Raw genomic sequence first — 42,636 nt, forward strand, 5'->3', positions numbered from 1 at the left:
GGCGCGGTGGCGCAATTCCTGCCCTGCCTGCTCGTCACCGGCGCGCTGGCGTGGTGGACCGAGGACCGCACGATCGACTGGTCCTCGGGCGCCTTCGTCTTCGCCCTGGGGTGGCTGGTGCTGGTGCTCTCGCTCGGCGCGGTCGGGCTGCTGAACCTGCTGATCCGCTCGGGCAGCGCGGTGAACGTCGCCAGCCTGTTCTACATGGTGCCGCCCTGCACCGCGGTGGTGGCGTGGGTGCTGTTCGGCGAGGCGCTCAGCCCGGTGGCGATGGCAGGCATGGCGATCGCGATGGCGGGTGTCTATCTGGCGCGCAAGTAGCCGGCGGCGCACGCCACCACCCGTCGCACCTCACACCTTGAGGATGTGCGCCCGGTAGTACAGCAGCTCGTCGATCGACTCGTGGATGTCGGCCAGCGCCGTGTGCTTCTGGTGCTTCTTGAATCCCTCGACCAGGCACGGTTGCCAGCGGCGCGCCAGCTCCTTCAGCGTGGAGACATCGACGTTGCGGTAGTGGAAGAAGGCTTCCAGCTTCTTCATGTAGTTCGCCATGAAGCGCCGGTCCTGGCAGATGCTGTTGCCACACATCGGCGAGGCCTTCGCGCTGACGTACTGCTTCAGGAAGGCGATCACCTGCTGGCCCGCTTCGTCTTCGGTGATGGCCGAGGCTTTCACACGGTCGATCAGGCCGCTCTTGCCGTGGGTGCCCTTGTTCCAGGCGTCCATGCCGTTCAGCACGGCGTCCGACTGGTGGATGGCGATCACCGGCCCTTCGACACGCAGGGTCAGCTGCGCATCGGTGACGACGACGGCGATCTCGATGATGCGGTCGGTCGCCGGGTCGAGCCCGGTCATTTCCATGTCGATCCAGACGAGGTTCTGGTCGTTGCGGGTCAGGGTCGGGACGGGAACTTCAGCGGCAATCGGCTCGGTCATCAGGGGCTCCAGGAGAAGCGGCGATTTTCCCACGCGCCATCGGCGAGAATCCGCGCATGCATTCGCTCGCCGTGACGTTCGCCTTCGCCGCCGCCCTTGTGGCGATGCTCGGCACCCGCCTGTGGCTGATCAGCCGCCAGATCCGCCACGTGGCGCAGCACCGCAGCGCCGTGCCCGCCGCCTTCGCCGACGTGGTCTCGCTCGAAGCGCACCAGAAGGCCGCCGACTACACCATCGCCCGCCAGCGTTTCGATCTGCTGACGACCGCCTGGGGCGGCGCGATGCTGCTGGGCTGGACGCTGCTGGGCGGGCTGGACGCGGTGAACGTGGTCGTGCGCGACTGGGCGCTGCCGCGCTGGGGCGCGCTGGGCTACCAGGTCGCGTTGCTGGTGGCGGTGAGCGCCATCGGCAGCGTGATCGACCTGCCCTTCGACCTGTGGCGCACTTTCCGCATCGAGCAGCAGTTCGGCTTCAACCGCATGACCTGGGTGCTGTGGCTCAAGGACGCGCTGGTCGGCACGGTCGTGGGCGCGGCAGTCGGCATCCCGCTGATGGCGCTGGTGCTGTGGCTGATGGCGGCAGCGGGTGCGCTGTGGTGGCTGTGGGCGTTCGCGGTGCTGGCCGGGTTCACGTTGCTGATGCAGGTGCTCTACCCGACGGTCATCGCGCCGCTGTTCAACAAGTTCCAGCCGCTGGACGACACGTCGCTGAAGGAGCGCGTGCAGGCACTGATGCAGCGCTGCGGCTTCAAGGCGCAGGGCCTGTACGTGATGGACGGCTCGAAGCGCTCCGCGCACGCCAACGCCTACTTCACCGGCTTCGGCGCCAGCAAGCGCGTGGTGTTCTTCGACACGCTGCTGTCGCGTCTGTCACCCGAGGAGATCGAGGCGGTGCTGGCCCACGAACTCGGCCACTTCCACCACCGCCATGTGCCCAAGCGGCTGGTCACGGTGATGGGCGTGTGGCTGGCGAGCCTGGCGCTGCTGGGCTGGCTGATGAACCAGCCGAGCTTCTACACCGGCCTGGGCGTGCAGCCGAACATGATGGCGCCGAACCACGGCCTGGCGTTGCTGCTGCTGACACTGGCCGGGCCGGTGTTCGGCTTCTTCATCACACCGATCACGGCGGCTGTCTCGCGCCGCCACGAGTTCGAGGCCGATGCCTACGCCAGCCAGCAGGCGCAGGCGACCGACCTGACCTCCGCCCTGCTCAAGCTCTTCGAGGACAACGCGACCACGCTGACCCCCGATCCGCTGTACGTGCGCTTCCACTATTCCCACCCACCCGCGTCCGAACGCCTCGCCGCCCTCCATGCCCACACCTGAACTCGACATCGGCCTCGTCATCGCCGGCCACGGCCGCCACTACATCGTCGAGACACCGGAGGGCCGCGAGATCAAGTGCAGCACCCGCGGCAAGAAGAGCCAGTGCGTCGTCGGTGACCGCGTGCGCTGGCAGCCCACCGACACGCTGGGCAACGAGGGCGTGATCGAGGCGCTGGAGCCGCGCACCAACCTGCTCTACCGCCAGGACGAATGGAAGACCAAGTCGTTCGCCGCGAACCTGGACCGGCTGCTGATCCTGGTCGCGGCCGAGCCGGTGTTCAGCGAGAGCCAGCTCGCCCGCGCGCTGGTCGCCGCCGAGCAGGCGCGCATCCAGGTCCACATCCTGCTGAACAAGATCGACCTGGTCGAGTCGGCGCAGCTCGCCCGCGAGCGGCTGGCGCCCTACGTGAAGATGGGCTACGACGTGATCGAGGTCGCCATCAAGGCGCAGCCGGACGAGACACGCGCCCGCCTGACCGACCTGCTCGCCACCGGCTCGACGCTGGTGCTCGGCCCGTCCGGCACCGGCAAGAGCACGCTGGTGAACCTGCTCGGGCTGGACGCCGCGGCGCCGGTGCGCGAGATCTCGGTCGCGCTGAACTCCGGCCGCCACACGACGACGCACACGCGCTGGTACTGGCTCGACGACGCGCACCAGGGCGCGCTGATCGACTCGCCGGGCTTCCAGGAGTTCGGCTTGCGCCACGTTCCCGTGGAAGATCTCGCAGCGTGGATGCCGGACCTGTCACCGTACCTGGGTCAGTGCCGCTTCGCCAACTGCAGCCACGACCACGAGCCGGGCTGTGCGGTGCTGGCGGCGCTGGAGCGTGGAGACATCGCGCCGTCGCGGCACCGGATCTACCTCGAAGTACGCGACGAGCTGGGCCGCACGCACTACTGATCCAGCACCGCCGAGGCAGCCCGCCAGACGCAGTCCCGCAGCGTGCGCACGCTGGCCGAGTCGAGCCGCCAGCTCTGCCAGTAGAGCGCCACCGACACGCTGTGCCCCGGACACAGGTCCACCAGCGCGCCCGACGCCAGCGCGGCGGCGGCCAGCGGGATCGGGTGCAGGCCCCAGCCGAGTCCGGCGATGGCCGCATCGAGAAAGCCTTGCGCCGACGGCACCCACCACTGCGGTGGCGTGCAGTCCTCGCCGATCACCTGGGCGAGGAAGCGGTGCTGCATCTGGTCCTTCTGGTTGTAGACCAGCATCGGCGCGCGCCGGAACCCCTCGGCCAGCGGCACGCCGGCAAAGTGCTGCTGTGCATGCGCCGGACTCACCGCGGCGATGTAGCGCATCGACCCGAGTGCATCGACCCGGCAACCGCCCACCGGCTCGGCCGCTGCCGTGACCGCGCCGAACACCGTGCCGTTCTTCAGCCATTCACGCGTGTGGTCCTGGTCATCGACCTGCAGCGCCAGCGTGTCGCCACTGCGGGTGTGGAAATCGACCATCGCCGGGATGAACCAGGTCGCCAGGCTGTCGGCGTTGACGGCCACAGGAATGCTGCGCGGCCGGGTGGCGGGCGCACCGGCCTCGGTCAGGGGCTGCAGGTCGTTCTGCAGGTCGGCTTCAAGCATCTCGATCTGCAGGAAGTGGCGGTACAGGCGCGCGCCTTCGGGCGTCGGCGTGACCGGCGCCGAGCGGACCAGCAGCACGCAGCCCAGCCGCTCCTCCAGCGCCTTGACCCGCTGCGACACCGCCGACGGCGTCACGTGCAGCTCGCGCGCCGCGCGCTCGAAGCTGCCCAGGCGCAGCACGGTGGACAGCGCACGCAGCGCGACAAGGTCGATCATCGGGTGAAGCCCAACTTAATCATGGTTAGGAAGTTTAGCTGTACTACGCCAGCTCACCGCCCTACGCTGACTCCCATGAACACCAGCACCTACTTCCTCGGCATGGCCGCCAGCGCCGGTCTGATCATGGCCATCGGCGCCCAGAACGCCTTCATCCTGCGCCAGGGCGTGCGGCGCGAACACGTGGGGGCGGTGGTCACCCTGTGCGCGGCATCGGATGCGGCACTGATCGCACTGGGAACAGCGGGCATCGGCGCGGCGTCTACGGTCTTTCCGCTGGCGATTCCACTCATGACGGTCGCCGGCATCCTGTTCCTGTCGGTCTACGGTCTGCAGGCAGCGCGGCGGGCGTGGCGCCCCACGGGAGACGGCCTCGACGGGCACGGCGGCCCGGCACTGCCGCTGCGCTCGGCACTGCTGCAAGCGGCAGCCTTCAGCTGGCTCAACCCCCATGCCTGGCTTGACACGACCGTGCTGCTGGGCTCGCTGGCCAATGCACAGGGAGATGGGCGCTGGACCTTTGCCGCCGGCGCGATGACGTCGAGCCTGCTGTGGTTCACCGTGCTGGCCTGGACCGCCGGGCGTCTGGCGCCGCTGTTCCGCCGGCCGCACACCTGGCGTGTGTTCGATGCAGGGGTCGCGATGATGATGCTCGCACTGGCCGGCGGCCTGACCCTGCAGACCCTGAAGGGCTGAAGGCGGCGGATCAGCCCAGCCGGTTCGCCAGCGACAGCAGCGCCAGCAACATCATCCACAGCACCATCGAGCGCCACACCAGCCCGACCACCGAGCGCAGGTGCGAAAGAGTCGGCGACGCCCCCGGCGTGCTGCCCTGTCCGTCGACCACCTCCTCGCCAGGCAGGGCCATGGCAAAGCCTCCGGAGGCCCCTGTGGCGAGCGACGGCGCATCCGCACCGCCCAGCGACACGCCACAGGCCCCGGCAGCAGCGGACAGCAGAATACCGTCGTTCGACTGCTTCCACAGCCCCGCACACTGCCGCCAGCAGTCCACCGCTTCCTCGAAGTTGCCGACCACGGCGAAGCCCGCCGCAGTCAATCGCGCCGGCACGTGGTCGAGGACCGCAAACGCTGCCTGGGAGCGCAGCATCAGTGCCCCGTTGACCGGCGCCGTTTCGGCGCGGATCTTGAAGGCCCAGTAGCGGGCGCAGAAATCCGACATGCGGTAGACCACCGCACCCACCGGCCCCAGCCCCAGTGCGGAGCCCAGCACGAACCAGAAGAACACGCCGAACACATGCCGGTGTGCCGCCAGCAGCGCGTGCTCGATGACGTGGCGCAGCAACTCGGTGCGGGGTAACTCGCTGGCGTCGAGATGGCGCCATTCCTGCAGCACGCTGCGGGCGCGGTCTTCGTCGCCTTGCTCCAGCGCATCGCGGATGTCGGTGAAGTAGTGGCTGAACTGCCGGAAACCAAGCGTCAGGTAGAGGATCAGCAGATTCCAGCTCAGCGCGAGGATCAGGCTCTGGTGGTGGAGCAGCGCGAACACGCCCCACACCACCAGCGCCGGGGTGAACACGGTCACCATCCAGACGACCCAGGCGTGGTGCTCCTTGCCGGCGTCAAAATTGCGCGCGGTCCAGCGCGCCCAGTCGATCAATGCTTCATGAATGGGGTTGCCCTGCGGCAGAGGCCGCAGTTGTTCAACAATCAAGGCCAGCAGGACGGCGAGGAAACTCATGCCTTCAATGATAACGGTGTGAACAACGGCACGGCATCGGCCTTCACCCGCATGAACCCATCAGGCCGCCAGAAAGCGGTAGAGGTTGCGCAGCATCGCCGCCGTAGCGCCCCAGATGAAGTACTCCCGCTCGTCGCCTTCGGCCGACAGGCCATGCCAAGGCATGGACAGGAACTGCCGGCGCTCGGTGGGTGTGTCGAAGACATGGACCTGGTGGTGGGCTGGCGCCATCAGGAACGCCAGTGGCACTTCGAACACTTCGGCGACCTCGCCACCTTCGATCTGCAGTTCGAACGGCGGATGCACCAGCGCCACCACCGGGGTCACGACATAGGACGTGACGGTGGTGTAGGCGGGCAGCGCGCCGATCACTTCGATGTGCCGGTCATCGAGCCCGATTTCCTCGCGCGCCTCGCGCAACGCGGTCACGATTGGATCCACTTCGCCGGGATCGACCCGCCCCCCGGGAAAACTGATCTGGCCCGCATGGGTGCGCAGGTGGTCGGTGCGGCGGGTCAGCAGCACGCGCAGACCGTCCTCGCGTGCCACCAGTGGCACGAGCACCGCTGCTGCAGTCGGCAACCGGTCCGACAGCGGACCACCACCATCGCCGCGGAATTCTGGCTGCCAGTCGGGCGGCGACGCGAATCGCGCCTTGAGTCGGGCCGGTGTCAGGCACTCGCTCGCCAGTGCCGGAAGGTGGAGGTCTGCGCCAGCCACCGGCACGGCACGTGGATCGCGGATCAGGGTGGGAGATCGGGGCATGGATTCAGCATAGGCCGAAAACGACAAAGCCGCCCGGAGGCGGCCTTGTTGCCGAGGCATCCTGCACGCAGGAAGCCAGGGTCGGCGGGTGAGCCAGCGATCAGGCCAGCTTTTCCTTGATGCGTGCCGACTTGCCGCTGCGCTGGCGCAGGTAGTACAGCTTGGCGCGGCGGACATCGCCGCGGCGCTTGACTTCGATGTTGGCGATCAGCGGGCTGTACAGCTGGAACGTGCGCTCCACGCCTTCGCCGCTGGAGATCTTGCGGACGATGAAATTGCTGTTCAGGCCACGGTTGCGGCGGGCGATCACGACGCCTTCGTAGGCCTGCACGCGCTTGCGGGTGCCTTCGACGACGTTGACGCTGACGATCACGGTGTCGCCAGGGGCGAAGGCCGGGATGGTCTTGTTGAGTCGAGCGATTTCTTCTTGCTCGAGTTCTTGGATCAGGTTCATGGGAGCTCCAGGCGATCGTACCGGCAAGGGCGTGCGCTCATGTCGAGCACCCGACTTCCTTCTGGCAGAGGATCAAAACCTGAGATTATAGCCGGATTTTTGACAAGTACAGCTCATCGGCACGACTGAGGCGCCCGGCCTGGCGGGCTGCAGCGATGAGATCGGGGCGGCGGCGCACGGTCAGGTCGAGCTGGCGCTCGCGGCGCCAGCGGGCGATCTGGGCGTGGTGGCCCGACAGCAGCACGGGCGGCACGGCGTCATCGCCGAGTGTCTCGGGACGGCTGTAGTGCGGGCAGTCGAGCAGACCGTCGGAAAAACTGTCCTGCTCGTGCGACGCCGCCGCATTCAGCACACCGGGCTGCAGCCGCGTGACGGCGTCGAGCAGCGTCAGCGCCGGCAACTCGCCCCCGGACAGCACGAAATCGCCCAGGCTCAACTCCTCGTCCACGTGGCGATCGATGAAGCGCTGGTCCAGCCCTTCGTAGCGGCCGCAGACCAGGATCGCACCCGGGCCGGCCGCCAGCGATTGGACACGTGACTGTGTCAGGGTGGCACCGGCGGGACTGAACAGGATGACGGGCGCGGACTCGACACGGTCCGTGCGGATGGCCGCGAGCGCACGCTCCAGCGGCTCGACCAGCATCACCATGCCGGGGCCACCGCCATAGGCGCGGTCATCGATGCGGCGGTAGGTGTTGTCCGCGTGGTCGCGCAGCGGCCACAGGCGCACATCGACCTGCCCGGTCGTGTAGGCACGGCGGGTCACGCCGACCTTCAGGAACGGGTCGAACAGCTCGGGAAACAGGGTGACGATGTCGAAGCGCACAGCAGGTGCAGGTGCAGCAGGCGCGGCGGGATCAGTAGTCCAGGCCCCAGTCGGCGACGATGCGCCGCTCGGTCAGGCTGACATCGTCGATGTAGGCGGCGACGAAGGGAATCAGGCGTTCGACGGTGCGGGGAGTGCCGGCCTCGTCGACGCTCTCGGCGGTCAGGCGCATCACGCTGTGGGCGCCGGTGTCCATCATCTCGGCGACCGTGCCCAGCGCAGCGCCGTCGCGGTTGACGACGTTCAGGCCGATCAGGTCGATCCAGTAGTACTCGCCGTCGTCCGTCTTCGGGAAGATCGAACGCGACACGAAGATGCGGGCGCCGCGCAGCGCTTCGGCGCCGTTGCGGTCGGCCACTTCGCGCACGGAGGCGATCACGCCGTCGCTATGCTCCTTGACCAGCGTGACGTTCAGCACCTTGGGCAGTGCGGGCGCATCCTTGGCGCGCGGCTTGCCGGCAGGGGGCTGCAGGAACCAGTGCCGTGCCTTGAGCACGACCTGCGGATCCGCCGCGTACGGCTGGATCCGCAGCCAGCCCTTGATGCCCCAGGCGTCGGCCACGCGCGCGACCTCGATGGCGTCCTCGGGCCACGCCACGGCGTCATCGGTGGTGGTCACGGTCATGGTGTGGCGCTCGGGGCAGTCAGGGCAAGGGCGATCAGGCAGCGGCGGCGACGGGCGCAGCGACCGTGGACTTGGCTTGCTTGATCAGGCGCTCGACGGTGGGCGACAGTTGTGCACCGACGCTGGTCCAGTAGTCCACGCGGTCGAAGGCGACGCGCAGGGCTTCGGCCTGGCCGGACGCCACCGGGTTGTAGAAGCCGACGCGCTCGATGAAGCGGCCGTCACGGCGGTTCTGGCTGTGGGCCACGACCAGGTTGTAGAACGGGCGCTTCTTGGCGCCGCCACGGGAAAGACGAATCACGACCATGATGTTTCCTTGATCAAAGGTATAGAAGGCAAAACCAGAGACCCACGCGACCAGGAGACACTCAGGCCAGCAGATCAGACAATGCCGTGCGCAAGTCCAGCGACTTGCAAGCGACAACCACGTTCTTTCCGACCCCGTTAGATCACACTGCGTGGCACGCGGCCGGTCAGTCGTCATCGGAAAACCGCGGATTATAAACTTTCCCAGACCCCCATGAACGCTCCCACGATCCGACCCAGTCAGGAGACCGACCTGCAGGCCATCACCGCGGTCTATGCCGCGAACGTCGAACACGGCACCGGCACCTTCGAGATCGATGCGCCCGACCTCGCAGAGATGACCCGCCGCCGCGCCGATGTGCTCGGCAAAGGCCTGCCCTGGATCGTCGTCGAACACGACATCGGCCACGGCCCCGAGGTACTGGGCTACGCCTACGCCAACCACTTCCGCGCCCGCCCCGCCTGGCGCTACGCACTGGAGGATTCGATCTACCTGTCGCCGCGCGCCCACCGGCTGGGGCTGGGCCGACTGCTGCTGGCCGAGCTGATCGCGCGGTGCACCGCACTGGGCGCACGGCAGTTGCTCGCGGTGATCGGCGACTCGGACAACCTCGGTTCGGTCGGTGTGCACCGCGCCTGCGGCTTCGAGACGCTCGGCGTGATGCGCTCGGTGGGCTGGAAATTCGACCGCTGGCTGGATGTGGTGATGATGCAACGCCCGCTGGGTGCAGGCGACAATAGCGCCCCCACAACCATCTCGCCTGGAATCTCGACATGCGCACCGTGAAATCGAAGACGCTGGCCACCTGGCTCGCCGTGGTGGGAGGCGGCTTCGGACTGCACCGCTTCTACCTGCACGGCCTGCGCGACGCGTGGGGCTGGATCCACGTGCCGCTCATGCTGCTGGGCATGGCCGGCGTGCAGCGCATGCTGGCCTTCGGTCTGGACGACACCGCTGCGCCCTGGCTGCTGCCGCTGGGCGGGCTGTCGATCACCGCGGGCATGCTCGCTGCCATCCTGTGTGGCCTGAGCACCGACGAGCGCTGGGACGCCCGCCACAACCCCGGTGCACCGGCCGGCCAGGGCTCGCCGGCTGGTGGCTGGGGCGCGGTCCTTGGCGTGATCGCGGCGCTGCTGATCGGTGCGACGGTGCTGCTGTCGTCGATCACCTTCACGCTGCAGCGCTATTTCGAAACCGCCGCCGAGGCCGCCCACCAGACCAGCCGCTGAGCGGCCTCAGAACAGCCGGGTGCCGGCGTAATAAGCCGCGGCAGCGACCGAGGCCGAGGCGGGAATCGTGAAGATCCACGCCCACACGATGTTGCCCGCCACGCCCCAGCGCACGGCCGAGGCGCGCTGCACCGAGCCAACGCCGACGATCGCACCGGTGATGGTGTGCGTGGTCGAGACCGGCACGCCCAGCGCCGTCGCCAGGAACAGCGTGATCGCACCACCGGTCTCGGCGCAGAAACCGCCCACCGGCTTGAGCTTGGTGATCTTCTGGCCCATGGTCTTGACGATGCGCCAGCCGCCGAACATCGTGCCCAGGCCGATCGCCACGTAGCAGCACCAGATCACCCAGCTCGGCGGCATCTTGTCGCCGGCCTGCGAGTAGCCGGTGGCAATCAGCAGCATCCAGATGATGCCGATGGTCTTCTGCGCATCGTTGCCGCCGTGGCCCAGGCTGTACAGGCCAGCCGACACCAGCTGCAGCCGGCGGAACCATTTGTCGACCCGCAGCGGCGTCGTGCGGCGAAAGACCCACGCCACGATGACCATCATCAGTGACCCGAGCAGGAACCCCAGCAGCGGCGACACGAAGATGAACGCCACGGTCTTCCAGATGCCCGCACCGATCAACGCCGTGACACCGGCCTTGGCGACCACCGAGCCGACGATGCCACCGATCAGTGCATGCGACGAGCTGGACGGGATGCCGTACAGCCACGTCACCACGTTCCAGGCGATCGCCCCGACCAGCGCACCGAAGACCACATGGTGGTCGACGATGCCCGGCTCGACGATGCCCTTGCCGATGGTGGCCGCCACCTTGAGCTGGAAGATGGAGATCGCCACCACGTTGAAGAATGCGGCGAACAGCACCGCCTGCTGCGGCTTGAGCACGCCCGTGGACACGACGGTCGCGATCGAGTTCGCAGCGTCGTGGAAACCATTCATGAAGTCGAACAGCACCGCCAGCACCACCAGCATGGCGATGGCCCAGAAACCGACCTGAATCCCCTGCATGGCCTGGTCCGCGCTCAGGAGTTCTCGAGGACGATGCCCTCGATCAGGTTGGCGACGTCCTCGCACTTGTCGGAAATCGACTCCAGCAATTCGTAGATCGCCTTGAGCTTGATCAGCTCGCGGATGTCCTGCTCCTCGCGGAACAGCTTCGACATCGCCGAGCGCATGACACGGTCCGCATCGGATTCGAGGCGATCGATCTCCGCGCAGGTCTTGACGGTGGCTTCGGCCACGCTGCTCTGGCTGAGCTTGGACAGCAGCGTCACCGCGTGCGCCACCCGCTCGCAGCACTTGACCGACAGCTCGCTCAGGCGCAGCACGTCCTCGGTCATGTGGCGCACGTCGTAGAGCGACATCGTCTCGGAGGTGTCCTGCAGCAGGTCGAGGATGTCGTCCATCGCGTTGATCAGGCCGTGGATCTGCTCGCGGTCGATCGGCGTGATGAAGGTCTTGTGCAGCAGGCGGTTGACCTCGGCGGTGACCTTGTCGGCGGCGTGTTCGGCGTCATCGACTTCGGCAGCGTATTTCTCGCGCAGCGTCACGTCGCCATAGTTCTGGACCATGGCCAGGAACGCCCGGGCGCCGGTGACGATGGCTTCGCCATGCGTGTTGAAAAGCTCGAAGAAATTGCCTTCGCGCGGCAGCAGCTTGCCGAACAACATGGTGTGGGACTCCAGGGGGACGTGGGGAACGGAAGGACAGTCCTGCGCGGTGCGCCGTCTCGGCGGCTGTCACGCAGTTGTCATGACTCAGGACGGGGCGAGTTTAGCCGCAGGCGCCAAGAATTCACGCGGCAATGAAACCCGATCGAACCCGGACGGGTTCAGGCCGGCGCGATGCCCTGCTGCTCCGCGAGGCGGTGCGCGCGTGCCGGCCAATCGGCGGCGTCCAGCCCGACCGGCAGCACGATCTGTCCAGGCAGGGCCGTGCACAGCTGCAGCAGTGGCAACAGCACGAAGGCCCGCTCGGTCATGCGGGGATGCGGCAGGGTGAGCCGTGCAGTGTGGCGCTGCAGGTCGCCATGGAGCAGCAGGTCCAGATCGAGCGTGCGCGGCGCGTTCGGATAGGGGCGTTCGCGGCCGTGGGCGAGTTCGATGGCCTGCAGGGCGTCCAGCAGCGCCTCAGGCGCCAGGCGGGTGCGCACACAGGCGACAGCGTTGAGATAGTCCGGCCCGCTGGCCGCGACCGGGCGGCTGCGCCAGCGGCCGGAGGCAGCAACCCATTCGGTTTTCGGCAACGCGGCGAGCGCGGCACAGGCGGCGTCCAGCGTCGCGGCGGCGTCACCCAGATTGGCGCCCAGACCGATGCAGGCCAGCCGCGCCGGGATGTCGTCAGGACGTGGCGGAGTCATCCGGTTCCGACGTGGGGGCAGCTGCGGACCGCTCACCGGCCGGCTTGCGGCGGCGACGGCGCTTGCGGGCGGCCGGAGCGGGAACACCAGCCGGCGCAGCATCGCCCTCGACGCCCGGTACGCGGGCGACCACGGCGGATCCACCAGCGGCGCGGCGAGCCTGGTCCTGCGCGCGGGCCTCGGTCAGCAGGTCCTCGCGTTCGGCCTCGTTCGCGGTGGAGAACCCCTCCCACCAGCGGGCGAGTTCGTTGTCGGCTTCCCCTGCATCGGCGCGCAGACGCAGGAAATCGAAGCCTGCCCGGAAGCGCACCTGCTCCACCAGCGACAACGCCGACGAGGGCGTGCGGCGCTCGAAACGCGGCTGCATCAGCCAGATCTCGCGCATGTCGGCCGCCAGCTTGCCGCGGCCGGAGATGTCGCCGATGCGGGCATCGAACACGGCGTCGGTGGCTGTCTGCATCGCGGCGGTCGGATTTTCACCCTTGGTGCGCAGTTGCGCGGCCCGGCGTACCACGTCGTGCCACAGCATGCAGGCCAGCATGAAGCTCGGCGCCACCGGCTTGCCCTCGCCGACGCGGCGGTCGGTGTCGGCCAGCGCACGCTGGATGAACTGTTCGCGGCCGTCGTGCTGGTGGGCATCGTCGAGCACCGCATCCAGGATCGGGAAGATGCCCTTGTGCAGGCCCTGCTTGCGCAGCTCTTCCAGACTGGCGAGCGCGTGCCCCGTCTGCAGCAGCTTGATCATCTCGTCGAACAGCCGGCTCGCCGGCACGTTGGCGAGCAGCTCGGCGCAGGCCCGGATCGGCTTGCGCGTGCCGGGCTCGATCTCGAAGCCCAGCTTGGCCGCGAAACGCACGACGCGGATGATGCGCACCGGGTCTTCGCGGTAGCGCGTCACCGGGTCGCCGATCATGCGCAGCAGGCGCTTCTTGGCGTCCGCGAGGCCATGGTGGTAGTCCACGACGATCTGGCGACGCGGGTCGTAGTACAGCGCGTTGACGGTGAAGTCGCGGCGCGCAGCGTCCTCGTCCTGCGGGCCCCAGACGTTGTCGCGCAGCACGCGGCCGCTGGCGTCCACGACGTGGCTCTTGCCGGCGAGTTCGGACTTGGAGGTCTTCTCGTTGCCGGCGACCTGCTCGGCCGCGCTGGCGTCGAGGTAGGCACGGAAGGTGGACACCTCGATCACCTCGTGCTCGCGGCCACGGCCGTGCACGACGTGGACGATGCGGAAGCGCCGGCCGATGATGAAGGCGCGGCGGAACAGCGACTTCACCTGCTCGGGCGTCGCGCTGGTGGCGACGTCGAAGTCCTTGGGACGGTGGCCGAGCAGCAGATCGCGCACGGCGCCGCCGACGACGTAGGCTTCAAACCCGGCGTCCTGCAGCGTGGTGACCACCTTGATGGCGCGGTCGTCGAGCAGTGCCGGGTTGATGCCGTGTTCGGACACCGGCACTTCCACCCGCACACCGATCACCGGCCCGACCGGCACAACAGCCGCCTCGGGTTCAGTGGCGGGCGTCTGCGGGCCGGTGGTGGTCTTGCCGGCAGATTTGCCAAGCAGCTTGTCGATGAATTTCTTGATCATGGGAAGAGCCGCAGGATGCGCCAGCCGCGTTCGCGGGCGGTGGCTTCGAGCGCGGGACTCGGGTTGGTCGCCACCGGTTCGGTGGCCAATTCCAGCAGCGGCAGGTCGTTGGGCGAGTCGCTGTAGACGCTGATGCCGGAGAAGTCGCTCAGGCGGTGGCCCAGGCCGGCGAGCCAGTCGTGGACACGGCCGACCTTGCCTTCGCGGAAGGTGGGCGTGCCGCGGATGGTACCCGCCCAGCGGCCGTCGGGTGCACGGTCGAGCTGCACGGCCAGGAGGTGATCGACGTCGAACTCGGCGGCGATCGGTGTGGTGACGAATTCGTTGGTCGCAGTGACGATGGCGACGAGGTCGCCGCGCTGCTGGTGGAAGCGCACCAGTTCCAGCGCCTGCGGGTGCACGTTCGGGCGCAGCACCTCCTGCATGAAGCGGGCATGTGCTGCAGCGGATTCGGCCAGCGGGCGGTCGCGCCAGGCGGCGGTGGTGAAGGCGATGTAGGCCGGCAGGTCGAGCGTGCCGGCCTGGTAGTCGGCGTAGAAGGCATCGTTGCGGGCGCGGAAGGTGTCGCCGTCGGCCCAGCCGATCGCCACCATGAACTCGCCGAAGGCGTGGTCGGAGTCGATGGGGATCAGGGTGCCGTCGAGGTCGAACAGGCAGAGGTGGCGGTGGCGGTCGTTCTGGGGCATCGGATTCAGATCGTGTGCAGGTCGGGTTCGGCCAGCATCTGGCGCAGCAGCGGCAGCGTCACCGGCCGCTTGGCCGCCAGCGCATAGCGGTCGAGACGGCCCAGCAGGTCCATCAGATGGGTCAGGTCACGCTCGCTGTTGCTGAGCAGATAGGCGAGCACTTCATCGCTCAACGCGATGCCGCGGCGGGCCGCATCGCGCCGCAGCAACGCGCAGACCTGCTCGTCCGTCGGAGGGACCAGCCGGTAGACAAGACCCCACGCCAGCCGCGTGCGCAGGTCGTCGCGCACCGGCAGATCCACCGGCGGCAGCCGCCCGCCAGCGATGATGGGCACACCCGCGGTGGTCGCCTCGATGAACATGCGGAAGGCCTCGTGCTGGCGCTCGGCGTCGTAGCGGTCGCAGTCATCGAGCAGCAGCAGGCGCGCATCCTCGTCGTAGTCCCAGGGCGTGGGCGTCGTGAGGTCGAACTTCATGGTGGGCAGGCCGAACGACTGCGCCTGGCTGACCGCCGCCTGCAGCAGGTGCGTCTTGCCACTGCCGGGAGGCCCCCACAGGTACAGCGGCATCGACGGGCTCGGCGACAGCAAGGCCATGAGCACCTGCTCCCACTGCGCGTTGCCGCCGGGCAGGAAGGTGTCGAACCGGAGCACCGGCTCCGGTCCGAAGGCGAGCGGCACCTGCCGCATCAGCGGAGATGTCCGGTCACGAGGCAATCCACGAGGCATTCGCGAGGTTCATCCCTGGTAAAGCCGACTGGCCACATAGCCTGTGCGCATCCGGCGCAACGCCACCAGCACCAGCGCACCGGCCGGCAGCGCCAGCAGCACACCGACGAAGCCGAACAGGTGCCCGAAGGCCAGCAGCACGAAGATCACCGCCAGCGGATGCAGACCGATGCGCTCGCCGACCAGCCGGGGTGTGAGGAAGAAGCCCTCGATCACCTGGCCCGCGCCATAGACCACGGCCACCACCCCCACACCGTACAGACTGGCGTATTGCAACACACCTGCCAGCAATGCCAGCACAGCGCCGATCCCGAAGCCCACGTAGGGCACGAAGATCGCGAGTCCCGTGAAGATGCCCACGGGCAAGGCGAGATCGAAGCGCGCCAGCGCCAGCGCCACCGTGTAGTAGGCCGCCAGGATGAGCATCACCAGCAACTGGCCACGCAGGTACTGGCCCAGCACCGCGTCGCACTCCCGGGCGAACCCGAGCACGGCGTCGAGATACCGCGGCGGCACCATGCGGCACAGACGGCGCTGCAGGTCATGCCAGTCAAGCAGCAGGTAGAACGTCACCACCGGCACCAGCACCGCATTGCCGATGATGGCCAGCAGGAAACTGCCGCCGATGCGCGCCGAACTCAGCAGCGCCGCCAGCCAGCCGTCGCCCTTGGCATCGAAGTACTTGAGCACGAAGGCCTTGATGCTCTCGATGTCGAGGCTGATCGCGATGCCGAACTGCGCCAGCCGGGGCGCCAGATGGTCGTTGAGCCGCACCGCCAGCACGGGGATCTGGTCCCGCAGCACCGGCAGCTCGCGCGAGATGATCGGCACGATCAGCAGCAGCACGCCGAGCGCCGCCGCGAGCGCCCCCAGTTCCACCAGCACCACGGCCAGCGCCCGCGGCAGGTGCCGGGACAGCCGGTCGACCGCCGGCTGCAGCACATAGGCCAGCACGGCGGCGGTCAGGAAGGGCATGAGGACCGGCGCGAGCAGCCACACCAGCACGATCGATGCCCCTGCGAGCGCCAGCCAGGCGAGCATCAGGCGTTGGGTCAAGGGCAGCTTCATGCCGGACATTGTCTCAGCATGGCGCAGTGGGGCTCAGTGCCACCGCGGCGGGCCTGCATCTCGCAAGGCAGCCAGCTGGGCAGACACCCGTGATCGGTCCGGCGTGGTGCCTGCGTGCTGCAGGTAGAGCGCCAGATCCTCGATCGCCAGCGCAGTCTGGCCGAGCGCCGCGAACGTCTGGCCACGCTCGCGGCGCAGGATCCAGTCGAGTGGCTCCAGCACGACCTGGCGCTGCTGCACCTGCAGCAGGCGCGGCAGATCGCCATCCTCGCGGTGCAGCCGGGCCAGATTGCGCAGCATGCGCGACAGGATCTCGCGCGCCGACGCTGGCTGGAGGTATTCGCTCAGCAACTCGCCCAGGCCCATGCCGGTCTCCAGGTCGAACCGCATCTCGTGGCTGAGATAGGGTTCGAGCCGCTCCTCCAGCTCCGCGCGGGTCAGCGAGCGCCCGTCGACGGGATCGATCACCGCATCGCCCAGCGGCAGGTGCAGCTTGATCAGGAAATGGCCGGGGAAGGAGATGCCGTCCGCCTGCAGCCCGAGCTGCCCGGCGAGTTCGAGGTAGAGCACCGCCAGCGCGATCGGCAGGCCGCGCCGCCGCTGCAGCACCGCATGGAGGTGGCTGTTGTCGGCATCGCGCAGATCGTTGACGTTGCCACCGAACCCGAGATCACGGTAGAAGAACTGGTGCAGGCCCCGCACCCGCTGCAGCGCGCCGGCATCGGCTGGCAGACGCTGCCGCAGGCGCTGCGCGAGCTGGTCCAGCTCGGTCTGCAGCGCAGCGAGGTCCAGCGCCGGGTGGTCGACCAGCGCAATGGCACCGGCCGCTTCGGTCAGCGACAGGCTGTCGTCATCGCGCACCAGGGCAGCGAAATAATCCAGCGGGGATGGCGAGGGGCACTCCATGCCTGAAAGTGTATCGGTCAGCGCTCAACGCCGTGCAAATTGCCGCAAGTTGACCCCGACCAACCGCAGCACGCCAAAATACACCAGCCCGGCCAGCGCCAGCACCCCGGCCAGCAAGGCCACGCGCAGGCCCGAGTGCGCATGCAACCCGATCCAGTCGACCGACCGCGCCGCCCAGGCCAGCCCGGCCCCCATCACCGCGCAGCCCGCGCCCACACGCAACCCGAACGCCAGCCAGCCCGGCGCCGGCCGGTAGCTGCCCCGCTTGCGCAGGCCGATCAGCAGCCAGGTGGCGTTGATCAGCGCCGCCAGCCCGATCGACAGCGCCAGCCCGGCATGCCCCAGCAACGGAACGAAAATGGCGTTCATCGCCTGCGTCAGCGCGAGCACGGTGATGGCGATGCGCACGGGGGTGCGGATGTCCTGCCGGGCATAGAAGCCTGGCGCCAGCACCTTGACTGCCACCAGCCCCATCAGCCCGGCGCCATAGCCCATCAGCGCCAGCACCGTCTGCTGCACATCGGCCGCGGTGAAGCGCCCGTAGTGGTAGAGCACCGCCACCAGCGGCTGCGGAAACACCAGCAGCGCCACCGCGCACGGCAGGGCCAGCAGCACCACCAGGCGCAGCCCCCAGTCGAGCAGCGCCGAGTAGCCGTCCATGTCGCCCTTGGCCTGTGCGGCCGAGAGCTGCGGCAGCAGCACGACGCCCATCGCCACACCCAGCAGCGCGGTCGGAAACTCCATCAGCCGGTCGGCATAGGTCAGCCACGACACCGAGCCAGCCGCCAGGTGCGAGGCGATCTGGGTGTTCACCAGCAGCGACAGCTGCGCCACCGACACGCCGAGCAGCGCCGGCGCCATCTGGCGCAGGATGCGGTGCACGCCCTCGTGCGCCCAGGCCTGCCGGAAGGCCGCGACGGTGAAGCCGAGGTGCGGCATCACACCGACCGTGCGCAGCGCTGGCAGTTGCACGCCAAGCTGCAGCAGGCCGCCGATCATCACGCCCACCGCCAGCGCATACACCGGCGGAATTCCCCAGTGCGTGAACTGCGGCGCCAGCAGCCAGGCCGCGCCGATCACGCTCAGGTTGAGCAGCACCGGCGTGATGGCCGGCACGGCGAAGCGCTTCCACGAGTTCAGGATGCCCGCCGACAGCGCCACCAGCGACATGCAGCCGATGTAGGGGAACATCAGCCGCGTCATCACGACGGCGGAGTCCTGGGCGTCGGCCGGCAGTCCGGAGGCCATCACCCACACCAGCACCGGCGAGCCGACCACCCCGACTGCGCACACGACCGCCAGCGACCACATCAGCACGGTGGCCACGGCATCGATCAGCGTCTGCGTGGCCGCATCTCCATGGGTTGTGCGGGAAGCGGCCAGGATCGGCACGAAGGCCTGCGAGAACGCCCCCTCGGCAAACAGGCGGCGCAGCAGATTCGGGATGCGGAACGCGACCTGGAACGCATCGGTGGCGCTGCTCGCCCCGAAGGCCGCCGCGATGAGCTGCTCGCGCACGAGCCCGGTGATCCGGGAGGCCAGCGTGAGGGCGGACACAACGGAGGCAGAACGAAGCAGACTCATGGGCAGGGATTCTCGGTCGCAAAGTCTGCGATTATCCATGCTATAGTGCTAGGCTTTCCTCCACCCGGAACACGAAACAAACCATGGCCACCGCTTCCAAAGCCAAGAAGAAGACCGTCCGCATTGCCTCTGGTCGCAAGCGCGCACGTCAGGACGTCAAACTGAATGCCGCCAACACCTCGCTGCGTTCGAAGTTCCGCACCGCCGTCAAGGGCGTGCTGAAGGCCGTTGCCACGGGCGACAAGGCCAAGGCAGGTGACACGTTCACCGCCGCCCAGCGCGTGATCGACTCGATCGCCGACAAGGGCATCTTCCACAAGAACAAGGCCGCCCGCATCAAGAGCCGCCTGTCTGCCAAGGTCAAGGCCCTGGCGGTTGCCGCTGCCTAAAGACTGATCCGGGTGGATCCACTGCAAAGGCCCGCTCTGCGGGCCTTTTGCATTGGCTGACTCGGGACGAACCAGCCTGCCCTGTCAGGCACCGTGCTTGTCCGCCTCGCTGGTGAACACGTCGGCATAGAACTCTTCTGCCGGCAAGGCACACTGCGCCACCAGATCCCGCTGCGCAGAACGCACCATGATCGGTGCACCGCAGGCATAGACCTGGTGCCCGGCAAGATCCGGCAGATCGGCCATCACCGCACGATGCACGAAGCCCGTGCGCCCCCGCCATGCCTCGCCAGGCTCCGACAGCACCGGCACGTAGCGCAGCCAGGGCAGTGCGCGCGCCATCTCCATGGCCCAGTCATGCAAGTAGAGATCCGCTTCGCCGCGACAGCCCCAGTACAGCACCGCCTCACGCTCCATGCCGCGCGCCTGCATGTGCTCGATCAGCGCCTTGATCGGCGCAAAACCAGTTCCCGAGGCCAGCAGCACCACCGGCTTCGCACTGTCCTCGCGCAGGAAGAAGCTGCCGAACGGCCCCTCCACACGCAGGATCTCGCGCTCCTTCATCGCCCCGAACACATGGTCGGTGAAGCGCCCGCCGGGCATGTGGCGGATGTGGAGTTCCATCTGCCCCTGCGCCGTCTCGGGCGCGCTCGCCATCGAGTAGCTGCGCCGGGCGCCGTCGCGCAGGATGAATTCGATGTACTGGCCGGCGTGGTACTGGAACACCTGGTTGCCCGGCAGCTGCAACGTCAACACCACCACGTCCGGCGCACGGCGATCGATCGTCGTGACCCGCACCGGCATCTTCAGCACCGGAAACTGCCCGACCGACGTCACCTGCCGCGACTCGATCACGCAATCCGTCTGCGGTGTGGCGCAGCAGGTCAGGACCAGGCCTGACGCCTCCTCGGCCTCGCTGAGTGCCTTGAGCTGGTGCGCACCATGCAGCACACGCCCTTCGAGCAACCGGCTCTTGCACGATCCACAGGCCCCGTCCTTGCAGCCGTAGGGCAACCCGATGCCCTGGCGGATCGCCGCCGGCAGCATCGCCTCGTCGCGCGCCACGCCAAAGCTGCGGCCCGCGGGCTGCACTGTCACCGTGAAAGTCATTGCTCGTATCCTCTGGGGCGTCCCGGCAACATCGCCGCGGGCGAGATTGTGCCGCACCCATCCGAAAGAACCCGAACCATGCCCCACCCTGCCCGCCTGTGCGCCGCGCGCTCTGCCGCCGCGCGGCCCTTGCGCCGCATGCGCCAGCCACGCCTGCTGATCATCGGCTGCGGCGATGTCGGCCAGCGGGTCGCACAGGCCCTGGGCCAGCACTGGCGCGTGCGTGCACTGACCTCGCACGCGGAGCGATCCGCCACGCTGCGCGCGCAAGGCATCACACCACTGATCGGCAATCTGGATACGCCAGCCTCGCTGCGCCGCCTGGGTGCCCTCGCCCCGCGCGTGCTGCATCTGGCACCACCACCCGGCAGCGGCGACCACGACCCCCGCACCCGACACCTCCTGCTGGCGCTCGGCCGCCACGGCGTCTGTCGGCGTCTCGTCTACGGCAGCACCACCGGCGTCTATGGCGACACGGGCGGCGCACGCTTCGACGAAACCCGCACCGTCGCGCCGGTCAACGCCCGCGCACGGCGCCGGGTGGCCGCCGAATCGGCCATCCGCCACTGGGCGGTCGGCCATGGCGTGAATGCATCGATCCTGCGCATCCCCGGCATCTATGCCAGCGACCGGGCGGGCGGCCACCCCCGCGAGCGGCTGGCGCGCGGTACCCCCGTGCTGCGCGCCGAAGACGACGTCTACACCAACCACATCCACGCCGACGATCTGGCGCGCCTGTGCGCCGCGGCACTCCTGCGCGGACGGCCGCAGCGCATCTGGCACGCCTGCGACGACACCGAGCTGAAGATGGGGGACTATTTCGATCTGGCAGCCCGGCTGTGCGGACTGCCCCTGCCGCGGCGGATTTCGCGCGAGGAGGCACGCACGCAACTCAGCCCGATGCTGCTGAGTTTCATGGGCGAATCGCGCCGGCTGGACAACCGGCGGATGAAACGGGAATTGCGGGTCGCCTTGCGTTACCCGGAGGTCACCACCGGCCTGCTGGCCTGAGGTTGCGGCCGATCAGCGGCGACGGCGCTTCGGCGGAAACGGCGGCAGGCCGCGCCAGAAGCGCAGCATCAGCCAGCCGCCGAGCATGCCGCCGAGGTGCGCGAAGTGCGCCACACCGCCTGCGCCTGCCAGACCGAACAGCAGCTCCATCCCGCCGAACACCAGCACGAAGACCTTGGCCTTCATCGGAATGGGCGGGAACAGCGGCATGATCGTGCGGTCCGGGAACATCATCCCGAAGGCCATCAGCAGGCCATAGAGTGCGCCGGAAGCGCCCAGCGTCGGCCCGCCACCGGTGACCCCCAGACTGACCACCAGCAACTGCACCACACCGCCCGCCAGCGCACTGGCGCCGAGGAACTGCAGGTAGCGCTGGCGTCCCCAGACCGTTTCCAGTTCGGCGCCGAACATCCACAGGCCAAGCATGTTGAAGAACAGGTGTCCGATGCTGCCGTGCAGGAACGCGTAGGTGATCAACTGCCACGGCATGAATGGCCCGCTGCCCAGCGGCCACAGCGCGAACAGCGTTTCGACCCAGTACCCAGCGAGCATCTGCAGGCAGTACATCGCCGTGCAGATCAGCATCAAGGCCTTGGTGACGGGGGGGAGCTGGGGCATGGGAAGACTCTCTGGAGAGGGAGAGTGGTGAGCCTGATCACTGGTGCCGGAGGCCGGACTCGAACCGGCACGCCTGTTGAGGGCGGCGGATTTTGAATCCGCTGCGTCTACCGATTTCGCCACTCCGGCAGGTGGGTGTCGCGCTGCGTGGTGCGCGAAGCCGCGATTATGGCATGACGAACCAGGGCGCCCACCTTGCGCAGCACACGGTGCGCCTTGCTGCCAAAATGTGCCGCATCGGTGCTGCGCCACCTCCGGAGACAGATCCCATGCCCGCCTACCAGACCATCGAAGACGTGATTGGCCGCACCCCGCTCGTGCGCCTGCAGCGCCTGCCCGGCGCCGATGCTGCCGAACGCGGCAACGTCCTCCTGGCCAAGCTCGAAGGCAACAACCCGGCAGGCTCGGTCAAGGACCGACCCGCCATCAGCATGATCCGCCGCGCCGAAGAGCGCGGCGAGATCCAGCCGGGCGACACGCTCATCGAAGCCACCTCGGGCAATACCGGCATCGCGCTGGCCATGGCCGCTGCGGTGCGCGGCTACCGCATGGTGCTGATCATGCCGGAGGACCTGTCCATCGAACGTGCGCAGACCATGAAGGCCTTCGGTGCCGAACTCGTGCTCACACCCAAGGCCGGCGGCATGGAGTACGCCCGCGATCTGGCCGAACAGATGCAGCGCGACGGCAAGGGCCGCGTGCTGGACCAGTTCGCCAACCTCGACAACCCGCGCGTCCACTACGAGACCACCGGCCCCGAACTCTGGGCCGACACCAACGGGCAGATCACCCATTTCGTCAGTGCCATGGGCACCACCGGCACCATCACCGGCACCTCGCGCTATCTCAAGGAGATGAACCCGGCGGTGCGCATCATCGGTGCACAGCCGTCCGAAGGCTCGCGCATTCCCGGCATCCGGAAGTGGCCCGAGGCCTATCTGCCGAAAATCTACGAGCCCCGCCGCGTGGACGAACTGGTGCTGGTCAGCCAGGCCGATGCCGAGGACATGGCACGCCGCATGGCCCGCGAGGAAGGCCTGTTCGCCGGCATTTCCGCGGCCGGGGCGTGCTGGGCGGCGCTGCAGCTCTCGCAACAGGTGCGCAACGCGACCATCGTCTTCATCGTGTGCGACCGGGGCGACCGGTACCTGTCGACCGGCGTATTTCCGGCGTGACCCGGCACCACCCGATCTGACCGCACACGAGCACTTGTGGTGCATGCATTGCATCGGTGCGCACCGATGCAGAACACCATGTGCAGGTCAGCGACCTGGCGCGAGAAGACACCGCCCCACAGATGTGATTTTTTCATTTAAGGCGACCGCAACCGGTTGATTTGTCTGGCACTGCACTTGCGTCGTCCGTGCACTCAAATCTGCGGGGCGTCTGTCTGTCCATGAACGAACTGATCAATCTTGTCTGGGTGGGCATCTGCACCGCCCTCGTGTTTTTCATGCAAGCCGGCTTTGCGCTGGTCGAGGGCGGCCTCTCCCGCGCCAAGAACTCGATCAACGTGATCATGAAGATCTACCTGGGTACCTGCTTCATCGGCGTGAGTTTCTGGGTGGTCGGCTACGGTCTGGCCTTCGGCACCTCCATCGAGGGCCTGATCGGCAGCAGCGGCTTCGCACCGCAGAAACTCGGCGCGACCGACGCGGTCGGCCTGCTCTACCAGATGATGTTCGCCACGACTGCGGTGACCATCGTCTCTGGCGCGGTGGCCGAGCGCATGCGCTACAGCGCCTACCTGGCCTTTGCCGCGCTGATGGCGCTGGTGATCTATCCAGTCTATGTCCACTGGGCCTGGAACACGGGAGGCTGGCTCAAGCGGATGGGCTTCGTCGACCTCGCCGGCGACGGCGCCGTGCACTCGGTGGGCGCCTGGTGCGCACTGGCCGGTCTGCTGGCCCTCGGCCCGCGCCTGGGTCGCTTCGGCAAGAACGGAGAAGTGCGGGACATCCCCGGCCACAACCTGCCGATGGTGGCGCTGGGCGGCTTCATCCTGTGGCTGGGCTGGTTCGGTTTCAATGGCGGCTCGATCTCCGGCATCGAAAGCGGCCAGCTGGGCACCGTGCTGCTCAACACCTATCTGGGCGGCTGCGCTGGTGGCATCGGCGCACTGGCCTTCATGCGCCTCACCGGCCGCCCGGTGCTGATGAGCGCCTCGGTCAACGGCAGTCTGGCAGGTCTGGTGGCATTGACGGCCGGTGCCGCCACGCTGAACCCGGTCACGTCGATCGTCACCGGCCTGATCGCCGGCGCACTGGCCACCTGGGGCGCAGAAGCCCTGCGTGCGCGCCGCATCGACGACACTGTGGACGCCATCGCCGTGCACGGCCTGGGCGGCACCTGGGGCCTGATCGCCGCGGGTCTGTTCTTCGAGGGCGACCTCTTCAACGGCAACCGCGTGATGGTGCAGACGCTCGGTGCCGTGGCGGCCTTCGCCTGGGCCTTTCCGATGGCCTATGTCTGCTTCAAGCTGGTGGACAAGCTGATCGGGCTGCGTGCACCCACCCTGAACGAACAGCGTGGCCTCGACTACACCGAGCACCACGAGATCGGCTACCCCGAGTTCCAGGACTCGCCTGGCCAGATGCACAAGGAAGCCTGACCCGATGGCCACCCAAGCCCTGTCCCAGCGGCGCCGCGCCGCCTACGCCGTGCTGTCGCCGCTGCTGGAGGAAGACGCCCTGCTCGACGCGCTGCGGATGCAGCACCAGTCCATGCGCGGCGACTCGGTGTCGGACATCATCGGCTACATCGACCAGGTGGCCACGCGCCACAACATCGACGCCGCCAGCCGCAAGAAGCTCTACGAGGCTTACTACAAGGCGCTGAAGCAGCCCGAGAGCGAGCTGCCGATGGACCCGTGGCCGCTGATGCAGATCGGCACCACGCCCGCGCCTGTGCCAGCCCCCGTGGCGCCACCTGCGGTGTCGGCGGCGGCACTCGAACCTGTGGCGGCGGCCATGCAGGCCGCCGCACCGGCACCGCCCGCAGCCCCACCCGCCTCACCGGACCGGGCGGTCTGTGCCGAGCTGCTGCGCACCGCGCTGGCCGACGTGCAGCGCTTCCACGCGACCGCGCTGTCGGATCTGCGCAGCGGCGCGCTAGAACAGGTCGATCAAGGCCGGCTCTCGCAGCCCGTGCGCAAGCAAGTGCGCGAGGCCTGGGCGCACCCGATGCAGGCCACCTGGGTGATCGAAGGAACCCCCCAGGAGTTGTCGCAGGTGGTGCACCAGTTCTACGTGGCGATGTGCGAGGCGCTGGGTCCGGTGGACGCGGACCAGGTGCTCACCCGGGCAGTCCGCGCCGCCGACCAGATTCCATCCGCCCGCCAGTTTTCGCCCCGGAAACTGATCTGACTGGCGGTGGGCGTCAGCCCATGCGCGCGAGGATCTCGGCGGCTTCCGCCGAGTGACGCCCTGACCCCTCGCGCACCACCGCCAGCAGCAGCGCACGGGCCTCGCCTGTGCGGCCCACTTCGAGGCTGGCACGGGCGATCTCGAGCTTCAGGACCGCCTGTTCCGTGAGCCGGGACACGTCCACTTCCTCGTCTGCGGCGGTCTTGCTGTGCACCAGCTGGGTGGCGACCTGCGAAGTTTCCACCGAGCGGGCCATCTCGGCTGCTGCGTTCGAGATGTCGAACACCCGCGGACCACCCGTGCGGGTGGCGCTCAGGGAATGGGCGAACTCCGGCGACAGCGCGTCGGGCTGGAAGCCCGCACGCCGGCGGCGCCACAGGATCGCGCCGCCCGCCAGACCGCCCAGCAACAGCAACCACGGCAGCATCCGCGGTACCGAGGTGCCCCCACCGGTCGTCGCCGCACTGGCCGCATCCGATGCGCTGTCGGCCGGAGCCGATGCCACCGGTTCGGGGGCAGATGCCGGAGCCGGAGCCGGAGCCGGAGCCGGAGCCGGAGCCGGAGCCGGAGCCGGCTCGGGCGCTGGCTTGGCGACTGGCGGCGCTGGCTCCGGTGCCTGGGGTTTGGGAGCCACCAGCGGCGGCGCCGCGGAGGCCGGCGTGTCCACCTTGGGTGGTGACGCCGACACGGACGCTGGCGGCGTCAGCGCCGGCAACGGTGCCAGCACCTGGCCACCACGCATCGCCTTCAGATGCTCCGCCACCAGCGCAGTCGCGCCAGCACGGTCTTCAGCCAGCACCTCGTCACGACCGGGCAGCGCGAGCGGCACGCCCCGGCGCAACCGGTGGATGTTGCCCTTGACGAAGGCATCCGGATTGCGGCGCAACACAGCCACCATGAACTGCTGCCGGGTCGCACCCGAGGCCGGCGCGAGCTGTCCGGCGATGTCCCAGAGATTGTCCTGCTCCACCGTCGTGCGCAGCACGGACGCAGGCGCGCTCGCGCCCGCAGCCGCTGTCTGGGCCAGGACAGGACCGACCGCCAGGGCCAGCGCAAGGGAGAGGAGGTGACGCATCAGGGGGGGTGGCAACATGTCCGTTTTCACACCATCAAGGTGTCCATCAGGTCGATCATGAATTCAGTGTCTTCCTGATCCTGCCTGTCCCAGCCACTCAGGCCCAGCGCCTGCAAGGTGGCCCGGCCGTCCGAGCCCGGCTCGGCCATGCCCAGCACCAGCGCCTGCAGCGACTCGCGCAGTTCAGTGCAGCGCGGCCCGACCAGCAGCACGTGGTGCACCAAGCTGATCTGGCTGGTCATCACCGGGCGCAGCTGCCGACGGATCGGGGCGCTCAGATCATCGAACGCCTCCTTGAGGAAGAAACCGCAATCGGCCTTGCCCTGCAGCAAGGTTCGGGCGAGCACGACGTAGGTCGAGACCTGCTGCGTCTGCGTGTTGTCACGGGTCAGGTCGGCCGACTCCAGCAGGATCATGCCGATGAGGTTGACGTCCGGATCGCGGGTCACGGCCAGGCGCAGGCCTGGCTGCAGGTCCTCGACCGACTGCACCGGCGAATCCATCGGCACGGCGATCACCACCTCGTCGGCCTTGTCCCGCGGCGCGGCAATGGCCACGAAGCCCTTCTCGCGCACCAGCATGGCGGCGTCGTAGGGGTTGGCATAGATCAGGTCGACCTTGTCGGCGGCAATCGCCTGGCGCTGGGCCGAGAAGTCTTCGTACAGCTCCAGATGGATCCGCACACCGAGCTTGCGCTGCAGCCAGGTATTGAACACATACCAGCCGGCGATGTGCTCGGGCGAGAAGTCGGGGCTGACGGTCAGTTCCAGAGTCACTTCAGCTCCTCGGCACGCATCAGGGCATACAGGGCGGCATATTCGTTGACCTTGGCGCGCGATGGCTTGCGGCGCACCGAGGTGTAGCCCACGACACGACCATCCCGCACATTGGGAATCGCCGTGGCGAAGACCCAGTAATGGGCCCCGTCCTTGCGCAGGTTCTTCACGTAGCCCTGCCACTTGGCACCACGGCCAACGGTGTCCCACAGATCGCGGAACGCAGCCGCTGGCATGTCCGGGTGGCGCAAGATGCAGTGGTTCTCGCCGATCAGTTCGTCGCGCTCGTAGCCGGACAGGTCCACGAAGGCTTGGTTGGCGTGCGTGATGATGCCGGTGGGGTCCGTGCGCGAAACGATCAGCATGCCGTCCGGATAAGGCACTTCCTCGTCGATCACCAGCACACGCCGGGTGCGTCCGTCGTGGTAGCCCAGTGTCAGCTCGCGGTGTGGGGCCGTGGGGACCAGATCCACCTCTCTCATGTCGGTCATCATCGATTTCCCTCGATCTCGACAGACCGATCAGATGACCTTGCTGATCGCGTCGGCGGCGCGCTTGACGTCGAGGAAGATCAGGCCCAGGCGCGAATTCGGCTTGCACAGCGCCGTCAGCACCGAGTCGCGGCCCGCGTAGGTCATCAGCACGTAACCCTTGGCGCCCTTGACCAGCACCTGCTCCAGCTCGCCACGGGCCAGCTCGCGCGACGTGCGGTCACCCAGCGACAGCATGGCGGCACTCATGGCACCCACGCGGTCCTCGTCCATGCCGGCGGGCAGCATGGAGGCCATCATCAGGCCGTCGGTGGACAGCACGGCCGAGGCTTCGATGTCGGCGGTGGATCCGTTGAGTTCGCTCAGGATCGAGTTCAGCAGGTCTTCACGCATGGGGCAGTTCCTTCGAGAGAAAAAGGGAGATCGGGGAGTGAGGGAAAAGGGCAGGAGTCTGGACGCAGCAGCACCAGGCCTCAGAAGGCCGTGTTGCCATAGCGCACACCCAGGGTCCACACCAGCGTGGTGAAGGCTTCCTGGTTGAACCGCGGCATCCCGTTGACGATCAGGATGAAGTAATCGTCGCCGAAGTACAGCGGCCAGAAGCCGACCTCGCAATAGCCCGCGGCGTTCACCATGCCCCAACCGTCGCTGCGCAGGCGCATGTTGCCGTGCAGCAGCCGGGAATGGCGCTCGTGGACACTGGCCAGGTCACCCCCGAGAGCGGCGAGTTCCTCGGCCGTCTCGTGCGCGAACCCGGCGGTGCCCAGATACAGGCCGCGCTTGTCGGCCAGGATGGCCTTGCCCTCGTCGGACAACTGCGACAGCAGCGGTGGCAGCATCGCTTCGATCGAGTCGGGCGGCACCTCCACGTGCATCGGCAGACCCTGCACGAAGCCGGAGGACTGCAGACGGTAGATGAACTCCAGCGCATCCTGCTGGCCCATCGACATCCAGTCCTGCACCAGGTCCGCGGTCAACCGCGGTGTCTCGGATTCGCGGAGCAGTCGCTGCAGGAACAGCCGTGCCGGATCACGGTTGGGCCGGCTGGCGGCGTAGTAGGCACCCGCCGGTGTCGGGTGGAGGTAGAACTCGCCGGTGAGCGTGTAGTGGTCCATGAATGGCGCGGTGGTCCCGGTCAGAGGGTCGGATCGATCTGGAGCAGCAGTGCCTCGATCAGCGTCGAGACATCGGTGCGCTGTCGGGCATCCACTTCGAAGATGGGCGCGGACACGTCCAGCTCGGCCAGCTGGCGCACGTACTCGTCGATGGTGGGCGTCCGGCGGGCATCCATCTGCGTCACACCGATCACGAGCCGGGTGCCATCGATGAATTCCTTGAACGCCTTGATGTAGAAGCGCATGTCCTCGAAGGGCGTCGGACGGGTGTTGTCCAGCAGCAGCACCAGGCCGATGCCGCCCTTGGTGAGGATGTCCCACATGAAGTCGAATCGTTCCTGTCCGGGCGTGCCGTACAGGTGGACCTTTTCCTTCGGGCCCAGACGGATCATTCCGTAGTCCATCGCCACGGTGGTGGCGGACTTGCGCTTCTGGGTCATGTCCGACGCGTGTTCGTCGGTGCGGATCGGCTCGATGTCGCTGATCGAGGCGATGGCCGTGGTCTTGCCTGCACCGACGGGTCCGGTGAAGATGATTTTGTGATCGGTATGGGCCATGTTGCTTATTTGTTCAGCCAGCCGAACAAGCGGGTCAGCAGACCGCGGTTGTTCTTGGTCTTGCGCTGTGCCCTGCGGACCTGCGCGCCATCCTCCGTGATCAGGTCCAGCGCCAGTGCCGCGTTGTAGAACGCGAACACGTGCCGCTGGGCGATCTTGAGCGTCTGGGCCGTCTCCAGCAGCCCGGCGCCCTTGGTGGTCCAGAGCGCCGCGATGCGCAGCGCGTGCGGCGTGCGGTGCAGCCGGGTCAGGTTGGGCCACTGTTTCAGGTAGACCATGGCCACCGGGTCCACACCGACGGGCAGGCGGCCCGCCGACGTCTCCAGCGCGGTCTGCCACAGCACGTGGTCCAGCCGCTGCACGAGGGCCTTCTGCTCCAGCGTGCCCTGCAGATCGGCGAACTCCTGGCGGCTGAATGCCCGGGTCTTGGGTCGCTTGTCGAGGGGCTTGCTCACCAGGCCAGCCAGTTGCTCGGCCGTGAACTCGCAATAGATCAGGTTGGTCGTGCCATCGACCGTGATGCGGCCGACCTGGCTGTCCAGGTGGGTGGGCACCTGCCACTTGCAGCTGACGAGGTAGGCATCCTTGAGCACGCCCACCAGATGCTGGGCCGGGTCGTAGCGCAGGCCGGAATCCGCCAGTTGCGCAGCCTCGGCCACATCGGCACGCGAGCCGCAGTAGCGGCTCTCGTCCACCAGCTCCTCGGGTCGGGGACGGCGATGGCCATGGGCATCATGGACGGGCGCGGACACGGCCGGAGGTGCTTCCGGTGTGCGCGTCGCGACCGGCGCTGGCGCCGGGACGGGGGGCACCGGGGCCGGCGCCGGTGAAGATTTGGGAGCCGGCGTCGACCTGGGTGCGGACGCCGGAGTCGCCTTGACCACCGGCTTCGCAGCCGGAGTCGCCGGAGGAGCCACGGGCGCAGCAACAGGAGCGGACGGCGCAGGTGCAGGCACAGGTGCGACGACCACCGGTATCGCCACCGGCGCGGACACAGGCACCGCATCGACCACGGGCGCCGGTGCAGGCGCAGGTGCCGCCTTTCCAAAGAACCGGCGAATCAGCCCACCCAGTCCGCCACCGGCTGGCGGCAATGCCGGAGCAGCGGCCGGCCGTGCTGGCTGGGCCACAGGCGCCGCGGGCACCGGAGGAGCAACCGGACGGGGAGCCGGCGGCGCAGGACTCTCTGTCCACATCGACGGCTCTGCGACGATCGAGGCCAGCGCAGGCGCCATGACCACGGCAGCGACCGGCGCAGCCACCTCCATCGCTGGAGCCGCGGCTGGTCCGGCAGCTGCCGGACTGCTCCAGCGCCGCGTGCGCAATTCGGCCGCAGCGGCCAGCAGGGCGGCTGGCGTCACGGGCTTCTGGACCCAGATCGCGGAGGCAACGTCCTGGGACTGGGTCGACAGGGCAATGCCCGGACCGCCACGGCGGGCGTGCCACGCATCCCAGTGCTGACGCGATTCGAGTGTGTCGAAGTCGAAGATGGCCACTTCGGCCGCTTCTTCGCCAGAGGGCGCAAAGCTGCTGCGCCCGGTGCTGGAAAAGAAGAAGTCCAGCACCGCCTGGGTGCGTGGGGGCAGAGACAGAAGGACTACCTTCAATCGGGTTTGCAGCTTGGTGGCTTCCACTGACTACAGGCTCAAGGTCATAGATCGATCGGCAGGGATGTCTGCTCGAAACGCCGCAAGACGTCTCAAGACCACCCCGAAGGCAGCGCGCCGTGGCGTGCCACGAGCTTGTCGGCCATCTCGGCCTTGCCTGCGTCGTCCCGACTGTGCTGGTAGATGGCCAGCAACTCGCGGTTGACCTCCTCATTGTCGGGTTCGTCCAGCAGCGCAGCCTCAAGCATGCCACGCGCGCCAGCCAGATCTCCATATTCAAGTAACGACATGGCCTGCTGGAACGGCGTCTCCTGTGCGACCTCCCGACGCTGCAATCCCACCATGTTCAGCGAACCCAGGACAGCAGTATCCAGCACAGACCAGCGCTGCGTCGGCAGTTGGGCGCCACGCGGCAACTCGGTATCGAGATGGGTGCGCAGAAAATGCACGTCATCCGGATCGAGCCAAGGCATGGCCTGCTCCAGCAACTGTCGGCGCAGTGCCCGCCCGCGGTCGCCCAGTGCCAGGTACAGGTCGACCAGCGCCCCGAAAGCGCGGTCGGTCAGCGGCGGACGGCTGGCCAGGAGCACCCGGCGCGCATGGGCCTCGATGTCGAGTGGATCGCGTGCGATCTGCATCGAGAAATGGCGCCAGGCGTCATGCGCCTCCGTGCTCGACGGACAGTCCAGACGCCCTGCACGGACGAACACGAACATGGGGTCCGCCCCCCCGGTCACCGACTGAACACCGCTCATTGAATTGCACCCGCCGTCTTGTGTTTGACGAGATGGCCTTCGACCACCGCGCCTTTCTCTATCTCGATCGCACCATAGTGCACGTCACCGTCCACGTGGGCGCTGATGCGCAGATCCACCAGTCCGCTGGCGTACACCGTGCCCAGCACCCGACCGAACACGATCAGGTGCGACACCCGGACATCCCCTGCGACACTGCCGCCGTCGCCGATCACCAGTGTCCCCGGGATGGCCGGTGACACGATGACATCGCCTTCGACATGTCCGTCGATGCGCAACCCGCCGGCGAACGTCAGATCGCCCGTCACGGTGGTCCCTGCGCCCACCAGGCAGTCGATGCGTGCCTGCATGGGGTCACCCCGCTGTTTCGTACGGCCGAAGCGCATGGTGCGGTGCCCCCATCGTGGCTGCTGCTGAGCGTTGTTTGACCAGTTCAACCAATTCATATCGGCAACTTCATCCAGGACTGCAGAGGTTCGGATCAACAGGCTGCGTGAGGAGGCCGATGCGCCTTGGTTCGATCGATGGTAACCATGTCCACCCGGCGCCCGGCACCGGTACCTGCTGGTGCCCCGTGAACCGGGGAAACCGGTCCACGAAAATTCGCGCTTTCACGCTTAGCACAACCGGCAGGACGCTCACCAAAAATCAAAAAATCGATATTTTCAAAAATGCATCAAATCCCACACGCGAACCCGATTTGAACATGGCCAGCTGGGCAATCTGCTCACCAGTGGCTCACAAATTGAGCCTTGCCGTCACTTTTACTACTCTTGGTCACGATTTGGTACCCACAAGATCCGTCCGCAAGCCCGGATCGCTCCCTTGCCACCAATGCCACCGACCGGCTCGGCAGGACTCGGCCGCTAAAATCCATGTCGCGGCCCCTGGATCTACACCACGCAGCGCTGCGCCTCCTGCTCGCCCAACGGTGAGCACCGTGCTTTCCTGCGTTTCGGGCTGGGCACAGGCGTTCGTGCACAGGCAGATTCCGGTGGATTTCCCCGACCCCCTGTGCTGACTCTGCCACGCTTGCCATGCCCCACGACACCACCGCTCTCCAGACCACCACCCCACCTGACGCCGCGCCTGCGCCCGCCGGCAAGAAGGTCTACATCCGCACCTTCGGCTGCCAGATGAACGAATACGACTCGGACAAGATGTCCGACGTCATGCACGCCGCCGAGGGCTACACGCCCACCAACGACCCCGAAGAGGCCGACCTGATCCTGTTCAACACCTGCTCGGTGCGCGAGAAGGCGCAGGAGAAGGTGTTCAGCGACCTCGGCCGCGTGCGCCATCTGAAGGCCAAGGGCGTGATGATCGGCGTGGGCGGCTGTGTGGCGAGCCAGGAAGGCGCGGCCATCATCGAGCGCGCGCCCTACGTGGACGTGGTCTTCGGCCCGCAGACGCTGCACCGCCTGCCGCAGCTGCTGGCGCAGCGCCAGGCGCTGGGCCGCCAGCAGGTGGACATCAGCTTCCCCGAGATCGAGAAGTTCGACCACCTGCCACCGGCGCGTGTCGAGGGGGCCTCCGCCTTCGTCTCGATCATGGAAGGCTGCAGCAAGTACTGCTCGTACTGCGTCGTGCCCTACACCCGCGGCGAGGAGTTCAGCCGACCGTTCGAGGAGGTGCTGACCGAGGTGGCCGGCCTCGCTGACCAGGGCGTCAAGGAAGTGACGCTGCTCGGCCAGAACGTCAACGCCTACCGCGGCAAGATGGGCGGCACCACCGAGATCGCCGATTTCGCGATGCTCATCGAGTACGTCGCCGAGATCCCTGGCATCCAGCGCATCCGCTACACCACCAGCCACCCCAACGAGTTCACGCAGCGCCTGGTCGATGTCTACGCCCGGGTGCCGCAGCTCGTGAACCACCTGCACCTGCCCGTGCAGCACGGCAGCGACCGCATCCTGTCCGGCATGAAGCGCGGCTACACGGTGCTCGAATACAAGAGCACGATCCGCAAGATCCGCGCCGTGCGGCCGGACATCAGCATCTCCACGGACTTCATCGTCGGCTTCCCCGGCGAGACCGACGACGACCACGCCCGCACGATGAAGCTGATCGACGACATCGGCTTCGATGCGAGCTTCAGCTTCATCTTCAGCCCGCGCCCCGGCACGCCCGCCGCTGCACTGCACGACGACACGCCCGCCGACGTGAAACTCAAGCGCCTGCAGCACCTGCAGGCCACGATCGAGGACAACGTGCGCCGCATCAGCGCCAGCCGCGTCGGCACCGTGCAGCGCATCCTCGTCGAAGGTCCGAGCCGCAAGGACCCGGCCGAGCTGATGGGCCGCACCGAATGCAACCGCATCGTCAACTTCCCAGGCGGCCCGAACCCGGCGCGGCTGGTGGGGCAGATGCTCGACGTGCAGATCGTCAGCGCGATGCCGCACTCGCTGCGTGGCGACATCGTCGTGCACTGAATCCTGCGCGACAGGCAGCCGCACGCAGGGCGGCAGAAAATGGAAGGATGACTCTCCCTGACACCGCCCTGCCTGGCGTCACGCTCCTGGAGCGCGGCTGGCTCTCCGCCAACAACGTCCTCCTGCACGGCGCGCCCGGCGAAGGCGCCACCGTCATCGACACCGGACACAGCGTGCACGCCGCACAGACCGTGGCCCTGGTGGCGAAGGCGCTGGACGGCGAGCCACTCGCTCGCATCGTCAACACCCATCTGCACTCGGACCACTGCGGCGGCAATGCGGCCCTGCAAGCCGCGCACGGCGCCGCCGTCTGGATCCCGCCGAACCAGGCCGATGCCGTCGCCCGCTGGGATCTGGACGTGCTCACCTACCGTGCCACCGGCCAGCGCTGCGACCGCTTCCGGCACGACAGCGTGTTGCGCCCAGGCGAGGTGCTGCATGTCGGCACGCGGCGCTGGGACGCGCTGGCTGCGCCAGGGCACGACCCGGCGTCGATCATGCTGTTCGATGCGGATGCGGGCGTGCTGGTCTCTGCCGACGCGCTCTGGCAGAACGGCTTCGGCGTGGTGTTTCCCGAGCTGGACGGCGTCGACGCCTTCGGCGAAGTGGGGGAAGTCCTCGAGCTGATCACCAGACTCGATCCGCGCATGGTCATCCCCGGACACGGCCCGGCCTTCACCGACGTGGGCACGGCGTTGAAGCGCGCACGGCAACGTCTGTCGAAATTTATTGCCGATCCGCTGCTGCATGCCCGACACGCGGCCAAGGTTCTGTTGAAATACCACGTGATGGAAGAGCGTCAACAAGCTCTCGAAGACCTGCTGAACTGGGCCGAAGGCACCTCGCTGGTGGTTGGCACCCTGGAAAGGGCCGGATTCTGTGCACCGCCGCGCACCGGTTGCCAGACCTTGCTGGCCGAACTGGTCGCCGCTGGCGCCCTGCGGATCCAGGAGCAGGTGGTCTACGATGTCTAGGGAGTTCACATGGATCAATTGCGCGCGATGCGGGTATTCGCCCGTGTCATCGACGAGGGCAGTTTCGCGGGCGCCGCCCGTGCCCTCGATCTGGCCCCTGCGGTCGTCACCCGGCTGATCGCCGAACTCGAAGAGCACCTCGGTGCGCGCCTCATCCAGCGCACCACCCGCAGCCTCGCGCTCAGTGTGGCCGGCGAGCGCTACCTGGAGAAGGTGCGCCACATCCTGACCGACCTCGACGAGGCCGAGGCGCAGGTGCAGTCGGTGTCGGAGTCGCCGCAGGGCCACCTGCGGGTGATGGTGCCTTCGGCCTTCGCCGTGCATCAACTCGCCAAGCACCTGCCTGCCTTCCACGCCGGGTACCCGCAGGTCACACTGTCGCTCACCTCCACCATCGAATTCAGCAACCCGGACGATCGCCACGACATCACCGTGATGGCCCTTCGCGATGCACCGGAAGGCGACTTCATCGCCCGCCGGCTGGCCCGCAGCGAGGTGATCCTGTGCGCCGCACCGGCCTACCTGGAGCGCGCGGGCCGCCCCGAGACGCCGCAGGCGCTGGAGCAGCACCAGCTGCTGCTGCCACCGACGTCCATGGTGCAACGCGACGTCACCTTCGTGCACGAGGGCGGCAGCGCACCGGTGCGCGTGAGCCCGCCGCGCCAGCCGCTGCTGACCACGGCGCACACGGACACGCTCTATGCCACGGCACTGGCGGGTCTGGGCATTGCGGGACTGATGTCGCTGGTGGTGGAGGATGCGCTGCGCGAAGGCACGCTGGAGCGGGTGCTGCCCGGCTGGCACGCGATGAGCTTCGGGCTGTGGCTGACGATGCCGACACGCAAGCACGTGCCTGCACGGACACGGGTGTTCTGGGACTTCCTGCTGCACACGTTCGGCGGCGAGGACCGCGACCCCTGGCAGGCCCACCCGCGCTGCAGCGGAGGTCCCTCACCCGGCTGAAGAACCCCGGTGGCGCGGTCCGAACGCGGTCCACCACAGTGCCAGCGCCACCCCGACCACCTGGGCGGCGTAGGTGGACATGCGTCCGTCGCGTCCGAGCCACACCAGGAAGATGATCTGGATCAAGACAGCCACACCGACCGCCGGTATCGCCAACCGGCGCCAGCGCACCGCCCGCAGCGGGCGCCACCATGCCAGCTTGCACAGCGACGCCGCGATCAGCCCGAGGCCGACCGGCGCCAGCAGGAAGTTGGACAAATGCCAGATCGCGTCGAGTGGACCCATGGAATCCTGTCAAAGGCAGAGGAAGTGGAAGAAGTGGGCGGTGTGGACACCAGCGTGGAATCTTACAATCGCACCATGAGTGTCTTCGCCCTCAGCTTGAACCACCACACCGCACCGGTCGATCTGCGGGGTCGTTTCGCGTTCACGCTGGAGCAGATTCCAGCCGCTCTGCACGGATTGCGCGAAGGGCTGCACCGGGCTGCACCGGAAGCGGCGCTGCTGTCCACCTGCAACCGCACCGAGCTGTACATCGCCGCCGGCCCCGGCGACAGCCGCGCACTGGTGCGCCCGACGCTGGAATGGCTGGCCGCCCACGGCAATGTCAGCGCCGACGAGTTGGTGCGCCACACGCATGTGCTCGAGCGCCAGGAAGCTGCACGCCACGCCTTCCGCGTCGCCTCGGGGCTGGACTCGATGGTGCTCGGCGAAGCACAGATCCTTGGCCAGATGAAACAGGCCGTGCGCGAAGCCGACACGGCCGGCACGCTCGGCACGACACTGCACCAGCTCTTCCAGCGCTCCTTCTCGGTGGCCAAGGAGGTCCGCACCGCCACCGAGATCGGCGCGCACTCGATCAGCATGGCCGCAGCCGCGGTCCGGCTCGCGGGTCAGCTGTTCGAGGACCTCGGCAAGATCCGCATCCTCTTCGTGGGCGCAGGCGAGATGATCGAACTCGCCGCCACCCATTTCGCTGCCAAGGCGCCGAAGCACATCACCATCGCCAACCGCACGCTGGAGCGCGGCGAGAAGCTGGCGAACCAGTTCGGCGCCGAGGTGATGCGCCTGTCGGACCTGCCGGCGCGGCTGCACGAGTTCGACGCCGTCGTGTCCTGCACCGCCAGCTCGCTGCCGCTGATCGGGCTGGGTGCCGTGGAACGTGCGCTGAAGGCCCGCCGGCGCCGCCCGATGTTCATGGTCGATCTGGCCGTGCCGCGTGACATCGAACCGGAAGTCGCGCAGCTCGACGACGTCTACCTCTACACCGTCGACGACCTGTCCGCCGTGGTGCAGACCGCGGGCGAGAAACGCCAGGCGGCGGTCGCGCAGGCCGAAGCGATCATCGAATCCGGCGTGCAGAACTTCGTCCACTGGCTGGACCAGCGCGCCACCGTGCCGCTGATCCAGGCCGTCAACGCCCAGGCCGAGCACTGGCGCCAGATCGAGGTCGCCCGTGCCCGCAAGCTGCTGGCCAAGGGCGCGTCTCCCGACGACGCCCTCGAAGCCCTGGCGCGCAGCCTGACCCAGAAGATGCTGCACGGCGCCCTCGCCGAGCTGCACAACGCCGACCCCCAGCAGCGCGCGCGGATGATCGAGGCGGTGACGCGGCTCTTCCTGCGCGGCGACAACGCCCCCCGATGACCCCGTTCCTGCGCCTGCAACTCGACCGCCAGCTCGTCCGCCTCTCCGAACTCGACGCCGCGCTGGCGGATCCACAGGTCGTCTCCGACATCAACCGTCTGCGCGCGCTCAACCGCGAACATGCCCGTGTCTCGGCACTGACCGCCCGCTGGACACGGCTGCAGCAGCGTGAACGTGATCTGGCCGAGGCCCGGCAGATGCTCGACGACCCGGAGATGGCGGGCATGGCCGCCGACGAGATCGCCGCAGCCGAAGCCGACATCGCCACGGTCGACGCCGAGCTGCAGACCGCCCTGCTCCCCCGCGACGCCGACGACGACCGCAACGCCTTCCTCGAAATCCGCGCCGGCACCGGCGGCGACGAATCCGCGCTGTTCGCGGGCGACCTGCTGCGCATGTACCTGCGCCACGCCGAGCGCCAGGGCTGGAAGACGGAGATCATGTCCGCCAGCGAGTCGGACCTGGGCGGCTACAAGGAAGTGGTCGTGCGCATCGAGGGCGACGCGGTCTACGAGGCGCTGAAGTTCGAGTCCGGTGGCCACCGCGTGCAGCGCGTGCCGGCCACCGAGACGCAAGGGCGCATCCACACCAGCGCCTGCACGGTGGCGGTGCTGCCCGAGCCGGACGAGGCCGAGGAGGTCACGCTCAACCCGGCCGACCTGCGCATCGACACCTACCGCGCCAGCGGCGCCGGCGGGCAGCACATCAACAAGACCGATTCGGCGGTGCGCGTGACGCACCTCCCCACCGGCCTCGTCGCCGAATGCCAGGACGACCGCAGCCAGCACCGCAACAAGGCCAAGGCACTGGCCGTGCTCGGCGCCCGCCTGCGCGACAAGGACCGGCTGGAACGCCAGGCCAAGGACGCCGCCACGCGCAAGGGCCTGATCGGCTCCGGCGACCGCAGCGACCGCATCCGCACCTACAACTTCCCCCAGGGCCGACTGACCGACCACCGCATCAACCTGACGCTCTACAAACTCGGTGCGGTCGTGGAAGGCGATCTGGACGAGGTGGTCGCCGCGCTCAAGGCCGCCCGCGCCGCCGAGTTGCTGGCCGAGATGGAGGCCCAGGGATGAACGTCGCCGCCGCGCTGGCACTGGCCCGCACGCTCGGACTGCCACGTGTGGATGCAGATGTGCTGCTGGGCGCGCTGCTCGACCGCTCGCGCACCTGGCTGCTCACGCACGACGACACACCGCTCGACGCCACACAGCAGGCCCGCTGGCGCGACTGGCTGACCCGCCGTGCCGACGGTGTCCCCGTGGCCTACCTCACCGGGCAGCATGAATTCCATGGCCTGATGCTGCACGTCACCCCCGACGTGCTCGACCCGCGGCCGGACACCGAGACGCTGGTGGACTGGGCGCTGGAGATGCTGGCGGCCCGCGCGCCCGGCGCTTCGGTGGCCGACCTGGGCACGGGCAGCGGTGCCGTCGCACTCGCCCTGGCCCACCGCCGACCCGACGCACAGGTCAGCGCGGTCGATCTCAGCCCAGCCGCGCTCGCTGTCGCGCAGGCCAATGGCGAGCGGCTCGGACTGCCGGTGCGCTGGCGGCTGGGTGCGTGGTTCGCGCCGCTGGCGGGCGAGCGCTTCGACCTGGTCGTCAGCAACCCGCCCTACATCGCCGAGAGCGATGCCCACCTGCCCGCGCTGCGCCACGAACCGGCACTCGCGCTGACTTCTGGCACCGACGGGCTGGATGCGATCCGGCAACTCATCGCCGACGCCCCGGCGTACCTGGAACCCGACGGCTGGCTGCTGCTGGAGCACGGTCACGACCAAGGACCCACCGTGGCAGCACTGCTGACCCGTGCTGGCTGGCGTGGCGCGGACCGGCGCGACGATCTCGCCAGCCGCTGGCGTTGTACCGGCGCCATGCGGCCCGCCGCGTGAGCTCCTAAAAAGTACAAATCCTCCCGCCATCCAGCACCCACGGTCACGCCACAAGAGGACCTGTCCCAAGGACGCAACCATGCGCAGAGTGTCGGGCGTAGCATGGACTTCAACGGCAACTCCCCACGCCGACTGGAGGACTCCATGGACCGACCCGCACGCATCCTGCCTCTGGCCCTGATGACACTCGTCTGCCTGACAGCGGCAGCCGCGGAACCGTCCAGTATCGAGGACATCGTGGCGCAGCCCGGTCTGCACCTGCCCGCAGGCTCGATCCGGAGCTTCGCCAGCCCCCTGCGCTGGCATCTGGTCAGCGACTACTACTTTGCACCCAGTCTGGGTCTGCGGGCCACCGGTGGTCTGCAGACAGACGTCGCCGGCAGCCACGATGTCCGGCTCGGGACCACCGGACAGCGTGCAACGCCCTACGTCGGCCTCGGCTACAGCACCGGCGGCGTCAATGCCAACCGCTGGGGCCGCTGGGGACTGTCCGCCGACATCGGCATGCAGGCTGTGCGTGGCAGTGATGTGACGCTCGGTCGTGCGCTGGAAAGCCCGACCGGCGTCGGCGAGCTGATCCGCGAGCTGCGCCTGACACCGGTGCTGCAGCTCGGCGTGTCGTACGCGTTCTGAGGTGGCCAGTGCCCTGACCGCGGCCCGGGCACGCGCTTTGCCGTATAAATCGGGGTTGTTCTCGCATTCCACCAACCGATACCCCTCTGCACCATGTCCACACAGCAACGCATCGACCAACTCGTCAAGGGCAACCCCGTCGTCCTGTTCATGAAGGGCACGGCCCAATTCCCGCAATGCGGCTTCTCCGGCCGTGCGATCCAGATCCTCAAGGCCTGCGGTGTCGGCCCGCTCACCACGGTCAACGTCCTGGAAGACCCGGAAATCCGCCAGGGCATCAAGGAATACGCCAACTGGCCCACCATCCCGCAGCTCTACATCGGTGGCCAGTTCGTCGGCGGCTCGGACATCATGATGGAGATGTACGAAGCGGGTGAGCTGCAGGAACTGGTGAAGTCGGTCAAGCCAGCCTGAGCGGTTCCCGTTGACAGCCCCTGTGCCTGAGGCAGTCCAGCGCCTCGTCGTCGGCATCACCGGTGCCTCGGGCGCAGCGTACGGCGTGCGACTGCTGGAGCGTGCCCGCGACCTCGGCGTCGAGACCCATCTGGTGGTGACGCCCTCCGGCGTGCTCAATGTCCACCACGAATGCGGCCTCGACCGCCGCCAGCTCGAGGCACTGGCCACGCGGGCGCACGCCCCCGGCGAAATCGGCGCGTGCATCGCCAGCGGCAGCTTCGACACCGCCGCGATGGTGGTCGCGCCCTGCACGATGAAGACGCTCGCCGCCATCGCGCATGGTTTCGGCGACAACCTGCTCACCCGCGCTGCGGATGTGACGCTGAAGGAGCGCCGCCGCCTGATCCTGGTGGTGCGCGAAACGCCGTTCAACCTCGCGCACCTGCGCAACATGACGGCCGTCACCGAGATGGGCGGCATCATCTTCCCGCCGCTGCCAGCCTTCTACCACCGGCCTCAGACCATCGCCGAGCTGGTCGACGAAACGGTCGAGCGGGTGCTGCAGCTCAGCGGCATCCCACTGGCCCGCCCCAAGGCCTGGGACGGGCTCTGAGTCCTGCCGGCGTCAGTCGTCGCTGGCGCCGAAGATGCCCAGCAGCGACAGCAGCGACTGGAACACGTTGTACAGGTTCAGGTAGACGCTCAGCGTGGCCGTGATGTAGTTGGTCTCCTCGCCATCCTGCACGCGCTTGAGGTCATACAGGATGAAGGCCGAGAAGATGCCGATCGCCAGCACCGACAGCGTGATCATCAGCGCGCTCGACTGCAGGAAGAGGTTGGCGATGCCGGCCACCAGCAGCATGACCATGCCGATGAACAGGAACTTGCCCATCGAGCCGAGGTCACGCTGGATGACCGAGGACAGCGTCGCCATGCCCAGGAAGATCGTGCCCGTGCCGGCGAAGGCCATCATGACCAGGCTGGTGCCGTTGGCCAGACCGAGCACGGTGCCGACCAGCCGCGACAGCATCAGCCCCATGAAGAACGTGAAGGCCAGCAGCACCGGTACGCCCGCGGCCGAGTTCTTGGTCTTCTCGATCGCGAACATGAAGCCGAAGGCACCGCCCATGAAGACGACGAGGCCGACCATCGGCGACATGGCTCGCGTCAGGCCGGTGCTGACACCGATCCAGGCACCCAGCACGGTGGGAATCATCGACAGCGCAAGCAGCCAGTAGGTGTTGCGCAGGACACGGTTGCGCTCGGCCACGCTGGGCATCGCCACAGCGCCGAAGCCGCGGGTCTGGAAAAGGTCGGACATGGCAGGGACTCCTTGGAAGGCAACAGGGATCGAGCGCCGGCAATGGGTGCTCGACAGGGAACACAGGGAAAAGCGAAAACAAGCGAACACACCGGCCTGATGCCGGGCACGTGAAACCGTCAGCCGCACCAGGATGGCGGGCGCAGCAAGCCGTCGAGACACGGTGCGGGATGGCCGGCGTGCAGCACCGGGCGCGGCAGCCGGTGCTCGCCGAGGCAGAGTGGAAGGGACGGCGTACTGCCGGGCAGCAGCGGCACATCGGCCAGTTCGACCGTGCCGTCGGAGTCCGCTGCCATGGAGAGGTCCGCCATCGAGGCGCACTCGCCAGATGGCTGGCGCATGCAGCAGGCATCGGCAACCTGCCCCACCACGTTCACCGCCGTCACCGCTGCCCGCGCTGCGCCGGACAGACTGGCACAGAGCATCAGCAGCACAGCGAACAGGGTGAACAGCCGTCGACGAGACATGGCGGCCGAGTGTAGCGGAGTGCTCCTCACCGCGCAGAGGCCGTGGCCACCGGGGGCTCGGTGTACTCCCAGTGCCGCCGTGCCGCCATGACCATGTTCGGGTACGGGGCCTGCCCGCGGCTGCCGTTGTAGCGCCCGAGCGCCAGGAAGAG

51 protein-coding genes and 1 tRNA gene are annotated in these 42,636 nt (G+C 67.9%); 20 read left to right on the plus strand and 32 right to left on the minus strand.

Annotated features, from left to right (window positions below; translation table 11 throughout):
- Window positions 1-321: EamA family transporter (locus AB3X43_RS03595; RefSeq protein ID WP_369428514.1), on the plus strand; the 321-nt coding region annotated here is incomplete at its 5' end.
- A 30-nt stretch (window positions 322-351) separates the two neighbouring features.
- On the opposite strand, the gene orn is transcribed toward AB3X43_RS03595, so the two are convergent.
- Entirely contained in the window at window positions 352-936 is a 585-nt protein-coding gene (gene orn / locus AB3X43_RS03600; protein ID WP_369428515.1) for an oligoribonuclease, read from the minus strand.
- 56 nt (window positions 937-992) lie between these two features.
- Here orn and AB3X43_RS03605 point away from each other — a divergent pair, with 56 nt between their 5' ends.
- Window positions 993-2,261, plus strand: a complete 1,269-nt coding sequence (locus tag AB3X43_RS03605) for a M48 family metallopeptidase (RefSeq protein WP_369428516.1) — start codon at window positions 993-995, stop codon at window positions 2,259-2,261.
- Window positions 2,248-3,162: a ribosome small subunit-dependent GTPase A gene (gene rsgA, locus AB3X43_RS03610; RefSeq protein WP_369428517.1), complete on the plus strand. Its 915-nt coding sequence runs from the start codon at window positions 2,248-2,250 to the stop codon at window positions 3,160-3,162. Before AB3X43_RS03605 ends, rsgA begins: the two co-directional genes overlap by 14 nt.
- Here rsgA and AB3X43_RS03615 read toward each other — a convergent pair.
- Window positions 3,156-4,058 carry a LysR family transcriptional regulator ArgP gene (locus AB3X43_RS03615; RefSeq protein WP_369428518.1) on the minus strand — a complete coding sequence of 301 codons (903 nt, stop codon included), beginning with the start codon at window positions 4,056-4,058 and terminating at the stop codon, window positions 3,156-3,158. The genes rsgA and AB3X43_RS03615 overlap by 7 nt on opposite strands.
- 75 nt (window positions 4,059-4,133) lie before the next feature.
- Here AB3X43_RS03615 and AB3X43_RS03620 point away from each other — a divergent pair, with 75 nt between their 5' ends.
- Window positions 4,134-4,754 carry a LysE/ArgO family amino acid transporter gene (locus AB3X43_RS03620; protein ID WP_369428519.1) on the plus strand — a complete coding sequence of 207 codons (621 nt, stop codon included), beginning with the start codon at window positions 4,134-4,136 and terminating at the stop codon, window positions 4,752-4,754.
- Window positions 4,755-4,764: 10 nt separating this feature from the next.
- On the opposite strand, the gene AB3X43_RS03625 is transcribed toward AB3X43_RS03620, so the two are convergent.
- From AB3X43_RS03625 to rpsP, 6 genes are all read right to left on the minus strand, one after another.
- Window positions 4,765-5,757, minus strand: a complete 993-nt coding sequence (locus tag AB3X43_RS03625) for a CobD/CbiB family protein (RefSeq protein WP_369428520.1) — start codon at window positions 5,755-5,757, stop codon at window positions 4,765-4,767.
- Between the two features lie 60 nt (window positions 5,758-5,817).
- Window positions 5,818-6,522, minus strand: a complete 705-nt coding sequence (locus AB3X43_RS03630) for a CoA pyrophosphatase (protein WP_369428521.1) — start codon at window positions 6,520-6,522, stop codon at window positions 5,818-5,820.
- A 100-nt stretch (window positions 6,523-6,622) separates the two neighbouring features.
- Complete coding sequence (rplS, locus tag AB3X43_RS03635) at window positions 6,623-6,976, minus strand: 50S ribosomal protein L19 (RefSeq protein WP_369428522.1); 354 nt, start codon at window positions 6,974-6,976, stop codon at window positions 6,623-6,625.
- 85 nt (window positions 6,977-7,061) lie between these two features.
- A complete protein-coding gene (gene trmD, locus AB3X43_RS03640) occupies window positions 7,062-7,802 on the minus strand; it encodes a tRNA (guanosine(37)-N1)-methyltransferase TrmD (RefSeq protein ID WP_369428523.1) in 741 nt (246 codons plus the stop codon).
- A 31-nt stretch (window positions 7,803-7,833) separates the two neighbouring features.
- Window positions 7,834-8,427 carry a ribosome maturation factor RimM gene (gene rimM, locus AB3X43_RS03645; protein ID WP_369428524.1) on the minus strand — a complete coding sequence of 198 codons (594 nt, stop codon included), beginning with the start codon at window positions 8,425-8,427 and terminating at the stop codon, window positions 7,834-7,836.
- 34 nt (window positions 8,428-8,461) lie between these two features.
- Window positions 8,462-8,734 carry a 30S ribosomal protein S16 gene (gene rpsP / locus AB3X43_RS03650; protein ID WP_322587076.1) on the minus strand — a complete coding sequence of 91 codons (273 nt, stop codon included), beginning with the start codon at window positions 8,732-8,734 and terminating at the stop codon, window positions 8,462-8,464.
- 213 nt (window positions 8,735-8,947) lie between these two features.
- Between rpsP and AB3X43_RS03655 the strand changes: the two genes are divergently transcribed.
- Window positions 8,948-9,520, plus strand: coding sequence for a GNAT family N-acetyltransferase (locus tag AB3X43_RS03655; RefSeq protein WP_369428525.1), 573 nt, complete (start codon window positions 8,948-8,950; stop codon window positions 9,518-9,520).
- Entirely contained in the window at window positions 9,508-9,963 is a 456-nt protein-coding gene (locus AB3X43_RS03660; RefSeq protein ID WP_369428526.1) for a TM2 domain-containing protein, read from the plus strand. Before AB3X43_RS03655 ends, AB3X43_RS03660 begins: the two co-directional genes overlap by 13 nt.
- A 6-nt stretch (window positions 9,964-9,969) precedes the next feature.
- On the opposite strand, the gene AB3X43_RS03665 is transcribed toward AB3X43_RS03660, so the two are convergent.
- The 9 genes from AB3X43_RS03665 to murJ form a co-directional block, all read right to left on the minus strand.
- Window positions 9,970-10,980 (minus strand): inorganic phosphate transporter, encoded by a 1,011-nt coding sequence (locus AB3X43_RS03665; RefSeq protein ID WP_369428527.1) that lies wholly within the window; start codon window positions 10,978-10,980, stop codon window positions 9,970-9,972.
- A gap of 14 nt (window positions 10,981-10,994) precedes the next feature.
- Complete coding sequence (locus tag AB3X43_RS03670; RefSeq protein WP_369428528.1) at window positions 10,995-11,642, minus strand: DUF47 domain-containing protein; 648 nt, start codon at window positions 11,640-11,642, stop codon at window positions 10,995-10,997.
- Window positions 11,643-11,803: 161 nt separating this feature from the next.
- Window positions 11,804-12,331 (minus strand): 2-amino-4-hydroxy-6-hydroxymethyldihydropteridine diphosphokinase, encoded by a 528-nt coding sequence (gene folK, locus AB3X43_RS03675; protein ID WP_369428529.1) that lies wholly within the window; start codon window positions 12,329-12,331, stop codon window positions 11,804-11,806.
- On the minus strand, window positions 12,312-13,916 hold the full coding sequence (pcnB, locus tag AB3X43_RS03680; protein ID WP_369428530.1) for a polynucleotide adenylyltransferase PcnB: 1,605 nt from the start codon (window positions 13,914-13,916) through the stop codon (window positions 12,312-12,314). Before pcnB ends, folK begins: the two co-directional genes overlap by 20 nt.
- A complete protein-coding gene (locus AB3X43_RS03685) occupies window positions 13,913-14,602 on the minus strand; it encodes an HAD family hydrolase (protein ID WP_369428531.1) in 690 nt (229 codons plus the stop codon). Before AB3X43_RS03685 ends, pcnB begins: the two co-directional genes overlap by 4 nt.
- A 5-nt stretch (window positions 14,603-14,607) precedes the next feature.
- Window positions 14,608-15,291 (minus strand): DnaA regulatory inactivator Hda, encoded by a 684-nt coding sequence (gene hda / locus AB3X43_RS03690; protein ID WP_369428532.1) that lies wholly within the window; start codon window positions 15,289-15,291, stop codon window positions 14,608-14,610.
- A gap of 48 nt (window positions 15,292-15,339) precedes the next feature.
- On the minus strand, window positions 15,340-16,398 hold the full coding sequence (locus AB3X43_RS03695; RefSeq protein ID WP_369428533.1) for an AI-2E family transporter: 1,059 nt from the start codon (window positions 16,396-16,398) through the stop codon (window positions 15,340-15,342).
- A gap of 33 nt (window positions 16,399-16,431) precedes the next feature.
- Window positions 16,432-17,304: a SirB1 family protein gene (locus AB3X43_RS03700; RefSeq protein ID WP_369428534.1), complete on the minus strand. Its 873-nt coding sequence runs from the start codon at window positions 17,302-17,304 to the stop codon at window positions 16,432-16,434.
- A gap of 24 nt (window positions 17,305-17,328) precedes the next feature.
- Entirely contained in the window at window positions 17,329-18,888 is a 1,560-nt protein-coding gene (gene murJ, locus AB3X43_RS03705) for a murein biosynthesis integral membrane protein MurJ (protein WP_369428535.1), read from the minus strand.
- Window positions 18,889-18,971: 83 nt separating this feature from the next.
- Here murJ and rpsT point away from each other — a divergent pair, with 83 nt between their 5' ends.
- A complete protein-coding gene (rpsT, locus tag AB3X43_RS03710) occupies window positions 18,972-19,277 on the plus strand; it encodes a 30S ribosomal protein S20 (RefSeq protein ID WP_369428536.1) in 306 nt (101 codons plus the stop codon).
- A gap of 84 nt (window positions 19,278-19,361) precedes the next feature.
- Here the strand turns inward: rpsT and AB3X43_RS03715 are convergent, their stop codons facing one another.
- Window positions 19,362-20,387, minus strand: coding sequence for a CDP-6-deoxy-delta-3,4-glucoseen reductase (locus AB3X43_RS03715; protein WP_369428537.1), 1,026 nt, complete (start codon window positions 20,385-20,387; stop codon window positions 19,362-19,364).
- A 78-nt stretch (window positions 20,388-20,465) separates the two neighbouring features.
- On the opposite strand from AB3X43_RS03715, the gene AB3X43_RS03720 reads away from it, so the two are divergent.
- Entirely contained in the window at window positions 20,466-21,398 is a 933-nt protein-coding gene (locus tag AB3X43_RS03720; RefSeq protein WP_369428538.1) for an NAD-dependent epimerase/dehydratase family protein, read from the plus strand.
- A 12-nt stretch (window positions 21,399-21,410) separates the two neighbouring features.
- On the opposite strand, the gene AB3X43_RS03725 is transcribed toward AB3X43_RS03720, so the two are convergent.
- Window positions 21,411-22,016, minus strand: coding sequence for a rhomboid family intramembrane serine protease (locus AB3X43_RS03725; protein ID WP_369428539.1), 606 nt, complete (start codon window positions 22,014-22,016; stop codon window positions 21,411-21,413).
- A gap of 41 nt (window positions 22,017-22,057) precedes the next feature.
- Window positions 22,058-22,145: transfer RNA gene (locus AB3X43_RS03730), tRNA-Leu, on the minus strand.
- Between the two features lie 140 nt (window positions 22,146-22,285).
- On the opposite strand from AB3X43_RS03730, the gene cysM reads away from it, so the two are divergent.
- The 3 genes from cysM (at window position 22,286) to AB3X43_RS03745 (ending at window position 25,381) form a co-directional block, all read left to right on the plus strand.
- A complete protein-coding gene (gene cysM, locus AB3X43_RS03735; protein ID WP_369428540.1) occupies window positions 22,286-23,191 on the plus strand; it encodes a cysteine synthase CysM in 906 nt (301 codons plus the stop codon).
- Window positions 23,192-23,412: 221 nt separating this feature from the next.
- Window positions 23,413-24,627, plus strand: a complete 1,215-nt coding sequence (locus AB3X43_RS03740; protein ID WP_369428541.1) for an ammonium transporter — start codon at window positions 23,413-23,415, stop codon at window positions 24,625-24,627.
- Between the two features lie 4 nt (window positions 24,628-24,631).
- A complete protein-coding gene (locus AB3X43_RS03745) occupies window positions 24,632-25,381 on the plus strand; it encodes a hypothetical protein (RefSeq protein WP_369428542.1) in 750 nt (249 codons plus the stop codon).
- 13 nt (window positions 25,382-25,394) lie between these two features.
- Here the strand turns inward: AB3X43_RS03745 and AB3X43_RS03750 are convergent, their stop codons facing one another.
- From AB3X43_RS03750 to AB3X43_RS03790, 9 genes are all read right to left on the minus strand, one after another.
- Window positions 25,395-26,474 carry a FimV/HubP family polar landmark protein gene (locus AB3X43_RS03750; RefSeq protein ID WP_369428543.1) on the minus strand — a complete coding sequence of 360 codons (1,080 nt, stop codon included), beginning with the start codon at window positions 26,472-26,474 and terminating at the stop codon, window positions 25,395-25,397.
- 8 nt (window positions 26,475-26,482) lie between these two features.
- Window positions 26,483-27,232, minus strand: a complete 750-nt coding sequence (locus tag AB3X43_RS03755) for a phosphate/phosphite/phosphonate ABC transporter substrate-binding protein (RefSeq protein WP_369428544.1) — start codon at window positions 27,230-27,232, stop codon at window positions 26,483-26,485.
- Window positions 27,229-27,723, minus strand: a complete 495-nt coding sequence (locus AB3X43_RS03760; RefSeq protein WP_369428545.1) for a PAS domain-containing protein — start codon at window positions 27,721-27,723, stop codon at window positions 27,229-27,231. The genes AB3X43_RS03755 and AB3X43_RS03760 overlap by 4 nt, the downstream gene beginning before the upstream one ends.
- A 30-nt stretch (window positions 27,724-27,753) precedes the next feature.
- Window positions 27,754-28,116, minus strand: coding sequence for a roadblock/LC7 domain-containing protein (locus tag AB3X43_RS03765; RefSeq protein WP_179632736.1), 363 nt, complete (start codon window positions 28,114-28,116; stop codon window positions 27,754-27,756).
- Between the two features lie 80 nt (window positions 28,117-28,196).
- Window positions 28,197-28,838, minus strand: coding sequence for a hypothetical protein (locus AB3X43_RS03770; RefSeq protein WP_369428546.1), 642 nt, complete (start codon window positions 28,836-28,838; stop codon window positions 28,197-28,199).
- A gap of 20 nt (window positions 28,839-28,858) precedes the next feature.
- The gene (locus AB3X43_RS03775) at window positions 28,859-29,395 is read right to left on the minus strand and encodes a GTP-binding protein (RefSeq protein WP_369428547.1); all 537 of its coding nucleotides are present in this window, start codon (window positions 29,393-29,395) and stop codon (window positions 28,859-28,861) included.
- A 5-nt stretch (window positions 29,396-29,400) separates the two neighbouring features.
- Window positions 29,401-31,002 (minus strand): hypothetical protein, encoded by a 1,602-nt coding sequence (locus tag AB3X43_RS03780; protein WP_369428548.1) that lies wholly within the window; start codon window positions 31,000-31,002, stop codon window positions 29,401-29,403.
- A gap of 92 nt (window positions 31,003-31,094) precedes the next feature.
- On the minus strand, window positions 31,095-31,718 hold the full coding sequence (locus tag AB3X43_RS03785; RefSeq protein WP_369428549.1) for a hypothetical protein: 624 nt from the start codon (window positions 31,716-31,718) through the stop codon (window positions 31,095-31,097).
- A gap of 35 nt (window positions 31,719-31,753) precedes the next feature.
- The gene (locus AB3X43_RS03790; RefSeq protein WP_369428550.1) at window positions 31,754-32,242 is read right to left on the minus strand and encodes a bactofilin family protein; all 489 of its coding nucleotides are present in this window, start codon (window positions 32,240-32,242) and stop codon (window positions 31,754-31,756) included.
- 552 nt (window positions 32,243-32,794) lie between these two features.
- Between AB3X43_RS03790 and miaB the strand changes: the two genes are divergently transcribed.
- The 3 genes from miaB to AB3X43_RS03805 are packed head-to-tail and all read left to right on the plus strand — an operon-like array spanning window position 32,795 to window position 36,126.
- Window positions 32,795-34,189 carry a tRNA (N6-isopentenyl adenosine(37)-C2)-methylthiotransferase MiaB gene (gene miaB, locus AB3X43_RS03795; protein ID WP_369428551.1) on the plus strand — a complete coding sequence of 465 codons (1,395 nt, stop codon included), beginning with the start codon at window positions 32,795-32,797 and terminating at the stop codon, window positions 34,187-34,189.
- A 47-nt stretch (window positions 34,190-34,236) separates the two neighbouring features.
- Window positions 34,237-35,163 (plus strand): MBL fold metallo-hydrolase, encoded by a 927-nt coding sequence (locus AB3X43_RS03800; protein ID WP_369428552.1) that lies wholly within the window; start codon window positions 34,237-34,239, stop codon window positions 35,161-35,163.
- Between the two features lie 9 nt (window positions 35,164-35,172).
- Window positions 35,173-36,126 (plus strand): LysR family transcriptional regulator, encoded by a 954-nt coding sequence (locus AB3X43_RS03805; protein ID WP_369428553.1) that lies wholly within the window; start codon window positions 35,173-35,175, stop codon window positions 36,124-36,126.
- On the opposite strand, the gene AB3X43_RS03810 is transcribed toward AB3X43_RS03805, so the two are convergent.
- Window positions 36,115-36,411 carry a hypothetical protein gene (locus tag AB3X43_RS03810; RefSeq protein WP_369428554.1) on the minus strand — a complete coding sequence of 99 codons (297 nt, stop codon included), beginning with the start codon at window positions 36,409-36,411 and terminating at the stop codon, window positions 36,115-36,117. The two genes, AB3X43_RS03805 and AB3X43_RS03810, sit on opposite strands and share 12 nt — an antisense overlap.
- Before the next feature lie 75 nt (window positions 36,412-36,486).
- On the opposite strand from AB3X43_RS03810, the gene hemA reads away from it, so the two are divergent.
- The 6 genes from hemA (at window position 36,487) to AB3X43_RS03840 (ending at window position 41,309) form a co-directional block, all read left to right on the plus strand.
- A complete protein-coding gene (gene hemA / locus AB3X43_RS03815) occupies window positions 36,487-37,770 on the plus strand; it encodes a glutamyl-tRNA reductase (protein ID WP_369428555.1) in 1,284 nt (427 codons plus the stop codon).
- The gene (gene prfA / locus AB3X43_RS03820; RefSeq protein ID WP_369428556.1) at window positions 37,767-38,849 is read left to right on the plus strand and encodes a peptide chain release factor 1; all 1,083 of its coding nucleotides are present in this window, start codon (window positions 37,767-37,769) and stop codon (window positions 38,847-38,849) included. The genes hemA and prfA overlap by 4 nt, the downstream gene beginning before the upstream one ends.
- Entirely contained in the window at window positions 38,846-39,667 is an 822-nt protein-coding gene (prmC, locus tag AB3X43_RS03825; RefSeq protein ID WP_369428557.1) for a peptide chain release factor N(5)-glutamine methyltransferase, read from the plus strand. Before prfA ends, prmC begins: the two co-directional genes overlap by 4 nt.
- A 144-nt stretch (window positions 39,668-39,811) precedes the next feature.
- Window positions 39,812-40,300 carry a hypothetical protein gene (locus AB3X43_RS03830; RefSeq protein ID WP_369428558.1) on the plus strand — a complete coding sequence of 163 codons (489 nt, stop codon included), beginning with the start codon at window positions 39,812-39,814 and terminating at the stop codon, window positions 40,298-40,300.
- Between the two features lie 93 nt (window positions 40,301-40,393).
- Window positions 40,394-40,714, plus strand: coding sequence for a Grx4 family monothiol glutaredoxin (gene grxD / locus AB3X43_RS03835; protein WP_369428559.1), 321 nt, complete (start codon window positions 40,394-40,396; stop codon window positions 40,712-40,714).
- Window positions 40,715-40,736: 22 nt separating this feature from the next.
- Window positions 40,737-41,309 (plus strand): UbiX family flavin prenyltransferase, encoded by a 573-nt coding sequence (locus AB3X43_RS03840; RefSeq protein WP_369428560.1) that lies wholly within the window; start codon window positions 40,737-40,739, stop codon window positions 41,307-41,309.
- A 12-nt stretch (window positions 41,310-41,321) separates the two neighbouring features.
- Here AB3X43_RS03840 and AB3X43_RS03845 read toward each other — a convergent pair whose 3' ends face one another.
- Both AB3X43_RS03845 and AB3X43_RS03850 read right to left on the minus strand, forming a co-directional pair.
- Window positions 41,322-42,017: a Bax inhibitor-1/YccA family protein gene (locus tag AB3X43_RS03845; RefSeq protein ID WP_369428561.1), complete on the minus strand. Its 696-nt coding sequence runs from the start codon at window positions 42,015-42,017 to the stop codon at window positions 41,322-41,324.
- A 119-nt stretch (window positions 42,018-42,136) separates the two neighbouring features.
- Complete coding sequence (locus tag AB3X43_RS03850) at window positions 42,137-42,484, minus strand: hypothetical protein (protein ID WP_369428562.1); 348 nt, start codon at window positions 42,482-42,484, stop codon at window positions 42,137-42,139.
- Window positions 42,485-42,636 lie beyond the last annotated feature (152 nt).

The sequence above is a fragment of the Sphaerotilus sp. genome (assembly GCF_041083715.1).
GTDB lineage: Bacteria > Pseudomonadota > Gammaproteobacteria > Burkholderiales > Burkholderiaceae_C > Sphaerotilus.

Bases quoted from the DNA above. Each gene is read 5' to 3' on its own strand.
- orn (WP_369428515.1), bottom strand. From the start codon at position 936: ATGACCGAGCCGATTGCCGCTGAAGTTCCCGTCCCGACCCTGACCCGC.
- AB3X43_RS03605 (WP_369428516.1), top strand. From the start codon at position 993: ATGCATTCGCTCGCCGTGACGTTCGCCTTCGCCGCCGCCCTTGTGGCG.
- rsgA (WP_369428517.1), top strand. From the start codon at position 2,248: ATGCCCACACCTGAACTCGACATCGGCCTCGTCATCGCCGGCCACGGC.
- AB3X43_RS03615 (WP_369428518.1), bottom strand. From the start codon at position 4,058: ATGATCGACCTTGTCGCGCTGCGTGCGCTGTCCACCGTGCTGCGCCTG.
- AB3X43_RS03620 (WP_369428519.1), top strand. From the start codon at position 4,134: ATGAACACCAGCACCTACTTCCTCGGCATGGCCGCCAGCGCCGGTCTG.
- AB3X43_RS03625 (WP_369428520.1), bottom strand. From the start codon at position 5,757: ATGAGTTTCCTCGCCGTCCTGCTGGCCTTGATTGTTGAACAACTGCGG.
- AB3X43_RS03630 (WP_369428521.1), bottom strand. From the start codon at position 6,522: ATGCCCCGATCTCCCACCCTGATCCGCGATCCACGTGCCGTGCCGGTG.
- rplS (WP_369428522.1), bottom strand. From the start codon at position 6,976: ATGAACCTGATCCAAGAACTCGAGCAAGAAGAAATCGCTCGACTCAAC.
- rimM (WP_369428524.1), bottom strand. From the start codon at position 8,427: ATGACCGTGACCACCACCGATGACGCCGTGGCGTGGCCCGAGGACGCC.
- rpsP (WP_322587076.1), bottom strand. From the start codon at position 8,734: ATGGTCGTGATTCGTCTTTCCCGTGGCGGCGCCAAGAAGCGCCCGTTC.
- AB3X43_RS03655 (WP_369428525.1), top strand. From the start codon at position 8,948: ATGAACGCTCCCACGATCCGACCCAGTCAGGAGACCGACCTGCAGGCC.
- AB3X43_RS03660 (WP_369428526.1), top strand. From the start codon at position 9,508: ATGCGCACCGTGAAATCGAAGACGCTGGCCACCTGGCTCGCCGTGGTG.
- AB3X43_RS03665 (WP_369428527.1), bottom strand. From the start codon at position 10,980: ATGCAGGGGATTCAGGTCGGTTTCTGGGCCATCGCCATGCTGGTGGTG.
- AB3X43_RS03670 (WP_369428528.1), bottom strand. From the start codon at position 11,642: ATGTTGTTCGGCAAGCTGCTGCCGCGCGAAGGCAATTTCTTCGAGCTT.
- folK (WP_369428529.1), bottom strand. From the start codon at position 12,331: ATGACTCCGCCACGTCCTGACGACATCCCGGCGCGGCTGGCCTGCATC.
- pcnB (WP_369428530.1), bottom strand. From the start codon at position 13,916: ATGATCAAGAAATTCATCGACAAGCTGCTTGGCAAATCTGCCGGCAAG.
- AB3X43_RS03685 (WP_369428531.1), bottom strand. From the start codon at position 14,602: ATGCCCCAGAACGACCGCCACCGCCACCTCTGCCTGTTCGACCTCGAC.
- hda (WP_369428532.1), bottom strand. From the start codon at position 15,291: ATGCGGCAGGTGCCGCTCGCCTTCGGACCGGAGCCGGTGCTCCGGTTC.
- AB3X43_RS03695 (WP_369428533.1), bottom strand. From the start codon at position 16,398: ATGAAGCTGCCCTTGACCCAACGCCTGATGCTCGCCTGGCTGGCGCTC.
- AB3X43_RS03700 (WP_369428534.1), bottom strand. From the start codon at position 17,304: ATGGAGTGCCCCTCGCCATCCCCGCTGGATTATTTCGCTGCCCTGGTG.
- murJ (WP_369428535.1), bottom strand. From the start codon at position 18,888: ATGAGTCTGCTTCGTTCTGCCTCCGTTGTGTCCGCCCTCACGCTGGCC.
- rpsT (WP_369428536.1), top strand. From the start codon at position 18,972: ATGGCCACCGCTTCCAAAGCCAAGAAGAAGACCGTCCGCATTGCCTCT.
- AB3X43_RS03715 (WP_369428537.1), bottom strand. From the start codon at position 20,387: ATGACTTTCACGGTGACAGTGCAGCCCGCGGGCCGCAGCTTTGGCGTG.
- AB3X43_RS03720 (WP_369428538.1), top strand. From the start codon at position 20,466: ATGCCCCACCCTGCCCGCCTGTGCGCCGCGCGCTCTGCCGCCGCGCGG.
- AB3X43_RS03725 (WP_369428539.1), bottom strand. From the start codon at position 22,016: ATGCCCCAGCTCCCCCCCGTCACCAAGGCCTTGATGCTGATCTGCACG.
- cysM (WP_369428540.1), top strand. From the start codon at position 22,286: ATGCCCGCCTACCAGACCATCGAAGACGTGATTGGCCGCACCCCGCTC.
- AB3X43_RS03740 (WP_369428541.1), top strand. From the start codon at position 23,413: ATGAACGAACTGATCAATCTTGTCTGGGTGGGCATCTGCACCGCCCTC.
- AB3X43_RS03745 (WP_369428542.1), top strand. From the start codon at position 24,632: ATGGCCACCCAAGCCCTGTCCCAGCGGCGCCGCGCCGCCTACGCCGTG.
- AB3X43_RS03750 (WP_369428543.1), bottom strand. From the start codon at position 26,474: ATGTTGCCACCCCCCCTGATGCGTCACCTCCTCTCCCTTGCGCTGGCC.
- AB3X43_RS03760 (WP_369428545.1), bottom strand. From the start codon at position 27,723: ATGACCGACATGAGAGAGGTGGATCTGGTCCCCACGGCCCCACACCGC.
- AB3X43_RS03765 (WP_179632736.1), bottom strand. From the start codon at position 28,116: ATGCGTGAAGACCTGCTGAACTCGATCCTGAGCGAACTCAACGGATCC.
- AB3X43_RS03770 (WP_369428546.1), bottom strand. From the start codon at position 28,838: ATGGACCACTACACGCTCACCGGCGAGTTCTACCTCCACCCGACACCG.
- AB3X43_RS03775 (WP_369428547.1), bottom strand. From the start codon at position 29,395: ATGGCCCATACCGATCACAAAATCATCTTCACCGGACCCGTCGGTGCA.
- AB3X43_RS03785 (WP_369428549.1), bottom strand. From the start codon at position 31,718: ATGTTCGTGTTCGTCCGTGCAGGGCGTCTGGACTGTCCGTCGAGCACG.
- miaB (WP_369428551.1), top strand. From the start codon at position 32,795: ATGCCCCACGACACCACCGCTCTCCAGACCACCACCCCACCTGACGCC.
- AB3X43_RS03800 (WP_369428552.1), top strand. From the start codon at position 34,237: ATGACTCTCCCTGACACCGCCCTGCCTGGCGTCACGCTCCTGGAGCGC.
- AB3X43_RS03805 (WP_369428553.1), top strand. From the start codon at position 35,173: ATGGATCAATTGCGCGCGATGCGGGTATTCGCCCGTGTCATCGACGAG.
- AB3X43_RS03810 (WP_369428554.1), bottom strand. From the start codon at position 36,411: ATGGGTCCACTCGACGCGATCTGGCATTTGTCCAACTTCCTGCTGGCG.
- hemA (WP_369428555.1), top strand. From the start codon at position 36,487: ATGAGTGTCTTCGCCCTCAGCTTGAACCACCACACCGCACCGGTCGAT.
- prfA (WP_369428556.1), top strand. From the start codon at position 37,767: ATGACCCCGTTCCTGCGCCTGCAACTCGACCGCCAGCTCGTCCGCCTC.
- prmC (WP_369428557.1), top strand. From the start codon at position 38,846: ATGAACGTCGCCGCCGCGCTGGCACTGGCCCGCACGCTCGGACTGCCA.
- AB3X43_RS03830 (WP_369428558.1), top strand. From the start codon at position 39,812: ATGGACCGACCCGCACGCATCCTGCCTCTGGCCCTGATGACACTCGTC.
- grxD (WP_369428559.1), top strand. From the start codon at position 40,394: ATGTCCACACAGCAACGCATCGACCAACTCGTCAAGGGCAACCCCGTC.
- AB3X43_RS03845 (WP_369428561.1), bottom strand. From the start codon at position 42,017: ATGTCCGACCTTTTCCAGACCCGCGGCTTCGGCGCTGTGGCGATGCCC.
- AB3X43_RS03850 (WP_369428562.1), bottom strand. From the start codon at position 42,484: ATGTCTCGTCGACGGCTGTTCACCCTGTTCGCTGTGCTGCTGATGCTC.